The organism is Salmonella sp. SAL04162, assembly GCF_046551535.1.
GTDB classification, from domain to species: Bacteria; Pseudomonadota; Gammaproteobacteria; order Enterobacterales; family Enterobacteriaceae; genus Salmonella; species Salmonella enterica.
Map to the genome: position 1 here is coordinate 56,649 of NZ_JBGDVX010000015.1, position 50,925 is coordinate 107,573.

At 51.2% G+C, this 50,925-nt stretch carries 57 protein-coding genes, 2 pseudogenes and 1 other annotated feature (1 of these 60 cut by a window edge); of the genes and pseudogenes, 41 read left to right on the forward strand and 18 right to left on the reverse strand.

Annotation, left to right across the window (positions count from 1 at the left end; all coding sequences use genetic code 11):
• The 3 genes from bamE to nadK all read right to left on the reverse strand — a co-directional run.
• A protein-coding gene (bamE, locus tag ACLJRH_RS22770; RefSeq protein ID WP_001203445.1) for an outer membrane protein assembly factor BamE crosses the window boundary here: on the reverse strand, window positions 1-10 show its 5' end (the start). Its footprint begins 329 nt before the window's first position; 10 of the gene's 339 nt are visible here — the first part of the coding sequence; its start codon is at window positions 8-10; its stop codon lies beyond the left edge, outside the window.
• A 148-nt stretch (window positions 11-158) separates the two neighbouring features.
• A complete protein-coding gene (gene recN / locus ACLJRH_RS22775; RefSeq protein WP_000880965.1) occupies window positions 159-1,820 on the reverse strand; it encodes a DNA repair protein RecN in 1,662 nt (553 codons plus the stop codon).
• 85 nt (window positions 1,821-1,905) lie between these two features.
• Complete coding sequence (gene nadK / locus ACLJRH_RS22780) at window positions 1,906-2,784, reverse strand: NAD(+) kinase (RefSeq protein WP_001059155.1); 879 nt, start codon at window positions 2,782-2,784, stop codon at window positions 1,906-1,908.
• A 122-nt stretch (window positions 2,785-2,906) separates the two neighbouring features.
• Between nadK and grpE the strand changes: the two genes are divergently transcribed.
• Window positions 2,907-3,497, forward strand: a complete 591-nt coding sequence (grpE, locus tag ACLJRH_RS22785; RefSeq protein WP_001518875.1) for a nucleotide exchange factor GrpE — start codon at window positions 2,907-2,909, stop codon at window positions 3,495-3,497.
• Between the two features lie 34 nt (window positions 3,498-3,531).
• Here grpE and ACLJRH_RS22790 read toward each other — a convergent pair whose 3' ends face one another.
• The 3 genes from ACLJRH_RS22790 to ACLJRH_RS22800 all read right to left on the reverse strand — a co-directional run bounded on the left by ACLJRH_RS22790 (window position 3,532) and on the right by ACLJRH_RS22800 (window position 6,355).
• Window positions 3,532-4,137 carry a hypothetical protein gene (locus ACLJRH_RS22790; RefSeq protein ID WP_023136472.1) on the reverse strand — a complete coding sequence of 202 codons (606 nt, stop codon included), beginning with the start codon at window positions 4,135-4,137 and terminating at the stop codon, window positions 3,532-3,534.
• 120 nt (window positions 4,138-4,257) lie between these two features.
• Window positions 4,258-5,544, reverse strand: coding sequence for an HlyC/CorC family transporter (locus ACLJRH_RS22795; protein ID WP_127172650.1), 1,287 nt, complete (start codon window positions 5,542-5,544; stop codon window positions 4,258-4,260).
• A gap of 19 nt (window positions 5,545-5,563) precedes the next feature.
• Complete coding sequence (locus ACLJRH_RS22800; RefSeq protein WP_001537507.1) at window positions 5,564-6,355, reverse strand: inner membrane protein YpjD; 792 nt, start codon at window positions 6,353-6,355, stop codon at window positions 5,564-5,566.
• A 165-nt stretch (window positions 6,356-6,520) separates the two neighbouring features.
• Between ACLJRH_RS22800 and ffh the strand changes: the two genes are divergently transcribed.
• The 5 genes from ffh to rplS all read left to right on the forward strand — a co-directional run bounded on the left by ffh (window position 6,521) and on the right by rplS (window position 10,150).
• Window positions 6,521-7,882 (forward strand): signal recognition particle protein, encoded by a 1,362-nt coding sequence (gene ffh, locus ACLJRH_RS22805; RefSeq protein WP_000460052.1) that lies wholly within the window; start codon window positions 6,521-6,523, stop codon window positions 7,880-7,882.
• 252 nt (window positions 7,883-8,134) lie between these two features.
• Complete coding sequence (gene rpsP, locus ACLJRH_RS22810; RefSeq protein ID WP_000256453.1) at window positions 8,135-8,383, forward strand: 30S ribosomal protein S16; 249 nt, start codon at window positions 8,135-8,137, stop codon at window positions 8,381-8,383.
• A gap of 18 nt (window positions 8,384-8,401) precedes the next feature.
• Complete coding sequence (rimM, locus tag ACLJRH_RS22815; RefSeq protein ID WP_000043266.1) at window positions 8,402-8,950, forward strand: ribosome maturation factor RimM; 549 nt, start codon at window positions 8,402-8,404, stop codon at window positions 8,948-8,950.
• A 44-nt stretch (window positions 8,951-8,994) separates the two neighbouring features.
• Window positions 8,995-9,762: a tRNA (guanosine(37)-N1)-methyltransferase TrmD gene (trmD, locus tag ACLJRH_RS22820; protein WP_000469807.1), complete on the forward strand. Its 768-nt coding sequence runs from the start codon at window positions 8,995-8,997 to the stop codon at window positions 9,760-9,762.
• A gap of 40 nt (window positions 9,763-9,802) precedes the next feature.
• Window positions 9,803-10,150, forward strand: a complete 348-nt coding sequence (gene rplS / locus ACLJRH_RS22825; RefSeq protein WP_000065257.1) for a 50S ribosomal protein L19 — start codon at window positions 9,803-9,805, stop codon at window positions 10,148-10,150.
• Window positions 10,151-10,305: 155 nt separating this feature from the next.
• On the opposite strand, the gene dgcN is transcribed toward rplS, so the two are convergent.
• Both dgcN and ACLJRH_RS22835 read right to left on the reverse strand, forming a co-directional pair.
• Complete coding sequence (dgcN, locus tag ACLJRH_RS22830) at window positions 10,306-11,526, reverse strand: diguanylate cyclase DgcN (RefSeq protein WP_001030989.1); 1,221 nt, start codon at window positions 11,524-11,526, stop codon at window positions 10,306-10,308.
• Window positions 11,519-12,037 (reverse strand): YfiR family protein, encoded by a 519-nt coding sequence (locus tag ACLJRH_RS22835; protein WP_001212375.1) that lies wholly within the window; start codon window positions 12,035-12,037, stop codon window positions 11,519-11,521. Before ACLJRH_RS22835 ends, dgcN begins: the two co-directional genes overlap by 8 nt.
• A 439-nt stretch (window positions 12,038-12,476) precedes the next feature.
• On the opposite strand from ACLJRH_RS22835, the gene aroF reads away from it, so the two are divergent.
• The 3 genes from aroF to ACLJRH_RS22850 are packed head-to-tail and all read left to right on the forward strand — an operon-like array spanning window position 12,477 to window position 15,644.
• On the forward strand, window positions 12,477-13,547 hold the full coding sequence (gene aroF / locus ACLJRH_RS22840; RefSeq protein ID WP_001168062.1) for a 3-deoxy-7-phosphoheptulonate synthase AroF: 1,071 nt from the start codon (window positions 12,477-12,479) through the stop codon (window positions 13,545-13,547).
• A 9-nt stretch (window positions 13,548-13,556) separates the two neighbouring features.
• Window positions 13,557-14,678, forward strand: coding sequence for a bifunctional chorismate mutase/prephenate dehydrogenase (tyrA, locus tag ACLJRH_RS22845; RefSeq protein WP_023136471.1), 1,122 nt, complete (start codon window positions 13,557-13,559; stop codon window positions 14,676-14,678).
• Between the two features lie 57 nt (window positions 14,679-14,735).
• Window positions 14,736-15,644, forward strand: coding sequence for an SMP-30/gluconolactonase/LRE family protein (locus ACLJRH_RS22850; RefSeq protein ID WP_001607154.1), 909 nt, complete (start codon window positions 14,736-14,738; stop codon window positions 15,642-15,644).
• Here ACLJRH_RS22850 and pheA read toward each other — a convergent pair.
• The 4 genes from pheA to ACLJRH_RS22870 all read right to left on the reverse strand — a co-directional run bounded on the left by pheA (window position 15,605) and on the right by ACLJRH_RS22870 (window position 18,434).
• A complete protein-coding gene (pheA, locus tag ACLJRH_RS22855; protein ID WP_000200082.1) occupies window positions 15,605-16,765 on the reverse strand; it encodes a bifunctional chorismate mutase/prephenate dehydratase in 1,161 nt (386 codons plus the stop codon). The genes ACLJRH_RS22850 and pheA overlap by 40 nt on opposite strands.
• Window positions 16,766-16,787: 22 nt before the next feature.
• Window positions 16,788-16,913, reverse strand: a sequence feature (Phe leader region).
• Complete coding sequence (pheL, locus tag ACLJRH_RS22860; RefSeq protein WP_010989056.1) at window positions 16,865-16,912, reverse strand: pheA operon leader peptide PheL; 48 nt, start codon at window positions 16,910-16,912, stop codon at window positions 16,865-16,867. (Overlaps the previous feature by 48 nt.)
• Window positions 16,914-17,075: 162 nt before the next feature.
• Window positions 17,076-18,068, reverse strand: coding sequence for a tyrosine-type recombinase/integrase (locus tag ACLJRH_RS22865; RefSeq protein ID WP_054175282.1), 993 nt, complete (start codon window positions 18,066-18,068; stop codon window positions 17,076-17,078).
• 66 nt (window positions 18,069-18,134) lie between these two features.
• Window positions 18,135-18,434 carry a helix-turn-helix domain-containing protein gene (locus tag ACLJRH_RS22870; RefSeq protein ID WP_000085723.1) on the reverse strand — a complete coding sequence of 100 codons (300 nt, stop codon included), beginning with the start codon at window positions 18,432-18,434 and terminating at the stop codon, window positions 18,135-18,137.
• Between the two features lie 108 nt (window positions 18,435-18,542).
• Here ACLJRH_RS22870 and ACLJRH_RS22875 point away from each other — a divergent pair, with 108 nt between their 5' ends.
• Genes ACLJRH_RS22875 through ACLJRH_RS22895 form a run of 5 tightly spaced genes read left to right on the forward strand, consistent with a single transcriptional unit; the run spans window position 18,543 to window position 22,735 of the window.
• A complete protein-coding gene (locus ACLJRH_RS22875) occupies window positions 18,543-18,881 on the forward strand; it encodes a Cox family DNA-binding protein (protein ID WP_002954289.1) in 339 nt (112 codons plus the stop codon).
• 25 nt (window positions 18,882-18,906) lie between these two features.
• Entirely contained in the window at window positions 18,907-19,239 is a 333-nt protein-coding gene (locus ACLJRH_RS22880) for a hypothetical protein (protein WP_000645096.1), read from the forward strand.
• Window positions 19,240-19,248: 9 nt separating this feature from the next.
• Window positions 19,249-19,818: a 3'-5' exonuclease gene (locus ACLJRH_RS22885; protein WP_000681786.1), complete on the forward strand. Its 570-nt coding sequence runs from the start codon at window positions 19,249-19,251 to the stop codon at window positions 19,816-19,818.
• Between the two features lie 2 nt (window positions 19,819-19,820).
• Window positions 19,821-20,039: a hypothetical protein gene (locus ACLJRH_RS22890; protein ID WP_000922120.1), complete on the forward strand. Its 219-nt coding sequence runs from the start codon at window positions 19,821-19,823 to the stop codon at window positions 20,037-20,039.
• 38 nt (window positions 20,040-20,077) lie between these two features.
• Window positions 20,078-22,735 carry a toprim domain-containing protein gene (locus tag ACLJRH_RS22895; protein WP_054175272.1) on the forward strand — a complete coding sequence of 886 codons (2,658 nt, stop codon included), beginning with the start codon at window positions 20,078-20,080 and terminating at the stop codon, window positions 22,733-22,735.
• A 27-nt stretch (window positions 22,736-22,762) separates the two neighbouring features.
• Here the strand turns inward: ACLJRH_RS22895 and ACLJRH_RS22900 are convergent, their stop codons facing one another.
• Genes ACLJRH_RS22900 through ACLJRH_RS22910 form a run of 3 tightly spaced genes read right to left on the reverse strand, consistent with a single transcriptional unit; the run spans window position 22,763 to window position 25,886 of the window.
• Window positions 22,763-23,032 (reverse strand): ogr/Delta-like zinc finger family protein, encoded by a 270-nt coding sequence (locus ACLJRH_RS22900; RefSeq protein WP_001264830.1) that lies wholly within the window; start codon window positions 23,030-23,032, stop codon window positions 22,763-22,765.
• 53 nt (window positions 23,033-23,085) lie between these two features.
• A complete protein-coding gene (locus tag ACLJRH_RS22905; RefSeq protein ID WP_054175273.1) occupies window positions 23,086-24,105 on the reverse strand; it encodes a phage portal protein in 1,020 nt (339 codons plus the stop codon).
• Window positions 24,102-25,886, reverse strand: coding sequence for a terminase large subunit domain-containing protein (locus ACLJRH_RS22910; RefSeq protein ID WP_054175274.1), 1,785 nt, complete (start codon window positions 25,884-25,886; stop codon window positions 24,102-24,104). The genes ACLJRH_RS22905 and ACLJRH_RS22910 overlap by 4 nt, the downstream gene beginning before the upstream one ends.
• Window positions 25,887-26,096: 210 nt before the next feature.
• Here ACLJRH_RS22910 and ACLJRH_RS22915 point away from each other — a divergent pair, with 210 nt between their 5' ends.
• From ACLJRH_RS22915 to ACLJRH_RS23030, 24 genes and pseudogenes are all read left to right on the forward strand, one after another.
• Window positions 26,097-26,933, forward strand: coding sequence for a capsid scaffolding protein (locus tag ACLJRH_RS22915; protein WP_023375469.1), 837 nt, complete (start codon window positions 26,097-26,099; stop codon window positions 26,931-26,933).
• 34 nt (window positions 26,934-26,967) lie between these two features.
• Window positions 26,968-27,996, forward strand: a complete 1,029-nt coding sequence (locus tag ACLJRH_RS22920) for a phage major capsid protein, P2 family (RefSeq protein ID WP_001176503.1) — start codon at window positions 26,968-26,970, stop codon at window positions 27,994-27,996.
• A gap of 11 nt (window positions 27,997-28,007) precedes the next feature.
• Window positions 28,008-28,706 (forward strand): phage terminase small subunit, encoded by a 699-nt coding sequence (gene gpM, locus ACLJRH_RS22925; RefSeq protein ID WP_001177276.1) that lies wholly within the window; start codon window positions 28,008-28,010, stop codon window positions 28,704-28,706.
• Window positions 28,707-28,804: 98 nt separating this feature from the next.
• A complete protein-coding gene (locus tag ACLJRH_RS22930; RefSeq protein WP_000491223.1) occupies window positions 28,805-29,257 on the forward strand; it encodes a head completion/stabilization protein in 453 nt (150 codons plus the stop codon).
• Window positions 29,254-29,736, forward strand: coding sequence for a phage tail protein (locus ACLJRH_RS22935; RefSeq protein WP_000080871.1), 483 nt, complete (start codon window positions 29,254-29,256; stop codon window positions 29,734-29,736). The genes ACLJRH_RS22930 and ACLJRH_RS22935 overlap by 4 nt, the downstream gene beginning before the upstream one ends.
• Entirely contained in the window at window positions 29,733-30,437 is a 705-nt protein-coding gene (locus tag ACLJRH_RS22940; RefSeq protein ID WP_001534848.1) for a hypothetical protein, read from the forward strand. The genes ACLJRH_RS22935 and ACLJRH_RS22940 overlap by 4 nt, the downstream gene beginning before the upstream one ends.
• Window positions 30,434-31,561 (forward strand): DUF2586 domain-containing protein, encoded by a 1,128-nt coding sequence (locus ACLJRH_RS22945; protein WP_001748058.1) that lies wholly within the window; start codon window positions 30,434-30,436, stop codon window positions 31,559-31,561. The genes ACLJRH_RS22940 and ACLJRH_RS22945 overlap by 4 nt, the downstream gene beginning before the upstream one ends.
• Window positions 31,558-32,013 (forward strand): phage protein, encoded by a 456-nt coding sequence (locus ACLJRH_RS22950; protein ID WP_054175275.1) that lies wholly within the window; start codon window positions 31,558-31,560, stop codon window positions 32,011-32,013. The genes ACLJRH_RS22945 and ACLJRH_RS22950 overlap by 4 nt, the downstream gene beginning before the upstream one ends.
• Before the next feature lie 12 nt (window positions 32,014-32,025).
• Window positions 32,026-32,322: a phage holin family protein gene (locus ACLJRH_RS22955; protein ID WP_001154426.1), complete on the forward strand. Its 297-nt coding sequence runs from the start codon at window positions 32,026-32,028 to the stop codon at window positions 32,320-32,322.
• Complete coding sequence (locus ACLJRH_RS22960) at window positions 32,319-32,660, forward strand: M15 family metallopeptidase (RefSeq protein WP_054175276.1); 342 nt, start codon at window positions 32,319-32,321, stop codon at window positions 32,658-32,660. The genes ACLJRH_RS22955 and ACLJRH_RS22960 overlap by 4 nt, the downstream gene beginning before the upstream one ends.
• A complete protein-coding gene (locus ACLJRH_RS22965) occupies window positions 32,660-32,992 on the forward strand; it encodes a hypothetical protein (protein ID WP_054175277.1) in 333 nt (110 codons plus the stop codon). The genes ACLJRH_RS22960 and ACLJRH_RS22965 overlap by 1 nt, the downstream gene beginning before the upstream one ends.
• Window positions 32,919-33,152 (forward strand): hypothetical protein, encoded by a 234-nt coding sequence (locus tag ACLJRH_RS22970; RefSeq protein WP_001747519.1) that lies wholly within the window; start codon window positions 32,919-32,921, stop codon window positions 33,150-33,152. Before ACLJRH_RS22965 ends, ACLJRH_RS22970 begins: the two co-directional genes overlap by 74 nt.
• Complete coding sequence (locus ACLJRH_RS22975; protein WP_000411500.1) at window positions 33,139-33,396, forward strand: putative phage tail assembly chaperone; 258 nt, start codon at window positions 33,139-33,141, stop codon at window positions 33,394-33,396. The genes ACLJRH_RS22970 and ACLJRH_RS22975 overlap by 14 nt, the downstream gene beginning before the upstream one ends.
• A gap of 47 nt (window positions 33,397-33,443) precedes the next feature.
• Window positions 33,444-33,587 carry a DUF6890 family protein gene (locus ACLJRH_RS22980; protein WP_371061717.1) on the forward strand — a complete coding sequence of 48 codons (144 nt, stop codon included), beginning with the start codon at window positions 33,444-33,446 and terminating at the stop codon, window positions 33,585-33,587.
• Window positions 33,584-35,551, forward strand: coding sequence for a phage tail tape measure protein (locus ACLJRH_RS22985; protein ID WP_000811098.1), 1,968 nt, complete (start codon window positions 33,584-33,586; stop codon window positions 35,549-35,551). The genes ACLJRH_RS22980 and ACLJRH_RS22985 overlap by 4 nt, the downstream gene beginning before the upstream one ends.
• A complete protein-coding gene (locus ACLJRH_RS22990; RefSeq protein ID WP_001002797.1) occupies window positions 35,548-35,877 on the forward strand; it encodes a DUF2590 family protein in 330 nt (109 codons plus the stop codon). The genes ACLJRH_RS22985 and ACLJRH_RS22990 overlap by 4 nt, the downstream gene beginning before the upstream one ends.
• Window positions 35,874-37,058 carry a baseplate J/gp47 family protein gene (locus ACLJRH_RS22995; RefSeq protein WP_054175278.1) on the forward strand — a complete coding sequence of 395 codons (1,185 nt, stop codon included), beginning with the start codon at window positions 35,874-35,876 and terminating at the stop codon, window positions 37,056-37,058. Before ACLJRH_RS22990 ends, ACLJRH_RS22995 begins: the two co-directional genes overlap by 4 nt.
• A complete protein-coding gene (locus tag ACLJRH_RS23000; protein ID WP_079831264.1) occupies window positions 37,051-37,638 on the forward strand; it encodes a phage tail protein in 588 nt (195 codons plus the stop codon). Before ACLJRH_RS22995 ends, ACLJRH_RS23000 begins: the two co-directional genes overlap by 8 nt.
• Before the next feature lie 9 nt (window positions 37,639-37,647).
• Window positions 37,648-38,613: pseudogene (locus tag ACLJRH_RS23005) on the forward strand (phage tail protein); the annotation flags it as partial.
• A 45-nt stretch (window positions 38,614-38,658) separates the two neighbouring features.
• A pseudogene (locus ACLJRH_RS23010) lies at window positions 38,659-39,660 on the forward strand (phage tail protein); the annotation flags it as partial.
• A 2-nt stretch (window positions 39,661-39,662) separates the two neighbouring features.
• A complete protein-coding gene (locus tag ACLJRH_RS23015; RefSeq protein WP_051129144.1) occupies window positions 39,663-40,193 on the forward strand; it encodes a tail fiber assembly protein in 531 nt (176 codons plus the stop codon).
• Complete coding sequence (locus ACLJRH_RS23020) at window positions 40,183-40,908, forward strand: hypothetical protein (RefSeq protein ID WP_054175280.1); 726 nt, start codon at window positions 40,183-40,185, stop codon at window positions 40,906-40,908. Before ACLJRH_RS23015 ends, ACLJRH_RS23020 begins: the two co-directional genes overlap by 11 nt.
• Window positions 40,880-41,425: a hypothetical protein gene (locus ACLJRH_RS23025; RefSeq protein ID WP_000200789.1), complete on the forward strand. Its 546-nt coding sequence runs from the start codon at window positions 40,880-40,882 to the stop codon at window positions 41,423-41,425. Before ACLJRH_RS23020 ends, ACLJRH_RS23025 begins: the two co-directional genes overlap by 29 nt.
• Window positions 41,425-43,128: a hypothetical protein gene (locus ACLJRH_RS23030; protein ID WP_089541748.1), complete on the forward strand. Its 1,704-nt coding sequence runs from the start codon at window positions 41,425-41,427 to the stop codon at window positions 43,126-43,128. Before ACLJRH_RS23025 ends, ACLJRH_RS23030 begins: the two co-directional genes overlap by 1 nt.
• Window positions 43,129-44,161: 1,033 nt before the next feature.
• Here ACLJRH_RS23030 and ACLJRH_RS23035 read toward each other — a convergent pair.
• From ACLJRH_RS23035 to bamD, 3 genes are all read right to left on the reverse strand, one after another.
• Entirely contained in the window at window positions 44,162-44,548 is a 387-nt protein-coding gene (locus tag ACLJRH_RS23035; protein WP_001748131.1) for a hypothetical protein, read from the reverse strand.
• A gap of 157 nt (window positions 44,549-44,705) precedes the next feature.
• The gene (raiA, locus tag ACLJRH_RS23040) at window positions 44,706-45,044 is read right to left on the reverse strand and encodes a ribosome-associated translation inhibitor RaiA (RefSeq protein ID WP_000178449.1); all 339 of its coding nucleotides are present in this window, start codon (window positions 45,042-45,044) and stop codon (window positions 44,706-44,708) included.
• Window positions 45,045-45,315: 271 nt separating this feature from the next.
• Window positions 45,316-46,053: an outer membrane protein assembly factor BamD gene (gene bamD / locus ACLJRH_RS23045; RefSeq protein ID WP_000197660.1), complete on the reverse strand. Its 738-nt coding sequence runs from the start codon at window positions 46,051-46,053 to the stop codon at window positions 45,316-45,318.
• 131 nt (window positions 46,054-46,184) lie between these two features.
• Between bamD and rluD the strand changes: the two genes are divergently transcribed.
• The 3 genes from rluD (at window position 46,185) to clpB (ending at window position 50,596) form a co-directional block, all read left to right on the forward strand.
• Window positions 46,185-47,165 (forward strand): 23S rRNA pseudouridine(1911/1915/1917) synthase RluD, encoded by a 981-nt coding sequence (gene rluD, locus ACLJRH_RS23050; RefSeq protein WP_000079130.1) that lies wholly within the window; start codon window positions 46,185-46,187, stop codon window positions 47,163-47,165.
• Window positions 47,162-47,893 (forward strand): purine nucleoside phosphorylase YfiH, encoded by a 732-nt coding sequence (gene yfiH, locus ACLJRH_RS23055; RefSeq protein WP_000992639.1) that lies wholly within the window; start codon window positions 47,162-47,164, stop codon window positions 47,891-47,893. The genes rluD and yfiH overlap by 4 nt, the downstream gene beginning before the upstream one ends.
• A gap of 129 nt (window positions 47,894-48,022) precedes the next feature.
• The gene (gene clpB / locus ACLJRH_RS23060) at window positions 48,023-50,596 is read left to right on the forward strand and encodes an ATP-dependent chaperone ClpB (RefSeq protein ID WP_001235092.1); all 2,574 of its coding nucleotides are present in this window, start codon (window positions 48,023-48,025) and stop codon (window positions 50,594-50,596) included.
• Window positions 50,597-50,925: the final 329 nt, after the last annotated feature.

Consider the following 50,925-nt stretch of genomic DNA (forward strand, 5'->3'; position numbering starts at 1 on the left):
TACAGCGCATAGTGATTGGGTTCCTTTTCGGGCCTGAGCAGTACGTGGCTCATATTAATATGCCGATGATAATAGACCTTTCATCACTTTAAAACCTTTTGCTGTCGGGTCTTACGGCGTTTTTGTTGTGAACTCAGACCTTCGGGAGGTAAAAAAGTTTACGCCGCCAGCAGTTCTTTTGCGTTTGCCAGCGTATTACGCGTAACTTCACTTCCTCCCAACAGGCGGGCCAGTTCCTGTAAACGCGCACGTTTATCCAACGGTTGCATATGGGTTTCGGTCATTGCCCCGTCTGTTTCTTTACTGACAAAGAAGTGCTGGTGACCGCACCCGGCTACCTGTGGCAGGTGAGTGACGCACATCACCTGAGTGGATTCGCCAAGCTGACGCAGGAGTTTACCGACCACGGCGGCGGTTGGGCCGCTGATGCCAACATCGACCTCGTCAAAAATCAGTGCCGGCGTTTCCATTTTGCGCGCGGTAATCACCTGAATAGCCAACGCAATGCGCGACAGTTCACCGCCAGACGCGACTTTAGCGATAGGCTGCAGCGGCTGACCTGGGTTTGTCGTCACTTTAAACTCCACGCGATCGGCGCCGTCGTTGCTCAGATGATGCTCATCAAATTTCACGTCGATAGTAAACAGACCGTGCGGCATTGAAAGTAAATGCATACTTTCAGTGATCAACTGCCCCAGCTCCTGGGCGTAAAACTGACGCTGTTGATGCAGCGCTTGCGCCGTTTCCAGCGCTTGTTGGTGATGCTTATTAACCGCCAGCGTCAGCGTTTCCAGCGAATCGGCCTGATCGTCGAGCTGCTGCTGTTCTTCGAGCAGTGACTGATAAAGCTGCGGCAGCGCTTCCGGGCTGACGTGATGTTTTCGCGCCAGCGAAATTTGTTTAGCGATGCGCTGTTCAAGTTCAAACAGGCGATTGGGGTCTAAATCCAGACGCTCGCAATAGTGGCGTAATTCATCGCTGGCTTCGGTGAGTTGAATAGTGGCTTCTTCCAGCATATCCAGGATGCCGGAAAGCTTGCTGTCCATACCCACCAGCTCGCTAACCAGTTGTTTTGCGCTATATAACTGGCTTTGCAGGTTAACGTCTTCGCCGTCCGCGAGTAGCGCCAGAGCGTTCTGGCTGGTCGTAAGCAACTGTCCGCTGTTGGCCAGCCGTTTGTACTCTTCGTCAATTTGCTCGAATTCGCCGGCCTGCGGGTTAAAGTCGTTCAACTCTTTTAACTGATATTGCAGCAGTTCCGCGCGCGCGGCGCGTTCCTGGCTTTGTTGCTGGTGATGGGCGAGATCGCGGCAGCTTTGATGCCATAATTGGTAGCGGGCAGCCATCTGCTGCGCTAAAGCGGCTTCGTTGGCATAGCTATCCAGCAGCGATTTTTGCTGTTCGGGTTTGGTAAGCTGCTGGTGCGCATGTTGACCATGAATTTGAATCAGCAACTGACCTAGCTCGCGCAATTGAGACAGGGGCACAGCGGTGCCGTTAATAAAGCCCCGTGAGCGACCATCGCTGCTGATAACGCGGCGAAGTAAGCATTCGCGCCCTTCTTCAAGCTGGTTTTCTTCCAGCCAGCGCAATGCCGCAGGCGTGTCTTTCAGCGCAAAGCGGGCACACAAATCGGCGCGGGTTGCTCCGGTACGGACCATATCGGCCTCAGCGCGACCGCCCAGACACAGACCCAGGGCATCAATCGCAATAGATTTACCCGCGCCGGTTTCACCAGTAATGACGGTCATTCCGCTCTGAAAATCGATCTCAAGCTCACGAACGATAGCAAAATTGCTGATGGTCAGTTGCGCCAACATAGCTGTTTTCCTGTATGAAAAACCATGACTGTAATTAAATACAGTATAAACTGGTTTTTTATACAGTAAAGAGGCTAACGTAAAATTAGAATAATTTTTTTGACCAACCGAGTTTTGTGCTTAATGTATTGAAATAGCTATAGTCTTTGGGATGTATCAGGTTGAGGTGGTAGTCGCAGCGGCGAATCAGCACATCTTCTCCTTCCTGAATAGGCAGCGCTATCTGGCTGTCGCAGCTAATTTCCAGATCGCTACGGCGATGCGAAAAACGCAGACGAATCGTGCTACTGCTGTTAATGACTAACGGGCGCGCCGACAAGGTATGCGGGAACATCGGCACCAGGGTGATGGCATCCAGTGAAGGGGTCAGAATAGGGCCGCCTGCGGAGAGCGAATAGGCGGTGGAGCCGGTCGGCGTAGAAATGATCAGACCATCAGACCGCTGTGAAAAAGCGAAGGTTTCATCAATATAAACCTCGAATTCGATCATATGCGCCACTTTTCCCGGATGCAGCACCACTTCATTAATGGCTGTGCTGATACGCTTCTGGCGATCCTGTTGGCAGACCTGCGCTTCCAGCAGAAAACGTTTTTCGGAGATATAGCGCCCTTCCAGCACATCAGATAATTGTTGCAGGGCGTTGTCCGGATCGAGATCGGTCAGGAAGCCAAGATTACCGCGGTTAATGCCAATCACATTGATGTCATAACGCGCCAGCGTACGCGCTGCGCCAAGCATATTACCGTCGCCGCCCACGACTACCGCCAGATCCGCCTGTTGACCAATTTCCGCCAGCGTACCGGTTGGTACATTTTTTAGCTGTAATTCGTGGGCGATTTGTTGCTCCACAATGACCTCATAACCCTGATCGCATAGCCAACGGTAGAGCATTTCATGTGTCGTGAGTGCGGTGGGATGACGCGGATGCCCCACAATGCCGATACACTTGAAATGATTATTCATTTTTCTGAGGTCCTTGTAGCGAAGATTGATGACAATGTGAGTACTTCCCTTGAAACCCTGAATCTGATCCCCATAATAAGCGAAGTTAGCGAGATGAATGCGAAAAAAACGCGGAGAAATTCATGAGTAGTAAAGAACAGAAAACGCCTGAGGGGCAAGCCCCGGAAGAAATTATCATGGATCAGCACGAAGAGGTTGAGGCAGTTGAACCAAACGATTCTGCTGAGCAGGTGGATCCGCGCGATGAAAAAATTGCGAATCTGGAAGTTCAGCTTGCAGAAGCCCAGACTCGCGAACGCGACACCGTGTTGCGTATCAAAGCGGAAATGGAAAACCTGCGCCGTCGTACTGAACAGGATATCGAAAAAGCGCATAAATTCGCTCTCGAGAAGTTCGTCAACGAATTGCTGCCGGTAATCGATAGCCTGGATCGCGCGCTGGAAGTCGCAGACAAAGCCAATCCGGATATGGCGGCAATGGTCGAAGGGATTGAGCTGACGCTGAAGTCTATGCTGGATGTGGTGCGTAAGTTCGGCGTGGAAGTGATTGCTGAGACCAATGTGCCGCTGGACCCGAACGTGCATCAGGCGATTGCGATGGTGGAGTCGGAAGAGGTTCCGGCAGGCAATGTGCTGGGTATTATGCAGAAAGGCTATACGCTGAACGGTCGTACCATTCGCGCGGCGATGGTGACTGTAGCGAAGGCGAAGTAAAAGTCTGATGGCCGATGTAAAGTCGGCCATTTTTTTAGCTTAAAAAATCCTGTACTTCGAGCCACGGCGTGTTGAAATCCTCTATTTTTTTATATTCGCTCATTGGCAGAACGACCACATTATAGGTGTCAGCTCCTTCATTCAGATCAAAAATCTGGAAGCCCCTTTTATTGAGTTCGGTCTGAATGCGTTCAAAGATCTCGTCAAGGTAACGGTCTCCGGCTTCACAGACATCGGAGATTTCATCCTCTTGGGTTATTTCGACAAGAAGATTTCTTAATTCCTCAGAATCCGTCAGGTTTTTTGTGAGTTCATAAAAGCGATCTGCGGCAAAATTAGCCAGTTCGCCTTCTTCATCTTCACCTTTCCAGTCAACGAGGTGAATTAATCCTTCGCCGCGTAGAACTTGTAAAAATGCCTGTGCCAGATCGTTATTTCCGAGATCGCCACCGCTACAATCCAGAACGTCCTGCAACCCATATTCGTCTTCATCTTCGTCTTCAAAGATTTCAGGTTGCGTCGAAAGTTGAGAGAAAATAGTGGGCCATAAGGTTGGGTTGTGCGATAAAAAAACGCTGGCGACGACGTTGAGGTCGTCTGCAAAATTCTTATCCCATTCAATTACATAATCTTCTGACATAACATCAATATCCTTTCTGAATGCTTGAAAAGTCATTATTGCATTGTTAAGTAAATGGCAGGAATTGATGGAATCTTAAAAGACGGCGATAAAAAAGGCGAACCGGAGTTCGCCATTATGTTACTCCGCCACACTCTCGCGCAGCGGTTTCACCGGTACAACCTTTACCTGCTTAATCATATTTTCCTGTACATCGAGAATATCGATATCGTACTGCTCAATGCGCACGCGCGTGCCAGCAACCGGAATTTCCTCCAGCGCCTCCAGAATCACCCCGTTGACGGTGCGCGCGTCATCTTCCGGCAGGTGCCAGTTAAACGCTTTATTGATTTCCCGGACGTTGGCGGTACCGTCAATAATGACCGAACCGTCGTTTTGCGGCGTGACCTCTTCCGCCAGTGTCGGTGACATCGATGTGGTGAAGTCGCCAACGATCTCTTCGAGAATATCTTCCACGGTGACCAGCCCCTGGATATCGCCATATTCGTTGACGACCAGTCCGACTTTCTTTTTATTGCGCTGAAATTTAATCAGTTGCGTACTGAGCGGCGTACCTTCCGGGACGTAATAGATTTCATCGGCGGCGCGCAGCATCATCTCTTTGGTGAACTCTTTTTTCTCGGCCATTAACCGCCAGGCTTCGCGCACGCGCAGCATACTGATGGCGTCATCCAGCGAATCGCGATAGAGCACGATGCGTCCGTGCGGGGAGTGGGTGAGCTGCCGCTCGATAGACTTCCAGTCGTCATTGATATCGATCCCGATAATTTCATTACGCGGCACCATGATGTCATCCACGCTGACTTTTTCCAGGTCGAGAACCGACAGCAGCATATCCTGATTGCGGCGAGAGATTTGCGAACGGGATTCATGCACGATAGTGCGTAATTCCTCTTTGCTTAACGACCCGCTGACCACGATGTCCGTTTTAATCCCCATCAGACGCATCAGCAGGCGGGTGATGGTGTTAAGTAACCACACCAGCGGCATCATCAGTATCTGTAACGGCGCCAGCAGGAAGCTGCTGGGATAGGCCACTTTTTCCGGATAGAGCGCGGCGATAGTTTTGGGCAGGACTTCGGCAAAAACTAGCACGACAAACGTCAGTACCCCGGTGGCGATAGCCACGCCGGCGTCGCCGTAAAGCCGCATACCCACAATCGTGCCGAGCGCCGAGGCAAGAATGTTGACCAGGTTATTGCCGATCAGCACCAGGCTTATCAGTCGGTCGGGTTTACGCAATAATTTTTCTACCCGTTTTGCCGAGCGATTACCTTGCTTCGCCATATGGCGTAAACGGTAACGGTTTAGCGTCATCATTCCAGTTTCGGAACCGGAAAAATAGGCCGAGATGACCACCATGATGATTAATATGATAATCAGCGTGGTGGTGGAGATGTGTTCCAGGGGAAACTCCTTTAAAAGCTTAGCTTACAAATTGCTGTAATATGCGGCTACCAAAATAGGCCAGCGTCAGAATACCCGCGCCTGCGACGTTAAACCACACGACCCGCCGACCCCGCCAGCCTTCATGGTAATGCCCCCACAGCAGAACGATATAGACAAACCATGCCACGATAGAGAGCACGGCTTTATCAATATTTTCAGTACTGAACAGGTTATGCATGTAAAACAGGCCGGTACACAGAGTAAGGGTCAGCAGTACGACGCCAATCTGCGTGATATGAAACATTTTGCGCTCAATGCTCATCAATGGCGGCATTTCATTACTAAACGCCAGCTTTTTGTTCTTCAACTGATAGTCGATCCACGCCAGCTGTAGCGCATACAGCGCGGCGATTATCAGCGTCGCGTAAGAGAAAAGCGACAGACCGATGTGCACCATCATGCCTGGGGTCGCTTCCAGATGCGTAATATATTCATTAGGCATGAACGTGGCGAAGGCCAGGTTAATCAGCGCAAAAGCATAGACAATGGGCAGAAGTAGCCAGCCGCGATTACGCGACGCGACAATGGTCATTACCGTGCAGATCATCAGGCTGACCAGCGAACCGACATTCAGCAGGCTCAGGTTTTGTCCACTGTCGCCGCCGGGCAGAATACGCGATTCCAGCGCGACAGCATGGCACACCAGCGCGATGACCGCAGAAAGAATAGCCATACGCCGCCAGCCGCTGTTTTTTTGCAACAGTCCGGGAACGATCAGCGCGAGGCTGAAGGAGTAGGCGACAAGGGCAAGTAAAGCAAAAACGGGCATAGTTGTGTCGACAGTTGACCAGTGAGAAAGAGAAGCAGTATAGCGTTACGTGACCGCAGCTCCAACCGTTGCATAACAACAAAGACGGCTTCATGGTATACTGTGGCGAAATTCTGTAACTGTGTCGCTGCGGCGACCAACCGTTTCCACCCCAGGCGAGAGACAATGTTTGATAATTTAACCGATCGTTTGTCGCGCACGCTGCGCAATATCAGTGGCCGTGGGCGCCTTACTGAAGACAACGTTAAAGAGACGCTGCGCGAAGTGCGCATGGCGCTGCTGGAGGCTGACGTTGCGCTGCCGGTAGTGCGTGAGTTCATCAATCGCGTAAAAGAGAAAGCGGTTGGTCATGAAGTTAACAAGAGCCTGACCCCAGGGCAGGAGTTCGTCAAGATTGTCCGTAGCGAACTGGTTGCGGCGATGGGCGAAGAGAACCAGACGCTGAATTTAGCTGCGCAGCCGCCAGCCGTAGTATTGATGGCGGGTCTGCAGGGGGCGGGTAAAACCACCAGCGTCGGTAAGCTGGGTAAATTCTTGCGCGAGAAGCACAAGAAGAAAGTGCTGGTCGTCTCTGCCGACGTCTATCGCCCGGCGGCGATCAAACAGCTCGAAACGCTGGCTGAGCAGGTTGGCGTGGATTTCTTCCCGTCTGATGTCGGCCAGAAACCGGTTGATATCGTCAACGCCGCGCTGAAAGAAGCGAAGCTCAAATTCTACGACGTGCTGCTGGTGGATACCGCCGGTCGTCTGCACGTTGACGAAGCGATGATGGACGAAATCAAACAGGTCCACGCTTCTATCAAGCCAGTAGAAACGCTGTTTGTCGTCGATGCGATGACCGGTCAGGATGCTGCGAATACCGCAAAAGCCTTTAACGAAGCGCTGCCGTTAACCGGCGTGGTGCTGACCAAGGTCGATGGTGATGCGCGTGGCGGTGCGGCGCTCTCTATTCGTCATATCACCGGCAAGCCGATTAAATTCCTCGGTGTCGGCGAGAAAACCGACGCGCTGGAGCCGTTCCACCCGGATCGTATCGCCTCGCGTATTCTCGGCATGGGCGACGTACTGTCTCTTATCGAAGATATCGAAAGCAAAGTTGACCGCGCACAGGCTGAAAAGCTGGCGACTAAACTGAAGAAAGGCGACGGTTTCGACCTGAACGACTTCCTGGAACAGCTCAAACAGATGAAAAACATGGGCGGTATGGCCAGTCTGATGGGCAAATTACCGGGCATGGGGCAGATTCCGGACAACGTTAAATCGCAGATGGATGACAAGGTGCTGGTGCGTATGGAGGCGATCATCAATTCGATGACGCTGAAAGAGCGCGCGAAGCCGGAAATCATCAAAGGTTCCCGTAAACGCCGTATCGCACAAGGCTGTGGGATGCAGGTGCAGGACGTTAACCGCCTTCTGAAACAGTTCGACGACATGCAGCGCATGATGAAGAAGATGAAGAAGGGCGGGATGGCGAAGATGATGCGGAGTATGAAGGGGATGATGCCGCCAGGCTTCCCTGGCCGCTAATTTCCCGGCCTGGCTCACTTGCTATTTCGGCACCGGGGTGTGCTCGCCATCCTCACGTACTGCGTGTACGCTGCGGTGGCTGCGCGCACGCCGGCACCGAACTCGCTGCGCCGCCGACGGCCTTCTACAGCAGAGTTATTAACTGTTGATTGCAATTTTCCCAGAAATCAGTAAAATTTTCGGGCTTTTAATATGACGCCGGGCTCCGTTCCTCGATGGGGCCCGGTTGTTTTATTCACACAAGAGGATGTTATGGTAACTATTCGTTTAGCTCGTCACGGCGCTAAAAAGCGTCCGTTCTACCAGGTTGTTGTCACCGACAGCCGTAATGCACGCAACGGTCGCTTCATTGAGCGCGTTGGTTTCTTCAACCCAATCGCTAGCGAAAAAGAAGAAGGCACCCGCCTGGATCTGGATCGCATCGCTCACTGGGTTGGCCAGGGCGCAACCATTTCCGATCGCGTTGCGGCGCTGATCAAAGAAGTAAAAAAAGCAGCTTAATCTGTCACGGTGGTCATGATGAGCAAGCAACTCGCCGCACAAGTACCCGCTGAACCGGTTGTACTGGGGAAAATGGGTTCTTCATACGGTATCCGTGGTTGGCTCAGAGTGTTTTCCTCCACTGAAGACGCCGAAAGCATTTTTGACTATCAGCCCTGGTTTATCCAGAAGGCGGGTCAGTGGCAGCAGGTACAGCTGGAAAGCTGGAAGCACCACAATCAGGATCTGATCATCAAGCTGAAAGGCGTTGACGATCGAGATGCCGCGAATCTTCTGACCAATTGCGAAATTGTCGTGGATTCCTCGCAACTTCCTGCGCTTGAGGAGGGAGACTACTACTGGAAAGACCTGATGGGCTGCCAGGTAGTCACCGCTGAAGGCTACGATCTCGGTAAAGTTATCGACATGATGGAAACCGGGTCGAATGACGTTCTCGTCATTAAGGCGAACCTGAAAGATGCATTTGGTATCAAGGAACGACTAGTACCGTTCCTCGATGGGCAGGTTATCAAGAAAGTCGATCTCGCTACTCGTACTATCGAAGTAGACTGGGATCCTGGTTTTTAAACCACCGAATAAACGGTAATAAATGGCGTTATGGGGATTGGCTTGTGTTTATTGGCATAGTTAGCCTGTTTCCTGAAATGTTCCGCGCAATTACCGATTACGGGGTAACTGGCCGGGCAGTAAAAAAAGGCCTGCTGAACATCCAAAGCTGGAGTCCTCGCGACTTCACGCATGACCGGCACCGTACCGTGGACGACCGTCCTTACGGCGGCGGACCAGGGATGTTAATGATGGTGCAACCCTTGCGGGACGCCATTCACGCAGCAAAAGCCGCGGCAGGTGAAGGCGCTAAAGTGATTTATCTGTCGCCTCAGGGACGCAAGCTTGATCAAGCGGGCGTTAGCGAGCTGGCCACGAATCAGAAACTTATTCTGGTGTGTGGTCGCTACGAAGGCGTAGATGAGCGCGTAATTCAGACCGAAATTGACGAAGAATGGTCAATTGGCGATTACGTTCTCAGCGGTGGCGAACTACCGGCAATGACGCTGATTGACTCCGTCGCCCGGTTTATACCGGGAGTTCTGGGGCATGAAGCATCAGCAATCGAAGATTCGTTTGCTGATGGGTTGCTGGATTGTCCGCACTATACGCGCCCTGAAGTGTTAGAGGGGATGGAAGTACCGCCAGTATTGCTGTCGGGAAACCATGCCGAGATACGTCGCTGGCGCTTGAAACAGTCGCTGGGCCGAACCTGGCTTAGAAGACCTGAACTTCTGGAAAACCTGGCTCTGACTGAAGAGCAAGCAAGGTTGCTGGCGGAGTTCAAAACAGAACACGCACAACAGCAGCATAAACATGATGGGATGGCATAGGCCCCCGAATATCAGTTTACCCAGGATAAGAGATTAAATTATGAGCAACATTATTAAGCAACTTGAACAAGAGCAGATGAAGCAGAACGTACCTTCCTTCCGTCCGGGCGATACCGTGGAAGTGAAAGTATGGGTTGTTGAAGGTACCAAGAAACGTCTGCAGGCATTCGAGGGCGTGGTTATCGCTATTCGTAACCGCGGTCTGCACTCTGCATTCACTGTTCGTAAAATTTCCAACGGCGAAGGCGTTGAGCGTGTCTTCCAGACTCACTCTCCGGTAGTTGACAGCATTGCTGTTAAACGTCGTGGTGCTGTTCGTAAAGCTAAACTGTACTACCTGCGTGAGCGTACTGGTAAAGCGGCTCGTATCAAAGAGCGTCTTAACTAAGAACGCGCTTTCGCAACATCCGAAAGCTTGTAGAAAAGAAGGGGCTGGCATTACGCTGGCCCCTTTTTTATGGGTTGCTCCACGCCATAGACGGTTACATGATTAGGCCGGGTCAGTGGTATCAACGCTGAATCAGAAACGGCCAGGCCCGTTCCTTAGTTTAGCGAGCGTTCCGCACGCCGGTGTTTAGCCTGATACATATTTCGATCGGCCAGTTCTTGTAGTTTTTCGGCAGTGGCATGTTCCCATGTCAGCGCAAAGCCAATACTCATGGTCATCGTTATCCGCTGGCCGTTATGCAGTTCAAAAGGTCGATTAAACGCCTGGGATAGCGCTGCGCAAATACGTTGTACTTCATATTCCGAATGTACATCGTAAAGCACCATCGCAAATTCATCGCCGCCGAGTCGGTAAGTCTGATAACGGCTACCACCGAATTCCGCTAATCTTTTGGCAACCTCTATAAGTACCCGGTCGCCTGCCGCATGTCCCCAGGTATCATTAATATATTTAAAGTTATCGCCATCCAGAAATAACAATGCCGAACTGCTACGAGCGGAATTGTCCTTCATCAGCGCGTTAATACAGCTGCGAAATGCTGCGCGATTGGCAAGCCCCGTCAGCGGATCGTGCAGCGCGGTACGTAGTAACTGGGCATTTTTAGCCTGAAGCCGTAGCTGCCATTCTTCCATCTCATCCAGAAGGCTATTGAAATCCTGCGCAAACAGGTGAAATTCCGCAATACGCTCATCAGGTACCCGGCGTGAAAAATTTCGGTTAGTGCGAACGTCGTGTACAACTTCAGTAATATTTTGCAGCGCATCCACAACGCCATTGTGTAAATAACGCGTGAGCAGCAGGGCAATGCCGGATGCCAGCAGAATACATCCTGTCAGCACTGCCAGCGATAGCCAGATAAAATGACCAATAAGGCTGTCGCGGGCGACAAGCCGTACTTCGCCGATGGCCCTGCCGTTGTGCCAGACGGGTTGCGATACCGGCAATGGAAAAAGCCAGTGGCTAATTAAGCCAATGAGCTTATCGTCTGCGGCTCGCGCATCATAGCGCCATGAGGCGATAATACGGCCATTTTTATCGCGGACCTCCGCCGCTGAAAATTGTCCCTGGCGTCCCAGTGTGGCGAGCGTTTCCGCTGCGGCCGTGTTATCGGAAAATACCAGTGCCGCTTCAAGGCTATGGGCCATTGTGGCGGCGGTCAAATCGAGATTCTTTTGCGCATACTGTTTGAGCGTAAGGACAGACGCAACGCAAATTAATAGCCAGATCAATGTCATCGTAAGCAGCACGCTGATTATACTAATCCGCCGTAGTGTGCGTTTAAATGTTGGTCTGGACAGAGAAAATTCCTTATTCATGCTTTTGATTCCGTGCAAGCATTAATACTTCTGGATTCACTCTCACGCCGCTATGCGCGAGGGAGTCCAGGTTGACGGAAAATTTGACTTCATCATTGTTAATGATCAGACAAAATGCGCTGCCAATAATACATTCGGTATTTTGCTCGGCAATTAATAACAAGGCATTAACTGGATAATGACGCGTTAACTCCACCTGATAAGCTGGCGATTCATTGCCAAAGTAAAAACCATCACAGTGGGCGCTCAGGGCTTCTTGTGTGGTACGGATGACAAGCGGTTGATAAGGGAAAGCCCAGTCAGCCTCTTCGCTAAGTACCCTGACAAAACGCGCAGATGAAAATATGCATAGCCTTGGCGGCCCGGATAACGCCGGCCAGTGTGTATAACTGACGATACCGGAGACGATGGCGCGTACGGATTTCTCTTCTTCCGTGACGCGTTGAGCATACAGAGGCAAGCTGGCTAATAATAGCGATAACAGAAGGATAAATCGGTGAGAAAAACGCATTAACAAGTCCCCACCATCTTCAGTCGTAAAGCATTAAAATACATCCGTGATTGTTTGTAGCAAAATAACATTATTTTGCCATATCGTCATTATTTCTTATTGATAATATGAATAATTTAAATGGCATCCCTGATATTAAATTCTTGTGATAATGGTATTAATCACCCTATATCAGAAAGTAAAAATATGTGTGCGGAGAAAAAATAATCAAAAAATAGCGAGCATCGCTCATTTTACCGCTTTTCTGAGGCTGGGAATAAAATAATTCACTTGTTGTGTAAAGTTTTTGATACGAAATAAAGGGGTTTAATCGACGATTGCGCATAGTGTAAAGTTTATTTTACGTAATATGGATTGAAATCTTTACTTTTTGTGGTATGGTTTAAACATCCTCGTGGAGGATCAACTATCGCAAACAAGAAAAGACAGGATCGCCATCATGCAAAAAGACGCGCTGAATAACGTACGTATCACCGATGAACAGGTATTAATGACGCCGGAGCAGCTTAAAGCGGCCTTTCCGTTGAGTCTGGCGCAGGAAGCGCAGATAGCGCAGTCCCGGGGAATCATTTCTGACATTATTGCCGGGCGCGATCCGCGTCTGTTGGTGGTATGCGGTCCTTGTTCTATTCACGATCCTGAAACCGCTCTGGAATATGCCCGTCGATTTAAAGCCCTTGCCGCAGAGGTCAGCGATAGCCTCTATCTGGTAATGCGCGTCTATTTTGAAAAGCCGCGGACTACCGTCGGCTGGAAAGGGCTGATTAACGATCCTCACATGGATGGCTCATTTGATGTGGAAGCCGGGTTGAAAATAGCGCGTCAGCTACTGGTGGAACTGGTGAATATGGGGTTGCCATTGGCGACCGAAGCGTTGGATCCGAACAGCCCGCAATACCTGGGCGATCTGTTTAGCTGGTCGGCGATAGGCGCGCGCACAACCGAATCGCAAACCCACCGCGAAATGGCGTCTGGTCTTTCTATGCCGGTCGGCTTTAAAAACGGCACGGATGGCAGCCTGGCGACAGCGATTAACGCCATGCGCGCCGCTGCGCAACCTCATCGTTTTGTTGGCATTAACCAGGCCGGTCAGGTTGCGTTATTGCAAACCCAGGGAAATCCGCATGGCCATGTGATTCTGCGTGGCGGCAAAGCGCCAAACTATAGCCCGGCAGATGTCGCTCAGTGTGAAAAAGAGATGGAACAGGCGGGACTACGTCCTTCGCTGATGGTAGATTGCAGTCATGGTAACTCCAATAAAGATTATCGCCGCCAGCCAGCCGTTGCCGAATCTGTGGTTGCGCAGATTAAAGATGGCAATCGTTCAATCATTGGCTTAATGATTGAAAGTAATATTCATGAGGGTAATCAGTCTTCCGAACAGCCGCGCAGCGAAATGAAGTATGGCGTTTCCGTCACCGATGCTTGTATTAGCTGGGAGATGACCGATGCCCTGTTGCGTGAAATTCATAAAGATTTGAGCGGCCAGCTGGCGGTGCGCGTCGCATAAGAGGTTGTTATGGTTGCTGAATTGACCGCATTACGCGATCAAATAGATGATGTCGATAAAGCGTTGTTGAATTTACTGGCTAAGCGCCTGGAACTGGTTGCCAAAGTCGGCGAGGTGAAAAGCCGTTTTGGCCTGCCTATTTACGTGCCAGAGCGTGAGGCCTCTATGCTGGCTTCACGACGGGCGGAAGCAGAAGCGATCGGTGTCCCGCCCGATCTCATTGAAGATGTCCTGCGCCGGGTAATGCGTGAATCTTACTCCAGCGAAAATGATAAGGGGTTCAAAACGCTTTGTCCTTCTCTGCGTCCGGTCGTCATTGTGGGCGGCGGCGGACAGATGGGGCGTCTGTTTGAAAAAATGCTCACGCTGTCGGGCTATCAGGTCCGTATTCTGGAACAGCAGGACTGGTCGCGCGCCAGGGACATTGTCGCCGATGCCGGAATGGTGATCGTCAGCGTGCCGATTCATGTTACTGAACAGGTCATAGCGCAACTGCCGCCCCTGCCGTCCGACTGTATTCTGGTCGATCTGGCATCGGTGAAAAGCGGTCCGTTGCAGGCAATGTTGGCGGCCCATGATGGCCCCGTGTTGGGCTTGCATCCGATGTTTGGTCCGGACAGCGGGAGCCTGGCGAAGCAGGTGGTGGTCTGGTGTGATGGGCGTCAACCGGAAGCGTATCAGTGGTTCCTTGAGCAAATCCAGGTATGGGGCGCGCGGTTGCACCGAATTAGCGCTGTCGAGCACGATCAGAACATGGCTTTTATCCAGGCGCTGCGCCACTTTGCTACCTTCGCTTATGGGCTGCATCTGGCGGAAGAGAACGTCCAGCTTGAGCAGCTTCTGGCGCTATCATCGCCGATTTATCGACTGGAGCTGGCGATGGTCGGGCGTCTGTTCGCCCAGGACCCGCAGCTGTATGCGGACATTATTATGTCGTCGGAGCGCAATCTGGCGCTTATCAAGCGTTACTATAAACGTTTTGGCGATGCGATCGGGTTACTGGAACAGGGTGATAAGCAGGCTTTTATCGACAGTTTTCGCAAAGTTGAACACTGGTTTGGCGATTATGCCAGACGCTTCCAGAATGAAAGCCGTGTGTTATTGCGTCAGGCGAATGACAGCCGACCATAATGATGACATCTATACTAAAAGCCAGCTTTGCTGGCTTTTTTCGTTTAAGGAACCGTTATGACTACGCCGCACGTTTTATTTGATTATGTCGGACATCTACCAGAATGCCCCACATGGAGCGAGGATGAAAGCGCGCTGTATTGGACCGATATCCTGGAACAGGAGATCCATCGTTACCATCCGGCGAGCGGGATGCATAGCGTGCTGGCGTTTCCGGAAGAGGTGGGCTGTTTTGCCTTGCGTGAGCAGGGCGGATTTATTGTGGCCATGCGTCATGCTATCTGGCTGGCCGATAAAAATGGATTATTGCAGCGTAAGGTTTGCGACAATCCCTCTAATACGAAACTGGCGCGTTTCAACGATGGCGGCACTGATGGCGATGGACGTTTTTATGCCGGAACGTTCTGGGCGCCAGGTGACTATAATGGCGCGTTGCTGATGCGGATCAATCATGACCTGACGGCAAAAGTGATCCAGTGCGATATTCAGGGACACAACGGCCTGGCGTTCAGCCCGGATAACCAGTGGATGTATACCTCCGATACGCCAAATGGCGTGATATACCGCACGTTACTTGATAAGCATGGCGAACCGGGCAAGCGTGAACTTTTTCGCCATTTTGGCGAAGGAGAAGGACTTCCCGACGGCGCGGCGATGGATAGCGAAGGGTGCTACTGGAGCGCGATGTTTGACGGCTGGCGCGTGGCGCGTTTCTCACCGCAAGGAGAGCAGCTGGAAGAGTACCGGTTGCCGGTACGTTGTCCGACGATGGTTTGTTTTGGCGGCGCAGACATGAAAACGCTGTTTATTACAACTACCAGAGAAAATATGTCTGCTCAGGAAGTGGCGGATTATCCGCTCTCCGGCGCCATCTTCACCCTGCAGGTAGCCGTCGCAGGGATGAAGAAAAGCCGTTTTATTGAACGTCAGGCAGGTTCTACCGGCACGACGTTTTCGCTGGGATAGCAGCCAAGCACTTTCATTGAGCGCGTGATCTCGCCCAGCTCTTTTAGCGCGCTTTGCATTACCTGCGACTCCAGGTTCGCCTGAACATCGAGATAAAACATCTCTTCCCACGGATTGCCGTGAATGGGGCGCGACTCCAGTTTCGTCATGATGAGATTGTGGTTACGCAGCACCAGCAGCGCTTCGACCAGCGCGCCTGCCTGTTGCCCGGTGGCGATTAACAGAGTGGTTTTTGCCGGAACCTGATCGGAAACGTTGATGGCTTTGCGCGCCAGTACCAGAAAGCGGGTGATATTCTGCGTCTGGTTTGCGGCGATGCGTTCCAGCACCTGTAAACCGTGCAACATGCCGCCTGCCTCGCTGCCGAGTGCCGCGACGCGCGGAGAGTTCGCCTGCGCGACTTTTTCCATCGCTGCCGACGTACTCTCGGTATAGTCGATTTTCCAGTGCGGATAGCGGCTCAAAAACTTACTGCACTGCTGGAACGGCTGCGGATGGCTGTACACCGTTTCGATGGTATTCAGATCCGTAGCGCCGGAAACCAGCACGCAGTGATCGATAGTGACGGTCATCTCACCGACAATCGACAGACTGGTGTGTTGCAATAAGTCGTACACATCGTTGATAGCGCCGGAGCTGGTGTTCTCTATCGGAACCACGGCGTAATCGGCCTGGCCGGTTTCGACCTGATGAAAAATATCGGTGAATTTTGCGCAACCGCTCTCAATAAATTGCTCAAAATGGCGTGCGGCATACTGGCGCGCCGCGAGATGAGAATAGGAGCCTTTCGGCCCAAGAAACGCAATACGTGCCGAATGAGGGTGAGTATTATTCAGATGTTGTTGCAGCAGCGCCTGCTGAGTAAGCACGGAGTCTTCAATGATAAGCTGGAACAGACGGGTAATGTAGTGTGCGTCGAGATGGTGGGCTTTACCGAGATGGATGAGCCTGTCCAGCAGCGCGCGTTCACGATCGATATCCCGAACCGGACGATGCGACAGTAGTTTTGCTTGTCCCACTTCAATCGCCAGCGCGCGTCGTTTTGCCAGTAAGGCCAGTAACTCTTCGTCTAAGGCGCTGATTTTATCTCGCAGCGCCAGTAATGGGTTTTCCGATGTCATAGTGTTGCCTTTTTTGTTATCAATAAAAAAGGCCTCCCGGTGGGGGAGGCCTTCTTGTTCGTCTTCGCATTCTTTATCACATGACGAAACGCCTCCCGGTCAGGGGAAGATAAAAAAGAATGCGAAGAAAAACCGGGTTAGCTTCATAACTGTTTCCTTTGTGTACGTAAGTACAGTACTCGTACTGTTTTAATCCTGTCAACAAAAAACGCGCCCGAAGGTGCGATTGAAATGCTTGTTAAATAAGGCGCTCTTATTTAAATCAATCAGTTATGAGCGCCTTATCAGCCCTAATTACCCCTAAAGTGCCTTAGTTGGTGGACATTATCTGGACACTCCCGCGCATAGGGTTAAACCGTATAGCATCGGATAAATAGTCCGGGGCGAAGTGAGCATACGTCATTGTTTGCTCAATAGTTGTATGCCCCAGGATTCGCTGTAGCGTGATAATGTTTCCACCGTTAATCATGAAATGAGTAGCAAAAGTATGTCGTAACACATGAAGCGCTTGTCCTCTTGGCAGGTCGGGTTTTACCTTACGGAGTACATCGCGAACTCGTTCATAGTTAGTGTCAAACAACTTTCCTGATTTGCGCGTAAGGATGTAGTCAGCTATCTCTTGTGAAATTGGAACTGTTCGGGCGGGGCCAGTTTTAGTCTTGACGAAAGTTACACGATTACTGATAACGTGTTCTGCTTTCAGATTACTGGCTTCGCCCCATCGCGCCCCTGTATTTAGGCATAACACGACAACCCTACGATCATCACCAGTGAGTGCCATTAATAAGTCCCGGATCTCCTCTTCTGACAGGAAGGACATTTCTGTGTTTTCTAGGCGTAGTTTACGCACCTTGTGAAATGGGTTTTCATGATGAAACTCCTCCATATCAATTAGCAGCCTAAACATGCTGGACATAGTGCAAAAGTCCCTGTTTACCGTTCCGGCAGATACACCATCATGTAGCCTGTTTGCGCGATACTTCATTAAAAAATTACGGGTCAGTTCGTAAACTCTGGGTTCGCCCATTTCACGGTTAATCTTTTCTAGCCGTTTTTTGTATGAGTCACCGTAATTATGGTTTTTACCGTGGTAACTCCACCATAGCGCGATCAAATCAGACAAAAGTCTTCTGTCTGCTGGTTTATCCTGCCACTCTTTATCGTGGAAGTTTGTCAAAACATATTTTTCATATGCCTGAGCTTCTGACTTCCTGTTGAATTTTCGGCGAATCCTCTTTCCTGAAGTTCCGCGCGGTCTTACGTCCACTTCATAACGACCATCATCGAGCTTCTTAATCGACATAGCGAAGCCCTCCGACATTCGAATCATTATGTAAATTATGTGCTAATGCGTATAGAAAACAGACAATTAACCAGCCTTCTGGGCGGAGTGGGATGATTTTTTGTCGTCTTGCCCATCAGGGGAGAGAGACGGCGCGATCTGTCCCGCTGCCGGTGCTGTTTTGCCTGTCATCAGCCAAAGCGTATATTTTTCAAACCGCTGTACTCCAACAGCACGTTCAACAATTTCAGCTCTGGCCGATTGATGTCCAGATTCATATTTTTTTACTGTCCCGATAGCGACTCCGGTAAGTTCCGCAAAACTTTTCTGGGTTAAACCTTCGGCCTTACGTATCTGGCGGAGTTTCTCCGCATAATCTCTTGACATGGTTCTTAAATTGCAACTATCATCGGTTCTCGTATAAGAACCTTGTTTAACAAACCCTAGAACGCCCTAAGATGCTCTAGGAACCCAAACTGACGGAGGATAACACAGATGAAAGAGCTATCCGAAAACGAGATTTCATTACTGGTGACACCAGAACTTTTTGCTACCTACATAGGTAAAACACCGTCTGCGATCCGAAAAATGGCTTCTGCTAATAAGTTGCCAGTTGTACGCATGAAAGATCCTGATAACCCATCGAAAAAAGGGGGAGAAATTTATATTCATCGTGGCGAATGGGATGATTACGCAGCTTACCTTGCGCAGTCTGCACCGCCTGAGTGGCATAACTGGAAAAACCGCTTATTTACATCTGAACCAGGAATCTTTAAAGAGTGGGCTAAGCGAGTTTTTACGACGAGTAAAACAACAAGCCATAATAAAAAATAATTTTTTAATTTATTCGGGATTCACTATGAAAGCGAAATACGCCACGCTTATTCGTAGCCTGTTACGTACCTATCGCGAACAGGCAAGTGCTATTGAGAAGGAGTCATTCTCTGTTCATAGCGATGGTATCCAGTTAATGGAGCTAAATTTAAAACTGGCGAAGTGTCTCGAAGGTATGTCTTTAATGGCCAGGTTTAATAATGAATTTGAGGATTATTGTGAACTTCACGAAATTACTATGATGGCTTTTAATGGGAGTATTCCGGTTGATGATAATATTCCAGGCCTCATTTCACTCGCTTCATGCACTGTAAAAAATAATAAATCTGCTGTACAACTTACCGCCGTTCAACGTTAAGGAAATACCATGAAACATTTAATGATTGACCTTGAGACAATGGATAATAAACCAACCGCTGCAATTACTGCTATCGGTGCTGTTCTGTTTAATCCGGAAACGGGTGAAATGGGGGAAACATTCTATCGTCGTATCAGTCTTACAAGTAGCGTTGATTACGACTGCACGATGGGCGCAGATACAGTGTTGTGGTGGCTGCGTCAGTCCATCGAAGCAAAGAGCGAGATTATTAATGATGCGAATTGTCCGCTGGATACCGCCATATCTGACCTTTTCCATTTTATCTGTGAACTCACTGATGCACATCATTTACAGGTCTGGGGTAATGGAGCGTCATTCGACAACGTTATTCTTCGTCATGCTGCAAATAAGGTCGGCTTGTTAAGCCCAATGTGGAATTACTGGAATGATCGTGATGTAAGAACAGTAAGTGCACTGGCTAAAGCTCTGGGACTGAACATTAATAATATTATTAAGTTTGAAGGCGTCAAACATCACGCTTTATATGATGCTATCCATCAGGCAAAAATTGTTTCTTATGTCTGGACGTACCTCATGAAAATAGCCAGTGTGAAATAACTATGCTGAAAGTGACCTCTCATGCAAGTGAAAGTGTCATAAACAAGGCATTTTCAGCGCTGACAGAATATTACAACGGCAAAAAGGTTTATCAGGTTATTAAGCCGAATCATTATTTTTCTGTTCATGTCTCCTATCGCTGGCGTCTGCTTAGTAAGAATAAGGGCAGGGACTGGGAATTAATGACGCACGAGCGATATAACAAACAGTATAAAATATAATTTTTGCCTTTCTTCCACTATTCATATCTGGATTATATATGAACGCTACGATACAACGGGACGTTGTGCGCCGCCTTGTCCGTGACTTTGAATTTAAAGAAAAAGATAAATATTTGCAGCAGGGCATATGCCCTTCCTGTCATAAACGTGAGTTATTTACCAGTATTGAGAAACCCTGGATTCTGAAATGTGGCCGCGAAAATAACTGCGGTCATCAGGTCGTTGTTAAAGAGCTGTATTCGGATATTTTTGAAGACTGGTCTAAGCGTTATCAGGACACGCCCGAAACCCCACATGCGGCGGCAGAAGCCTATCTGCGTGAGGCCAGAGGGCTGAATACGGAACCACTGAAAGGCAGTTTTACCCAGGGCGCATTTGTGAAGGATGGTATGGGATCTGCCACTGTCCGGTTTAAGTTGTCATGTGGTGCCATGTGGGAGCGTATCATTGACCAGCCGCAGCGCTTCGGAAAACAAAAAGCGAATATCAAAGGAAGCTATGTTGGTCACTGGTGGGTACCGCCTTTTATTAACCTGCTGGAAGTGAACGAAATCTGGATCACCGAGGGCATTTTCAATGCACTGAGTCTTTGTCAGGCTGGCTTACCTGCGGTGGCAACACTGAGCAGCAATAATTATCCGCTGGCCGCGCTGGATACACTGGCCAAAGAATTGGGTGAAAAACCACGCCCGCGCCTTGTATGGGCGTTTGATGGTGATAAGGCCGGTACAAAACACACACTGGCTTTTGCTGCGCGCAGTGATGCCGCCGGCTGGAAAACGCGCGCCGCGCAGCCGGTGAAATCATCGTCTTGCCTGGACTGGAATGATTTGCTGCTACGTGACCGTTTCAGTAAATCAGACATAAAAAATTACCGCTATTATGGCGATCTCCTGCTGGCGAAAAGCCCGACTGAAAAAGCCCTTCTTATGCATCAACATAATGAATGGCATTCGTTTTATTTTGAGTATGGCTCACGTATGTACTGGTTTGAGCTGGATCTTGACCGGTACACACGCGCACTGGATCGTATTACCAATACCGGAACCGAAGTCATACAGGAATGGGAGGCCAGAGAAAAAGCTGTTAAAGAGTCCGGATGTGTCACGGAAATTGCCAACTGCTGGCTGACTCCCCTGTATTTCCAGCGTTCTGAACCCACGGACGAGTCCTGGTATTATGTGAAGGTGAATATGCCAAACAGACCGGCTGTGAAAGACACCTTCACAGCAAATCAGCTTACCAGCTCCGCCGAGTTTAAAAAGCGGTTGTTGCATATTGCCAAAGGGGCTGTGTATACCGGGAGTACCAAACAGCTGGATAAGTTTATTCAGATGCGTCTTCCCGAAATCAAAGAGGTTAAAACGCAGAATTTTATTGGTTACAACAAGGATTATTCAGCGTGGTTGTTTAATCGTGTGGCCGTTTGCGATGGCCGGCTGTATGAAATGAATGACGAGGATTATTTCGAAATTAACCATGCAAGCGTAAAAAGCCTGAGTCTTACGCCTGTACTGGATCTGAATCCAAAGCTGAATGAATTTACCACAGGCTGGATTGACGATATCTGGACGGCGTTCGGTGAAAAAGGATATGTGGCGCTGGCGTTCTGGCTGGGGTCACTCTTTGCTGAACAAATCCGCGAACGTGACAAGTCATTTCCGTTTCTGGAGATTGTCGGCGAACCCGGAACGGGTAAATCAACGCTTATTGAGTTCCTTTGGAAACTCGCTGGCCGTGAAGAATATGAAGGTTTTGATCCATCTAAATCGACGGCCGCAGCGCGCGGGCGTAACTTTGCTCAGGTAAGTAACCTGCCGGTGGTGCTAATTGAAGGTGATCGCACTACGGACAACGCGAAACAGCGTGCTTTTGACTGGGATGAACTGAAATCACTGTATAATGGTCGGGCATCCCGCGCAGTAGGCATCAAATCCAACAATAACGAGACATATGAACCGCCATTCAGGGGAAGTATTGTTATCGCACAGAACGCAGATACAGACGGCAGTAAGGCGTTTCTGGAGCGTATTATCCATATCTACACTGACAAACGTGGCCAGTCCATTCAGACGCGACATGCCGCAGAGCGGCTTGAACAAATCCCTGTCAGTCGGGTGTCCGGATTCACGTTACTGGCGGCCATGCGTGAAAAAGAAATTATGGATACGTTCAGCAGGAGTTACGAACGCGCCCGTAATGAACTGGAGTCAGATGCGGATATTCGCCATATTCGTATTGCAAAAAATCACGCGCAGCTGGCTGGTCTGCTGGATGCGCTCGCGATTGTTGTACCGTTGCCGGTTGAGCGCATAGAAAAAACCCGTGCGGCTATCACTGCACTGGCCGTGGAACGCTGCCAGGCACTTAAAAAGGATCATCCTATGGTTCAGGAGTTCTGGGAGTTGTTTGATTACCTGGATGAACTGGCACCTTATGGCATCAATCATTCGTCTGATGAGAATGAAATAGCGGTTAATTTTAACCACATGGAGGAAGTCGCCGCTGCACACCGGCAGCGCATACCTTTTACCTTAACGGAAATCAAAAAGCTGCTTAAAAACGGTAATGAACGCCGTTTCATCAGGCAGGGAACCACACGCAGCGCAGTAAGTGAGCGTCATAATCGCGGTAAAGGGGATATGTCCAGAATGCCTGAGACCTTCCGGTGCTGGATATTTGGTCGAGAGAAATAAAAAAGGCACCGTGTGCGGTGCCATGTGTTATGCGGCCAGACTGGCTTTTAATAAATCCAGCGTCATTTGCTTCTGTTCTGGTGAGAATGAATTAATGATGGTCTGTAACATCATATCGCCTGTCTTCGCACTGGGGCTGAGTGTGTGGGAGAATGTCAGATTCAGTACAAATGTATGTCCGCACTCCACATCCGTACAGGCGCAATAAATATCTGAAATATGGGGGTGTTTGGGATTGGTTTTTCTGATAACCGCTTTTGCCCCGCACTCCGGACATTTTACTTTCAGTACCCGCATATCCCTCGCTCCGTTAATCTGAAAACGCTGATATTTTAGCCTTTTTCTGGACATTAATCACCTTCCAGCTCACTGTCTTTCAGGAAATTAAGGTACAGGTGGGGCGGTACATCACTTTCCTGCGCCACTGAGGCGCTGAACATACGCTGAATGGGTAAAATCTCCGCTTTACGGTATGTTTTAGCCGCTTTCTCAATATCACCCATTATAGCTCCGTTGGTGGGGATAATCCCTGCCAGACCAGCCGGAAAACGATGCGCGGTCAGCACGTCCTGGGCGCTGATGCTTTTGATGTTCTGAAACTCATCTTTGGCGCTGATATCGCCAATCGGGATAAATTTGATGCCATCCGGATCGCCTTTGGGGATGTTCACAAACATGGTGCTGAAGTTCCCGATCCCCTTCGACTGCTCCAGCTTCTGAATGATTTCTTCTTCCACTTCGTCGGTCATATTCGGGTCGTTGCAATAAATCATGCCGCCCGTGTGACCACCGTTGTGGTAGTAACGCCGGCGAAAAATCGTGGCTTCACCGTTGAGCATGGCGGAGTGGATGCCGCTGATGTAATCCGGAAGACCATAAATGGCCTGTTGCGGGTCGTACTGCCTGAGAAAAATAATATCTTCAGGCGGATAAATTACCGGTTCACCCTGCTGTAGTACAACAAATTCCCCGGTCTTACGCTGGCGGGTATAGAGTGCCGGCAGCGGGTAAAGTGCGATTACATCCCCCCAGCCGTTACGTACCTTGAGAATGGCCACATCACCGAACGTCAGCCAGTCAAACACGGCCGCGCCCAGTTGCTCATGCGTCAGGCCACCGCCATCATAATTTGCTGTCACCATATTGCGGCGGGCATACAGCACGCCACCGTGCTGCGCGTTCAGGTTTACCAGTTGCGCCAGCGCCAGCCGGTCAATCGGGAGCGTCCAGTGTTCCGCCTCATTGTCATACCAGACGTCTGTATAGTTCGTGCCGGTTGTCAGAATGGGTTCTGGCTTACCCAGCGTGATAAGGCTCATATGGCGCTGTCTGGTAACGGTGCGGCGTTCCCTGTATTTCCGTTTTTTCATGCTGCTTTCCCTAAGTTGCCCCAGCGTGATTTTCGCTGGTTTTCAAAGTTTAATGGTTCGTTGTCAATGGCATGGGCGATAGCCCAGAAGCTGTCAGCGTGGCCGGTTTCAGCTGTACGGTCGGCAACAAACGTCATGGCGTTACCGCTGGCCGTGGATGTTCTGCGGATGGTCATAAAGCTGGCGGCGATTTCCGTCTTCTCCTTATCCCATTCCACGCGGTTGTCTTCGATAACGTCAATCATCTTCATCACCAGGCGGTTTTTCGTTTCCACGCCGTAGCGGATAGCCACCGCCTGACGCATGGCAAAATGCTGCACATCCTCAAAGACACCACTCCCCAGACCGGTAATATCAATGCCGATGTAGGTCATGTTGTACTGACCAAACAGCTTCTTAATTTGTGCCGCCTGCCATTTCCAGTTCATTCCCTGCCAGTGGAATACGCGCAGCACGCGAAATTTTTCGCCAGCCACGATCGGCGGCGCGATAATCACGAAGGTGGATGTGTCCCCGCTGCGTGCAGGGTCATAGCCTGCCCACACTTCACGATTGCCGAATGGTCGTGGCAGGTTTTCGTCATGATCCTCCCAGATATCCGGATCAACACAGCAACGTTCGACGTGGGAGAACGAAAATACGCTGTCCTTGCTGTCCACGAACACGCACATGTACAGCATGTTGAAGGTGTCGCGGTTGTAGCGGTTGCGCAGCTTATCGATGCTGGCCAGGTTAAACCCGCCTGCGATCGCGTCTTCCAGCGTGATGATGTAGCGCCACTGGCCATCAGGACATAACCGTCCGCCGTCACGCAGCTCCTTCTCTGTTGGGAACGCCACGCGTGCGCGTTTTTTGTCGCCGCGCTTCCACTCTTCGCCTGTCCAGAACGGGTACGCCTGGTGTGTTTTGCTGCTGGGTGTGGAAAAGTAAGTGGTGCGCCATTTGTCGTGTGTGGCCATTGCGCTGGCCACTTCGTTTAATTTTGCAAAGTTGGGTACCCAGAAATATTCATCACAGTACAGATGGCCACTGTATGACTGGGCGGTGTTCTTGTTGGTTGACAGGAAGCGCAGCTCCGCGCCGTTGGACAAACGGATGGTATTGCCGGTCAGCTCCACGCCGAAATACTGCTCCGCAATGTTGACGATATAGCTGCGGAATACTTCAGCCTGGGCTTTTGAGGCGGACAGGAAGATTTGTGGATCACCTGTCATAACCGCATTCTCAAACGCTTCTATTGAGAAATACCAGGTTGCGCCAATCTGGCGGCTTTTCAGGATGTTCCTGATTTGCTGATGAAGATTGTCGCGAAGGTGTTTCTGGTAGCCGAAAAGGTGCTCCAGCGCGAAACGGTCAAAATCCTCCTGGGTTAAATGGCTGATATCGTTCTTTTTGTATTTGCCGCGTTTCCGGGGCTTTTCGTCGCCACAGGACTGGCGGGACGCCGGCGCATCACTTTCACTGTGTTTAATTTCTGCCAGCTTTTCCTGATGCTTATTATGCTGTGCACGGAGTTTCACCAGGTGAGACACGAGGCTGTCCAGCTCCCGCAGCTCCAGTTCCGATTTCCCTTCACGTAATGTCAGTGACTGAATACGGCGGTTTAATGCGTCTTCTGTTGATTCATGACTGAGTAATTCCGCCCAGCAATATTTCTCCGCCCAGTAATAGACGATACGTCTGTTAGGCAGATTAAGTTCATCGGCAATTTCCTGCGGAGTATATCGTTTTAAATAGAGTGCCCGTGCAACGCCTTTTAATTCTTCACTGTATTTCGCCATTGGCTTCCTTGCCTTTATGTCAGTACTGTCTTTTCGGTTAAATCCGGAAACAGTGGTATGTATGAATTATTCAGCAATTTGGTTTTCTTTTTTGAAAATAATTTCGTGGATATACGGATAAGCGACATAACCGAATTATTCCGGAATGAAGTGAATGCGGAGGCTAATTTTATTGGCGATACTGAAAACCGCAGCAGGAAGGGAGGCAATATGTCAGCTTCACAACTGGCAACAAACTGGATTTGTATCGCTACTGCGGGTGAAACGGTGGATAAGCGGGCTATTGAAGAGCAATGGCTACTGGATGCCGCTGAATTATACGACCCCTCTTTGTATACGGCGCTGTTATGGCCGGAGCATTCCCGTAATTTCGGGAATATGGGGGAGGTGCTGGAATTAAAAGCTGAACGTGATGATGAAGGTATTTTGCGTTTATATGCTCGTTTATGTCCTGGTATTTCGTTACTTCAGGCGAACGCCAACGGGCAACTTTTATTTTTGTCGCCGGAATTCACACCGGACGGTAATTTCCGGAACACCGGTAAAACCTATCTGGAAGGGCTGGCAGTCACTGACAGCCCGGCAGGAGTGAGCACCACACGGCTACGTTTCAGCCGCACCAAAGGAAAACGCATCGGCCCGTATAAGCCGCTGGCGTTTGATGAAGTCAGGGAATTTAAAAAGGAAAAGGGAATGTCTAAAGCGAAAAAAGGCTGGCGCCATTTTTTCAGTATTGAAGAACCAGAAGCGACCGCGGAGCAGGAAACATCACAGCCTGATGCTTTACAGGCGCTCGCTGAAGCGCTGGATGCGATTGATAAGCGTGTATCTGCCATTGAAACCCGTTTGGGTGAGGCGGAAGAAGCGGTATCTGATGTCCAGGAAGATGTGGACACCGTTAAGGAAGTGGTGGATACCGAAGATTTTGCGCGCCTGGTAGGGAATCTGCCAGAACTGGTGAAAAACTTCAGCAAGCTGAACAGCAAAGTTACCCAGTTGCCGGATAAAAAATTCAGCAAGGGCAAAAAAGGCTTCAATTTCCTGTAAGGGATAACACAACTTTTCTTTAAGGAAAAAGAATATGCAATTAAATGCGAAAGCCCGTGAGTTTCTGCGCCAGTATCACAATGGTCTGCGTGAATCCTACGGTGCGACCGATGACGACCGCTGGTTTGCGCTGTCAGATCCGAAAGAAACCCAGATGCGTAATGCGCTACTGGAGGAGTCATCTTTCCTGAATCTGTTGACGGTTGCTGATGTGGATCAGTTACAGGGGCAGGTGGTTCCGGTTGGCAGTTCTGGCCTGTATACCGGGCGTGTGCTGGATGGCCGTTTCCGTAAAAAAGTGGGCGTCAGCGGCAATGATTACAGGCTGGTCGAAACAGATTCGTGTGCCGCACTGACCTGGCAGTTGCTTTCTGTCTGGGCGAATGCCGGCGATGAAAACGAGTTTTTCCAGCGTGTCCAGGAGTTCACCAATCAGGCGTTTGCGCTGGATATGCTGCGTATCGGGTTTAATGGTACCAAAGTGGCAGAAACCACAAATGCGGAAACCAACCCGAACGGCGAGGATGTGAACAAGGGCTGGCATCAAATCGTTAAAGAGTGGAAGGATGGCCAGCAGATCATCACTGATAAGGTTGTGCTGGACGGTGACGGTAAAGGTGATTACGTGTCGCTGGATGCGATGGCATCCGATCTTATCAATGCCAAAATTCCGGCACAGTACCGTAATGATCCGCGTCTGGTGGTTCTGGTAGGTGCTGACCTGGTGGCGGCGGAGTCGTTCCGTCTGTATCAGAAAGCTGATAAACCCACTGAAAAGATTGCGGCACAGCTGCTGTCTGACAGTATCGCCGGCCGTACGGCTTATGTTCCTCCGTTTATGCCAGGCAAGCGCATGATTGTTACCACACTGCCTAACCTGCATATCTACACCCAGCGCGGTACGCGTCAGCGTAAAGCGGAGTTTGTGGAAGATCGCAAGCAGTATGAAAACAAATACCTGCGTAATGAAGGCTATGCCGTGGAATATCCGGAACTGTATGCCGCATTTGACGAAAGCGCGGTAACGATTGGGGCAACGGCTGCACCGTCAGCAGGCGCATAACGGGGGAAATAATGCAGTTGTCACCGGCACAGCGACACAGCGCGCGTATTGCAGCAGAACGGCTGCTGCGTCAGCAACAATCTCTCGACAGTGAAACCAGTCTGCACGTCCAGATTGCGGCACTGGAAAAGGATGTGGCAGCGGCCGCAGCGATTAGCAACCGTGCGGAGCGCATGGAGTTCAAGCGTGATGTGCTGTTGCCCCGCTGGATGCCGACCGCACAAACCTGGCTGGAAAGTGACAGCATGCATCAGAATCCCGTTTTTGCCTGGTGTGTCATCTGGCTGTTTGATACCGGCCAGTTCGATCAGGCGCTGGACTGGGCGGATGTGGCCATCGAACGGGGGCAGGAAACCCCGGCCGCGTTCGGCAGTGCGTTCCCGGTGTTTGTGGCCGATACGGTACTGGCCTGGGCGGAGACGGAAGCCGCACAGGGGCAGGATGTGGAGCCGTATTTCAGCCGCACGCTGGGAAACGTTATGCAGCACTGGAATGTGTATGAGGTCATCAAGGCCAAATATGTGAAATTTGCCGGTCTGCACCTGCTACGCGATGAGAACGGAGAGCCACGCGCAGCGGCAACGGAAGACAGGGATGTATTGCTCCGGGCGAAGGATTTGCTGGAGCAGGCGAAGGGATTCGACCCTAAATGTGGTGTCGGCACGATGTTGCAGCGCATTGCTGCACGTCTGCGGGCGCTGGATAAGTAATCACAGGCTACCGACCCGAAAGCGGGCGCGGTGGAGGGGAGCGCATCAGCGTATCGCCCGTGGAAACCGGCCAGCCCGCTTTTTTCCGGAGGAACAGGATGTTCAGCGGAACTGCAATTGATTTTGATGATGCCATTCTGACTAATGATGGCTTCTGGCCAGACCTGAGCGTGAAGGATTTTCAGTCCCAGCGTGCTATTCCTGCCGATATCGACGCAGCCACCATCCGTCAGGCGCTGCTGACCGCAGCCGGTGAAATCAATGATGATCTGGTCAGGGTAGTGGCGGATTGTCGCCTCAGTGGCCATGCAAGCGCGGCGGACGTTCCGGGCGTTGAGATTGACGGTGAAAATCTGTTGTGCGCCCGTTACCGCAAGGCTGTTTTTGCCCGCGCCAAAGCTGACCTGATGGGCGAATTTGCGTCTGTTGGGCGCCGTGAAAGCCATCCTGGGCAGGAAAGCGATGAAACCCGCTCCAGTCTGATAGCGGAATCCACGCTGGCGGTACGGCGTATCAAAGGGCTGAAACGCATCACGGTGGCCATGATATGAGCCAGCTTACCGAATTAACGGATTTTCTCATTGCGAACATGCCCAGACGGGCAATGCAGGGATTTGACAGCCAGATGGATGAAATCGCATTCATCCCGGCACAGCGTGACACCGGGCTGGGGCAGTATCGCATTGCCATCATTCGTTATAACGCCGTGCTGACGTGGGAGCGTTATCCCTACCGTGAGTACGATCCCAAAATTCTGATGGCGTTATTTATGTCGTGGCTTTGTCAGGATGAGCGGGCGCTCTTTGAGGAAACCGGCATTGATGCCGAATTACCTGAATTTGATATCGAAACCATCGACCAGGAAACCGCCATTATGGTGGTGACGCTGCCAATGGTGGAGGAACTGAATCTGATCCCCGATCCCAAAGGTCAGATCCCGTTTGATGGCCAGCGCTGGAAGCTGGCAAACCCCGAAGTCTGGACGGCGGATGAGGTGACGGTGATCCCCGTCAATGAGGGGGATGGATGATAAATGGCGAACTGAACCAGGAACAGTTCCGCCAGCTACAGGAGGCGCTGAAAAAGCTGGATTTGCCTCCTGCCAGACGTCGCCGGCTGTTGTGGCGCATGGCGAAATACGGCGTGGAAGCCGCAGCAAAGCGCAATGTGCGCAACCAGCAGTCACCGGAGGGGGATAAGTGGCAGGGGAGACAGACCCGGCGTAAAGGCAAGATGTTGCGCAATATGCCGAAACTTATCCGCATCCGTGAAATGCCGGAAACGGATTCCGTCAGGTTGTATCTGGCTGGTGGCCATTACCGGAATGCGAAGGGAAATCTGCCTGCCGGCGTGGTGGGTTATGTCCAGCAGAATGGCATGAGCGTAACCGTCAACCGCAGGCAGGTGGAAGGCCGTGAGCAGGGGGATAAACCTGCATCACTGCGACAGGCGAAACGTCTGCGTAAGGCCGGGTATAAAGTCAGGCGCGGCAAGCGCTGGCGTAAGCCCGGTTATAAGGAAATACAGGAAAAAATGACCGCCAGACAGGCAGGTTTGCTTATCCGGATACTGGAGGACAAACCGGTCAAAACATCCTGGCAGATTGATTTACCTGCCAGGGCGTTTCTGGGGATAGGTCAGGATGATTTTAACAGAGCGCTGGCACGACAGCTTCAGGCTATCGGGTTCGGCTGGGATGTTAACGCGCAGGATATCAGGGGGAGAGCATGACCTGGCCAATCGTAACCGTTAACCAGGTAAACCAGTTACTGGGTGAAACCAAAGAGGTGGAACGCACGTTGCTGTTTATCGGTACGGGTACCAAAAATGTGGGAAAAACTCTGGCTGTTAATGCACAGAGTGACTTTAACGCGCTACTGGGTGAGGGAAACAGTCCGTTAAAAAGTGATGTACTGGCTGCACTGGCGAACGCCGGCCAGAACTGGTGGGGATTTGTTCATGTACTGGCCGCAGACAGTGAGCCGGGCGCGTGGGTGGATGCCGTCAAAGCTGCACAGGTTTCCTGCTCGGTGGAAGGCGTGGTGCTGTCGGATGATGTGGCGGCAAAAGAACAGATTAACCAGGCGGCAACGCTGCGATCTGAACTGATTGCGCAATACGGGCGCTGGGTGTGGTTCATCCTGGCGGTTCAGGGAATGCAGGAGGATGAAGCCCAGGCGGATTATCTGAAACGTCTGTCCACCCTTCAGCAGGGTATTGCAGAGAAAGCGGTTCAGCTGGTTCCGCGTCTGTGGGGGAATGAACCGGGCGTGCTGGCCGGTCGCCTGTGTAACCGGGCGGTGACGGTGGCTGACAGCCCGGCGAGGGTGAAAACCGGGCCGTTACTGAATCTGGGCAGCGATGAACTACCGGAAGATGGCACCGGGAAAACACTGGAGCTGGCCACCCTTAAAGCGCTGGAAGCGCAGCGCTACAGCGTGCCGATGTGGTATCCGGATTATGACGGTTTTTACTGGGCTGACGGACGTACGCTGGATGTGGAAGGGGGGGATTATCAGTCCATTGAGACGCTACGTATTGTGGACAAGGCCGCCCGTCGTGTCCGTCTGCTGGCTATCGGTAAGATTGCCGATCGCTCCCTGAACAGTACACCGGGAAGCATTGCCGCACACCAGACGCTGTTTGCCCGTCCGCTGCGTGAAATGTCCACGGCGGCCAGCATTAACGGTGTGTCATTTCCGGGCGAAGTGAAGCCACCGCAGGACGGTGACGTGACCATTGTCTGGAAGAACAAAAAGGCGGTGGATATCTACATTGTGGTGCGTACGTATGAAGTACCACTGCAAATCACCATCAGTCTGTTACTGGATGCGAGTCTGGAGGCCAGCGCATGACCAAACGTATTTCAGGGATGTCCTTTGACGTCTACGTGGATGGCGACCTGATCCATATTGAAAAGATTTCGCTGGATATCACCGACAACAGCGCCGCAGCTCAGACACGCGGTGTACCTGACGGCTATGTCGACGGCGATGTGGCCGCAGAGGGTGAAATTGAAGTCAGTTCAAAAGTGCTTCAGGTACTGACGGCCAAAGCCCGTTCAGCCGGTTCATGGCGGGGCATTCCCCCTGTGGACTTCCTTTTTTACGCCAAAGCCGGCAGCGAAGAAATGAAGGTGGAAACCTTCGGTAATAAGCTCCAGCTCAATAGTGTACTGGATGTTGATCCGAAGGGCAGCAGCGTGTCCACGCATAAAATTAAATACTTCGTGACCAGTCCGAAGTTCGTCAACATCAACGGCGTTCCGTATCTGGAAGCGGAGGCCACGGAAAACCTGGTTGGATAAGGGGCAGCAGGGATGCAGGACTATGAAAAGGGATTTATTGCCCTTGTGGTTATGGGGGGGCTGATTGCACTGGGGAAACTACTTAACAGTGACGAGCCGATTACCCTTCGTCTGGTGGCCGGCCGTGTCATTGTCGGGGCCGGGTTATCTGTTATTGCCGGCGTTGCTCTTTACTTTGTACCAAATATTCATCCGCTGGCATTGCTGGGATTTGGTTCTGGTCTGGGGATTCTGGGACAAAACGTGGTGGAAGCATGGTTACGTAAACGTGGATTTGCCGGAATTTTGGGCAAGGGGGTGACAAAGTGACACTGAGTGAAAAACAGCAGTTGTTTACCATTATGGTGGCAAATCTGATCCACTGGGCAGAAGAACACGGCTACCGGCTGACGTTCGGGGAGGCTTACCGCACGCCGGAACAGGCGGCGCTGAACGCTAAAAAGGGTAGCGGTATTAGCAACAGTCTGCATACCCGGCGTCTGGCGGTGGATTTTAACCTGTTTATTAACGGCCAGTACCAGACCCGCACAGAGGATTACCTGCCGCTGGGCGAATACTGGGAGTCACTGGGCGGCAGCTGGGGCGGGCGCTTCAAATCCAGGCCGGACGGCAATCATTTCAGTCTGGAACATGACGGGGTTCGCTGATGGAGCGTGTGGTGGCGGGCTGGCTTGTGACGGTTGTTCTGGCCTTCTGGGCAGGCTGGAAGGCGGCTAACTGGCAGCGTGACAGTATCGATCTGGCCATCAGCCGGTCAGCCAGCGCTACCGGGGAAACGCTGGCGAGCGTGGCCGGTGAATCCGGGCGAAAACTGGAAGAACAACTGGAGGCTTTGAAAAATGCGCCGCCGCGTGAAATTCGTACGGAGGTGGTTAAACCGGTGTTTACTAACGTGTGCCTGTCTGATGACTTTGTCCGCATGTACAACGACGCCGTCACCAGTACCGAACGTACGTTATCAGGAAAACCTGAAAACTAAATGTGCCACGCAGCTGCCGCGCCTGAATGGCACGCAGGGAAAAGATGCGGCGGAATTACTGACACTTTATCTGGAGTTATACGGGCAGTGTGCTGCACGTCATAACACGCTGGTTGATGAAATTAATTTAAGAGAGAATATTATTTATGGAAAAAATTAATCTGGTTGTATGTAAGAAAGAAATTACGTTTGAACCAAATCAGACGGCTTATAATAAATTCATCAATGAAATGGCGATGGATAATAAAGTGGCTCCAGCCCATAGTTATCTTATGCGTATTGTTGTACCAGAGTGTAAAGAAGCGCTGGAAGATATTCTGAAGCGTCCGGGGGCAGCGCTTCAACTTGCAGGGAAAATCAATGAGCTTTATGCGCCAGAACTGGAAATTGAAGTAAAAAACTGACAAAGCGAGTCCGGTCAATTGAACAGAACGGACTCGAACAATATCTGATTTTACGGCGTCATTATTTACCGCACGGTCAGGATTCCGTGGATGATATTTCCGCCGCTATCTGGCTGGATAATCGCCACTGGGAAAATACGCGCATAGCGGTTGCTAACGGAATAAGCACCGCATTTAAAGGTTCAGGATGAAACAGTTAGATTTTACATTAAGCCTGATTGATAAACTGACGCGCCCGTTAAAGCAGGTGCAGAGCAGTGTCACAGGCTTTGCGGAAAAATCGAAAGCGGCCTTTACGCAGATTGGGGGCGGTGCGCTGGCTTTAGCCGGCACAGGGATGGCCATCAAAGGGGCGTTATCGCCGGCTATTGAGATGTATGACGCACTGAATGACGCTGCGGCAAAAGGGATTGATGATCAGGCTTTAAAGGCTGTCCAGCGTGATGCGCTGCGGTTCAGTATGACCTACGGTGCCAGCGCGGTGGAGTTTGTTAAGTCCACAGAAAATATTAATGCCTCCATTGCCGGCCTCGCCGGTAATGAGCTGCCGAAAGTGACAAAAGTTGCTAATACCCTGGCATTTGCCCTGAGATCCACATCTGCCGAAACGGCGGAATTTATGGGGCAGATGTTCGGTAACTTTTCCGCTGATGCGGAGCGTCTGGGCAAGGTTCAGTTCGCTGAGCAGCTGGCCGGAAAAATGGTGTATATGCGCAAGGTCTTCGGTACTGAAATGGGCACTATCAAAGACCTGATGGAAGGGGCGCGGGGCGTTGGTACCAACTACGGCGTCGGACTGGATGAACAGCTGGCCGTACTGGGGCAGCTTAACCGCACGCTGGGAACGGAAGCCAGCAGCGCTTACGAAGGCTTCATGACCGGAGCCATTGAGGGCGGTAAAAAGCTGGGGCTGTCCTTTACGGATGCCACCGGCAAAATGCTGTCCATGCCTGAAATGCTGATCAAGTTACAGGGCAAGTATGGCAAAAGTCTGGAAGGGAACCTGAAAGCACAGGCGGAGCTGGATGCGGCATTTGGTGACAGTTCGGCGGTGGTGAAACACCTGTACGGCAATGTGGCCTTACTGCAACGTAACATCACCGAGCTGGGCGGATCTGACGGGCTGAAGCGTACACAGGAGATGGCCGGCAAACTGGTGAAACCGTGGGATCGCTTTGTACAGATCCTTAAGTCTGTTCAGACCGTCATTGGACTGACGTTGATCCCCGTCCTGTATCCGGTGCTGAACCGCCTGGCTGATATGGGACAGACCTTTGCCCGCTGGATGCAGTTGTTTCCCAACATTGCGCGTGTTATCGGTTATGCGGCTATGGCGTTGTTGGGGTTTGCTGCTGCCGGCGCAATAGCTAACATCGTTCTGGGCGTCTCAAAACTTATTAAGCTGGGCGCGATTGCTCTCTGGAAGACACTGACTTCAGTCACGAAGATATACACCGCCACCGTCTGGATTGCCTCAAAAGCTGTAGCGGCATGGAATCTGACGCTTAAATTTCTGCGTGGTACGCTTCTTGCGGTTCGTATGGCGGCAATTATGGCCGGAATTGGCATAAATCTGATGAGCTGGCCGGTTCTGCTGGTTATTGGTGCGATTGGCCTGCTGGCAGCAGGGTGTTATCTGCTGATTAAACACTGGGACGATGTACAGGCGGCGGTGATGAATACGGCAGCGTTTACCGCTGTGGCTGGCGTTGTCGAATGGCTTGCCGGTGTGTTCTCGACGGCATGGCAATGGATTAAGGACGGCTGGAACGGCTTTATTAATCTGCTGACGGGATTTTCACCTTCACAGGCATTAAGCGGGATGGCCGGTGGTATTGTATCCATGTTTGATAATATCTGGCAGTCCGTTAAAGGTAGCTTCCTGAAATCATGGAACTGGATTGTAGAAAAGCTGAATAAAATACCCGGTGTCAATATTTCGCTGGCTAACGAGTCACCTCCGGCACTGACAACAAATACGCTTTCTACTGGTGGAGAATTAAAAGGTATTGATAAAGGTGGTATTAATAAATCTATAAGTAATAACTCAAGGGCTGTGACGGATAACAGCCGGAAAATTAATACTGTCAATATCTATCCAAAAGAAATGATAACGCCGGGGCAGTTAATGGAGTTTCAGGAGCTGGGCGTATGAATGAAATCCTGTATGTTGATTTATTAATTCAGGGAAATGACTTTGTCCTGAATACCGGTAATGAACCTGAATTATGTAATAACCGTAAAAGTATCGGGCAGGACATTATTCATTCCATTATTGAAAGCGGTCTGGCGACGGAATTAATTGCCGAGAGAAGCCCGACCATGCGGGCAGATATTTTTACCCGTATGGAATTACTGATTGAGGATGATGAACGTATCGTTCCGGGAACAGTGGAAATCGGTGAAGAAAGCCGGACACGGTTGTGGATCACGGCCAGCACTTATGACTTCGGCGGAATATCGGTACAGGTGGATTTATGACGGAAAAGCCACAGGTTGACTTTGAAGAGGTGGTGAAAGCCAGCGGTATGCCGGTGACGGAAGAAGAGATTCGCGATCGCTTTAATACCATTGCGACGGAGGAGGGAATTATCACGAATACCTCCCGTATGTCTCCGTTCTGGCGACTGGTCACGGCCATTGTAACCGCGCCGGTGATGTGGCTGAAGGAGGTTCTGATCTCCACCGTACTGGCAAATATGTTTGTGGCCACGGCCAGTGGAAGCATGTTACGGCTGCTGGCATGGGCGGTGAATATCACGCCGAAGCCCGCCAGCGCTGCACAGGGCGTTATCCGTTTTTACAAGGAAGACGCCAGCGCCGTGGTGACGGTGAAGGCCGGAACGGTGATACAGACAGAACGTATTAACGGCAGGGTGTATGAACTGGCCATCACGGAAGATGTGGTGATTGCCTCCGGTACCGCCAGCGCACTGCTGCCGGTAAAGGCAACGGGAACGGGCGGCGCATATAACCTTGCGCCGGGATATTACCGCATTCTGCCGGTGGCCGTGGACGGCATCAGCCATGTGGCCAGTGAAGAAAACTGGCTGACCGTACCGGGCGCGGATGAGGAAAGCGATGATGAACTGCGTGAGCGTTGCCGTAACCAGTTTAACCTGGTGGGCAACTACCACACGGACGCGGTGTACCGGTCGATGATTGCCGGTGTTGCCGGACTGAGCATTGACCGGATTTTCTTTGAGCACGAAGCACCGAGGGGGCCGGGGACGGCCAACGCCTATTTATTGCTGGACAGCGGCGTGGCTTCTGCGCCGTTTGTGGATGCCGTGAATGACTATATCAACACGCAGGGGCATCACGGCCACGGGGACGATATGCAGTGTTATGCCATGCCGGAAACCCTGCACGATCTGGCGGTCACTGTCTGGGTCAGGAACCTGAACAATATCAGTGATGATGAACAGAAGCGCCTGAAGGACGGTATTGAAAACCTGATCCGGTGCGCCTTCCGGGAAAATACGGATTATGACGTCAGAAGGACGTGGCCGTATTCACGGTTCTCCTTCTCGCAGCTGGGGCGCGAAATCCATAAAAATTTTCCGGTAACGGAATCGCTGAATTTTTCGCTGGATGACATTGCCAGTGAGCTGAATGTGCCGCGCCTGAAATCGCTTGTGGTGAGTATTGAGAATGAATGAGTTCATGAAAAAACTGGCCGGAATGGTACTTCCCTCCTGGATGGACAGGGGCGAGCCGCGAAAACTGCTGCAAACGGCGCGTCGGTTCTGGGCGGAAGTGTACGGCTGGGTGACGTGGCCACTGAACCAGTTTGATCCGCTGACCTGTACACCGGCGTTACTTAACCTGCTGGCGTATGACCGGGACATTTCCCGCTTTGACGGGGAGCCGCTGGAACTGTTCCGCAGGCGTGTGGCGTATGCCTTCGTGAATGCGCGTGACGCCGGTTCTGTTGAGGGATTTATCAGTATCTTTGAGCGGCTGGGGATCGGGTACGTTGAACTGATGGAGCGCCAGCCGGGAATTGACTGGGATGTGATTCAGGTTCGCGTCACGGACAGCCAGATTGCAACTAACACGCAGCTGATGATCCAGATTATCCGGCAGTACGGGCGGACATGCCGCCGTTACCAGTTTGAAGTGATCACGTCCGAACGGCTGACTATCCGGGCGGGATGGGATCAGGGGGAATATGTGGTTTATCCGGCAGCACTGAGCGGTACGGAAACCAACAACGCGACATACAGCGCAGGGTTATAAGGGGATTATATGTCACAGACAGCAATTACACTGGCATTTGAACAGTGGAAAGCGCAGCAGGGCACCACGGGGGAGCCTGTTCTGCTGGATGAATTTGTGTTCGCTAATGTGCCGGCACTTGACCCGGATCAGCCGGTTGACCGCAATGAAACCCTGCCACCGGCTGAACAGATTGTTCACCGGCAGGCCGTCAGCCGTAAGGGCGTGGTGAATGACAACGCTGTGGTGCATTCCGTCGTACTGGGGGCTGATGTGGGGGATTTTTCCTTTAACTGGATTGGTCTGATTAATAAGGCCAGCGGTACGCTGGCAATGATTGTTCATGCGCCATTACAGCAAAAACTTAAAACAGCTGAAGGGCAACAGGGGAACGTGCTTACACGCTCGTTTCTGATGGAATATAACGGCGCACAGGCTGAAACCGGAATTAATACGCCTGCTGAGACCTGGCAGATTGACTTTACCGCGCGTATGGCCGGAATGGACGAGCGCCAGCGCCTGGAAAATATCGACATCTTCGGGGCGGCGGCGTTTTTTGGGGACGGCTATCTGGTCGGGAAAAGCGGGAATCAGTTTTATGTGACCAAAGGTACCGGCTATGTGGCAGGTCTGCGCACAACGCTTGCAGAAAACCTGAATATTACCGTGACAACCAGGCCAGTCAAAGTCTGGCTGGATGTATGCTGGACAGGAACGCTTACCAGCGTGTGGGGTGTGCAGTCCCGTATTACGGTTGCTGACAACCTGGCGGATTATGTGCAAAACGGCGTACAGCATTATGTGTTTGCGGTGGCGGGTATTGATGAAAACGGCAATATTACGGATTTACGCCCGAAAGGGACACTGAATGAGCAGCAGGCCAGCGATGCGCTGAGAAAACATGAGCAATCCCGTAATCATCCGGACGCCACTACCAGCGCGAAGGGGTTCACTCAGTTAAGCAGCGCGACAGACAGCACCAGTGAAGAACAGGCCGCTACGCCGAAAGCAGTCAAGATTGCTATGGATAATGCCGCAGCACGACTAGCGAAAGACAGGAACGGATCGGATATTCCTGATAAACCTCTGTTTGTTCAAAATATTGGACTGGGAAATGTGCTTTTCAAAGGTGATGGCAGGTTCCTCGCGGGAACATTTGTCAGTGACGCAATTGACCGAACATCAATTGGTGCCAGGGCGGCTACAGGCTGTCAGTTTATGCGCGCACATCAGGCACCTGATGCGCCAGACCAGGTAAGTTTCTGGCAAATTATTACCCTTAGCGAGGTGGTAAGTCCGACCACTGTTGTGGATGTTCTTGCAGTCAGTGGCAATAACGTATTGTTTGGTCACGGTACAGGAGCAGGTATTACCTCATGGCGTCATGTGGCGATGCTGGAGGGGGGCGCCTTTACGGGGGGGATTTCTGCTCCAAATATGCGTGGCGATACCCTGGTTACGGTTGGGGATGGCACTGGTGGGATGGCTAAAGGTGACGTTGATGGTGCAGGTTTTAATGGTAACAATCTGAACATTAAGTCATGGAATGGTATCGGATTTCAGAACTCAGAAGACCTGGCTATCCGGGCATATATCAGCACCCGACTCGGTGTTATCGCAGCTGCTGAAAATTTGCAGGCCGGAAATGCGATATTCAACAAAAACGGCGATGTTTACGGCGATATATGGGGCACAGGCAGCGGGCCTGGCTGGTTGAGTGCGTATATTGCAGGCAGACCGTTACGACAATACATCACCATGGTCGGTGTGTACCAGAACGACAAAACAAAGCCATTTATGCTTCATGATGATGGTTCTGGTGTATTCCTTGCTACAACTGACATGCTAAGTGGGTATGTTCAGTCAATTCGATTCGGTGCCGTTGAGCATGGAAACTTATATCGTTCGCCCGGATTTGCAGACCAGTTAGGTTACGTCATTACAGGTGTTGAGAATGGAGACTGGAACGATACACCAGACAGGGTCCAACGACGCCTGTTACAGCTTAAAGTGAATGGCCAGTGGTATACGGTGGGAGCATAAAAATGAGGCATTTTAAAAATTTCACTAAAACAACGGAATTAACCCCTGTTCAGCAGGAGTTATCAGAGAACTGCAGCGTTCAGTTTATCCACGATGAATCAGGTGTTGACTGGTATGTGCTACAGAAATTATTTCAGCCAGACACACTGAAAATACAGTATGACAAAACAGGTCTGATTATTGCTGCGGATAAAGATGCAACAAAGTTATTTCCGCTGAATTGCTCTGTTGTGGAACTCGCTGATACTGATATTCCTGATGGTTTCCAGGCTGGTAATTTTACCTATAGCAACGGCGTTATCGCACCTGTTCAGGTTGATTATGTTGCTTTAGCGACAGCAGAACGCGACCGGCGCATGGCGTCGGTCACGTCAAAAATCAATCAGCTTATGGAAGCGCAGGATGATAGTGATATTACTGATGCCGAGCTGGTCGAACTTTCCGATTTACGTGAAGTGCGTACAAAATTGCGCCGTCTGGATCTGACTGGTGCGCCAGATATTGACTGGCCGGAGGTACCGGATGTGGCGTGAAGCGCGTCTGGCTTTTACGGATTCTCTGGCTGCGCTGGATTGTTCTGTCGTTCCGGCGCATCCGTGGATTCACGGTCTGGGGCAGCAGACAGATAACGGGGCATACCTGAGTCCGGTCAATGCAATCCATTATCTGGCGGAAAGGCTGGCCGGAACGGGAGGCAATACCGATGTGGTGATCATGATGGTAACGGGACAGACCCATGAAAACTTCATGAAGGGGCTTAACAGCCTGGTGGATGTTTTCCCCGCGCCCGCATTCACCCAGGTTAGACGTCTGGCTGAGTCTGCGGCGACACTGGCTACTGAGAAAATGCAGATCCCCGCGAAAGCCGGGGCAGGACTGCCGGTTGCCATTCCGCTGTCCGTTCCGACCAGCAGGGCAGCGTTATCCGCTGCCGCTATCAGTGAGGCGCAGAAAGCGGCTGGCGCCGGATTCAGCCTGGACGGGCTGAAACAACAGCTGGAGGAATTTACGCAACTGCGTGACAGCCTGATTAACGATGTGGCCAGCGGCCTTGCTGATTTGCAGGGGAAAAGCGCCAGGGCATGGGTATTTACGGCCAGTGGCGACACCGCCGCCACCCTTCTGGCGCTGGTAAAGGACATTCCGCAGCCTTCAGCTGTTTATACTGCGGCAATCATGCTGGCCGGAAAAAATCTTGATGGAATAAGGGGCATGATTCATGACGTCGATCCCGACACTGGCGCTTAATGGTGAGGCCATACTGCTGAAAAACATGCGCGTGACCGTTTCCCAGCAGTTTCAGGATAAAGACCAGTCCGGTCAGACCAGCGCGACCACCAAATCAGAGCAGGGGGCAAAGGGCAAAGAGCTGCGTATCAGCGGCGAAATACCCTTTAAAAACCCGGAGATCCTGAAGCGTATTTTTGAACTGGCCAGCGCCACCGATGCAGACGGGAAACGCATGAAATACCGCGTTGCGCATGAGGTGGCCAGAGCGGTGAATTTTCGTGAGGCCACCTTCAGCGGAATGCTGGATGCACCGCCGCAGGACGGGAAAATGGCCTGGCTGGTCACGTTCACCCTGGCGGAACATGTCAGCGTACAGGAGAAGCGGGAAGCCAGGGCAACCGGTAAAACAACGGCAAAAAAACAGACGGCCAGCAGTACGGGACAATCCGGTGGCCAGAGTGCCGGAGAGGATGAAGAAAAACTGACGTGGTTTGAACGCAGGGTGCTGAAGCCCGTCAATGATGCTTTAGGTTAATGATGAAACCAGTAAAACGCCTTTACCTTTCAACGGATGAAATACACCTGGCTGACGCCAGTCTGGTGCTGGAGCTGAACAGCTGCGGACGTGGCTTTATTACGGCACAGACGACCACAGACTACACCGGCAAACTGGTACGGCTGGATGTGGGGTATTCCGGTTTACTTCTGCGCTGGTTTACCGGCTATGTGGAGCGCTCACAGCCTGCCGAAAACGGTTATCAGCGTCTGTTTGTCCGCGAGCTGGCTGGCGTGTTTGAGCGGATGTGGCCATGCTCATTTCAGCATCCCACACTGCGCGATGTGGCCGGATGGCTGGAGGAAAACAGCGGGATCAGCATTGCGGTACCGGATGTGCCGTACAGTGATAAACCGATCCCCCATTTCACCCATAACGGGACGGGATACCAGCTGCTGAATAACCTGGGCAGGGCATTCAGTATCACGGATTACATCTGGTATCCATTGCCGGATGGTTCGCTGTATGTCGGCGGCGCAGAAAAGGCGCTGTTTGCCGGACGCCCGGTAGAAATCCCGGCAGAGTTCAGCCAGGGAACGGCGGGCGGTAATTCCATGACATTGCCGGTGATCCAGAGTCTTCGTCCGGGCGTGGACGTGAACGGGGAACGCGTGACCAAAGTTCATCTGACGAATGACACAATGACCATCACCTGGACACCACGGAACCGCGCCACAGGTCAGCCATTGCAGAAAACACCGGCGCAGCGCCAGATAGAAAGCCATTACCCGGAACTGGCTTCAGGTCTTCACCTGCCCAAACTGGCCAGGGTGGTGGCGCCCAGCGAGGCCGTAAAAAGCGGTAATTTTGCCGACCCGTTCCGGCCACGGTACGCTGTTGACGTGCAGCTGCTTGACGCGGACGGCAACCCGGACAACCAGACGCCGGTATATTCCGCCGTACCGCTGCCGGTGCCAATGGCCGGTAACGATTCGGGAATGTTCCAGTTTCCACCGGAAGGAACGCTGGTAGAAGTGGCGTTTACGGGCGGCAGACCGGACAAGCCCTTTATCAGGCAGACGCTGCCGGATGGCACCAGTCTGCCGGACATTAAGCCCGGCGAACAGCTGCAACAGCAGCGAGCGGAAGTCTCGCAACGCGTGACACAGGCAGGAGACTGGGTACGCCAGACGGATCAGACCATCAGTGAAACATCGATGGCGCGGACGGTGAAAGCCGACACGGAACGACGAGAACTGGTCAGCCGTGAAACCACGGTGAAAGCCACGGATAAAATCACAGTACTGGGTACCGCCACGCTGATGGCCGGAGCCATACAGCAGGTCAGTGCTGGCGACTTCAGCCAGGCGGTAAAAGGAAACCGGCTGGCCAGTATTACAGGAAATGAAGAAACCGAAATCGCCGGGCAGCTGTCCACGAAAGTGGCCGGCGCCATGAATGTTGATGTGGGGGGAACCCTGACAGAAAAGATTGCCGCATTACGTAAATCCGTGGCAGCGGGCGGTCAGCAGATTATGGGGCCAACCGTGCATATCGGTAGCGAGGGCGTAAATACGCTAACCATGATGCTGGACACCATTGATTTACTGGCAGAGCTGGCGCAGCAATGTGCGAGCCATTCACACCCCAGTGTTGGTACGCCGACGAACGCGGGCGCATTTAATCAGACAGCAGCGAAGGCCGGGCAGACCCGGAGCAAGTACCAGAACATCATCGCCTGATTCTCTCTTTTCAGCCCGCATAATGCTGGCTTTTTTATCCCCACTTTCAGACCGTATCAGACGCATTTTTAGCGTCGTTAATATCTGCCCCCGTTCATCCATTACCACATTTGTTTCAGTGGCACAGCAAGCCGCTGCGGCTGTCTGTTGGCGACGAAATAACGGAGGAAGAGACGAAAACGGCGCTACACCGCACCCGCCTGCGGTTTTCGTGTTGAGAATGATTTCAGTTTTTCCGGTCGTACAAAACACATCGCCAGACCGCGCCAGCGCTGGGGCTTTGGCAGTGGTTCGCCAACTGAAATGTGTGAAACAGATTTCAAGGATTTCAGTTTTTGTGCGATTGCCGGCTATGGGGGAGAAATATCGGAGCCTGATTACATGCGGGATTAACAGCGATTACGTGACTTTTTACGTAACGACCGCAGCGGGATCACGTAAGAGCGTGTAAGTGTCCAGGCCTTAACTGGCGTACTCTGGCGCGGAATGGCAGTGGAATGCGGAACTGAAATACTTTGCACAGCCTGAACCATTGCCATACCTGCACTAACGTAGACGCTCCAGTGCTCAAGTCACTAACAGTTAGATATACAAAACTACCAACAAATCAGGGTGATTTCTGACCAATTCTGATTTTTTCAAAAATTGAGGGGGACCATCGGAAAACCGTCACAAACGTCACAAGATTTAAAAATAGTATCTATCTATATGATATTAAATAATAAATAGGCATTACTAAAACCATCACAAAAACATCACAACAGCATCACAGTGTGACGGTCTTAGATCATCACAAATCTGTTTTATAACTCACTGAATTTATTGGGTGTGACGGTTTGCGTTACGTTTTGTGATGGTTTTACCGTCACAACATTTATTTATAATAATCATATGGTTAATGTGTAATTTCAGGATGCGTGATGGTTGTGACGGTTTTCCGATGGCCGTCTTAAATATGAGAGGTGGGGGAGCGCAAATTCATTAACATTTTACAGATACAAAAAAGCCCCAGAGAATGGGGCTATTGCTGCGTTTACTGGTCGTCTTGTTTGGGCTTCACAACCACTGATGCCAGCTTGTCGATCAGACGTTCGCAAGCCTCAACATCTTTCAGGCTACGCAATTTTACCTTTGCTGTTTTCGGCTCATCACCGCGAGTGCAAAGATTCAACTCGATTTCAACATCGTTCCTGTTCAGTAATCCCATAATAACCCCTGCTAACTTCCTTGCCTGAGTAGCCACTTCAAAGATGAGATTAAGTCTATCTGGTGCATTGTTGGAAAAGCAAACAGTGTTACTAACGTCAAACCCGTTACTTTTGAAGTAATCTTTTATTGAAGCTGAAAGTTCAGGAGGACAAGCAAGCCTGACGCCGGCCAGTTTTGATTGATGTAGTGGTGCTCCTTCTAACTCTTGCATTTAAGGCTCCATATGAAAAAACCCCAGATTCGGGGTTTTTTGTTGTCGATGTGGTCGATATGTGGACGCTGGTTGAAATAAATCCTTTTATTTCAGTGTGCTACAGTGAAATAAAACGCGCCCGAAGGCGCGTTGGCGATACACTCAATGTAAGGGACTACTCTTCTTCTGCTTCGACGAAGCTGGCATCTTTCACCGATGCGGTGGCACGACGGGCTTCGCCTTTGTGCTGCACTTTATTGAGCTGCCGTTCCAGCTTGTTGATCAATTCATTAATAGCGGTATACATATCTTCGTGTTTTGCGCTGGCGACCAGATGTCCGTTCGGTGTATTAATGGTGGCGTCAGCAATAAAGCCCTGTGGCTCTTTAGACAGAATGATATGAGGATTAATCAGGTGAGTTTGCCATTTTTCCAGTTTGGCGAGACGGTCTGCGACATGTTGGCGGATTGCCGGAGTAATTTCCATTTGTTTACTGGTAATGTTCATTGTCATAAATTTTACCTCTTGTCTTTCCCGTCTTGGTGATTCCAGCATACCGTTCTTAATGTCAAAATGTGTGATGTAAATCACATTATTTTGTCACTTTTTGTCAAGGCGAACTTTTTGTGAGGCATCGCAGGAAGAAGCGATCTTTTACTTGAGGAATGGCTGAAAGCAGGCCATATTTGACTGGATGCGTTGCAGTGAAATCATTTCTGTTGCATCAGATACCGAATAAAAAAACGGCAGCCGGAAGGCTGCCGTTTTGCTTGTTGGTATTGCTTCAGGTGTTTTTGCTGTTAGCGGCAATAATTTTCGCGACTTTGTCAGCCTGCGCATTCAGCTGCATCTGACGATAGGCGTTTTCCATCAGCGGCAACGCATCGCGCGTGGCCTGCGTATCAGGATAATTGCGTAGCATACCTTCTACCCGGTTTACGACCGCAACCCATGCGCCGCGCGCGGTATAGTACTCTGCGACGGAATATTCATATTTCGCCAGACGGTCTTTCAGGAATACCAGACGCTTAGTGGCATCGGTGGTGTACTGGCTATTAGGATAGCTGCGTACCAGTTTCGAAAAGTCATTGAACGCCGCCCGAGCATGTTGCGGATCGCGATCGCTGCGATCGACGCCAAAGAAACCTTGCAGCGCGCTATCATCCAGCGCCATGTTCGTCAGGCCGCGCATGTACATGACATAGTCAATATTAGGGTGCGTTGGATTAAGACGCATAAAACGATCGATGGCGGCCTGCGCTAGCGGCAAATCGGCGTTTTTGTAATAGGCGTAGATAAGATCCAACTGCACCTGCTGAGAATACGGTCCGAATGGATAACGATTATCTAACGCTTCCAATTGCGTTATTGCCTGTTTCCAGTTACCGTCCTGCAGCTTTTGCTGAGCAGTCGCGTAGATTTCATTCGGCGGATTATCGGGCACCTCTTCCTTTGAACCCGAGCAACCCGCCAGAAACAGGCTCAACGTGGCTGCTGCCACCAGATATTTCATGCGCGTCATGACGTTTTGACTTTCCTCAAAATGTTTTACGGGAGATTCTCTGTTCCTGCTCCCGGTTAAGACCAGCTACAATAGCACACTATATTAAACGGCAAAGCCGTAAAACCCAACGTTAAACGAAGAAGCTGTATATGGCACAACGAGTACAACTCACCGCAACGGTCTCCGAAAACCAACTCGGTCAACGCTTAGATCAGGCTTTGGCCGAAATGTTCCCGGATTATTCACGTTCGCGTATAAAAGAATGGATTTTGAATCAGCGCGTGTTGGTCAATGGTCAACTTTGCGATAAGCCAAAAGAAAAAGTGTTAGGCGGCGAGCGGGTGGCTATTGATGCGGAGATCGACGAAGAGATTCGTTTTGAAGCGCAGGATATCCCGTTAGATATTGTTTATGAAGATGACGATATTCTGGTTATCAACAAACCACGCGATCTGGTGGTACATCCTGGCGCGGGTAACCCGGACGGTACGGTACTGAACGCGTTGCTACATTATTATCCGCCGATTGCGGATGTTCCGCGCGCGGGCATTGTGCATCGTCTGGATAAGGACACGACGGGGCTGATGGTGGTGGCCAAAACCGTTCCGGCGCAAACGCGCCTGGTGGAGTCTTTGCAGCTGCGCGAGATCACCCGCGAATATGAAGCGGTCGCGATCGGACATATGACGGCGGGAGGAACGGTGAATGAACCCATCAGTCGTCACCCGACCAAACGTACCCATATGTCGGTGCATCCTATGGGCAAACCGGCGGTGACCCACTACCGCATTATGGAACATTTCCGTGTGCACACGCGTCTTAGGTTGCGTCTGGAGACCGGGCGTACGCACCAGATCCGCGTGCATATGGCGCATATTACGCATCCGTTAGTGGGCGATCAGGTCTACGGTGGTCGTCCACGTCCACCGAAAGGCGCATCGGAAGAGTTTATTTCCACGCTGCGTAAGTTTGACCGCCAGGCGCTTCATGCAACGATGCTGCGTCTCTACCATCCTGTATCGGGTATCGAAATGGAGTGGCACGCGCCGATTCCACAAGATATGGTGGACCTTATCGATGCGATGCGCGCCGATTTCGAAGATCATAAAGATGATGTGGACTGGTTATGAATGCACTGATTGTCCCGCAGTGGCCGCTGCCGAAAGGCGTCGCAGCCTGTAGTTCTACCCGTATTGGCGGGGTGAGTTTACCGCCTTACGACTCGCTGAATCTGGGCGCGCATTGCGGCGATAACCCGGAGCATGTTGAAGAGAACCGCAAGCGTCTGTTTGCGGCGGGCAATCTGCCTTCGAAACCTGTCTGGCTTGAACAGGTTCACGGTAAAAATGTGTTGAGGCTTACCGGGGAACCTTATGCCTCCAAACGTGCGGATGCGTCTTACAGCAATACGCCAGGAACCGTCTGCGCGGTAATGACGGCAGACTGCCTGCCTGTGCTATTCTGTAACCGTGAGGGAACAGAAGTGGCGGCGGCTCATGCGGGCTGGCGCGGATTATGTGAAGGCGTACTGGAGGAAACTGTCACCTGCTTTGCTGACAAACCAGAAAATATCATCGCCTGGTTAGGTCCGGCGATCGGCCCGACCGCGTTTGAAGTGGGGCCGGAAGTGCGTGACGCATTTTTAGCAAAAGATGCGCAAGCCGATAGCGCATTTTTGCCGCACGGGGAAAAATTTCTGGCGGATATTTATCAGCTTGCACGCCAACGTCTGGCGAATACCGGCGTTGAACATGTCTATGGCGGGGATCGCTGCACCTTTAGCGAAAGTGAGACTTTCTTCTCTTATCGTCGCGACAAGACGACAGGTCGTATGGCAAGTTTTATTTGGCTGATATAACCTAAAGAATCAAGACGATCCGGTACGGGTAACTTTCTTTTCACATAATTCAGGTCATTCACCTTGAATAATTGAGGGATGACCTCATTTAATCTCCAGTAGCAATTTTGACCTGTTATGGGAGGAGTTATGCGTCTGGATCGTCTTACTAACAAATTCCAGCTTGCTCTTGCCGATGCCCAGTCGCTTGCGCTGGGGCACGACAACCAATTCATCGAACCTCTTCATTTAATGAGCGCCTTGCTGAACCAGGAAGGGGGATCGATACGTCCTTTATTAACCTCCGCCGGCATTAATGCTGGCCAGTTGCGCACCGCTATCGATCAGGCGCTGAGCCGTTTACCGCAGGTGGAAGGCACCGGCGGCGACGTACAGCCTTCTTCGGAACTGGTACGCGTACTGAACCTTTGCGACAAGCTGGCGCAAAAACGGGGGGACAATTTTATTTCGTCAGAGCTGTTTGTTCTGGCGGCGCTTGAGTCTCGCGGCACGTTAACCGATCTGCTGAAATCAGCCGGTGCGACCACGGCCAATATCACTCAGGCAATTGAACAGATGCGCGGAGGTGAAAGCGTGAACGATCAAGGGGCTGAAGACCAACGTCAGGCCTTGAAAAAATATACCGTCGATCTGACCGAGCGCGCCGAACAGGGCAAGCTCGATCCGGTTATCGGTCGTGATGAAGAAATTCGCCGCACCATTCAGGTGCTGCAACGTCGTACTAAAAACAACCCAGTGTTAATCGGTGAGCCAGGGGTCGGTAAAACGGCAATTGTTGAAGGGCTGGCGCAGCGCATTATTAATGGTGAAGTCCCTGAAGGCTTAAAAGGTCGCCGCGTACTGGCGCTGGATATGGGCGCACTGGTGGCCGGAGCGAAATATCGCGGCGAATTTGAAGAGCGTCTGAAAGGCGTGCTGAACGATCTGGCGAAACAGGAAGGCAACGTCATTCTGTTTATTGACGAGCTGCACACCATGGTTGGCGCAGGTAAGGCCGATGGCGCAATGGACGCCGGGAATATGCTGAAACCGGCGCTGGCGCGTGGTGAACTGCACTGTGTGGGCGCCACCACGCTGGATGAATACCGTCAGTACATTGAAAAAGACGCGGCGCTGGAACGTCGTTTTCAAAAAGTGTTTGTCGCAGAACCTTCAGTGGAAGACACCATTGCTATTCTGCGTGGCCTGAAAGAACGTTACGAGCTGCACCACCATGTGCAGATCACTGACCCGGCGATTGTGGCGGCGGCAACATTGTCTCACCGCTATATCGCCGACCGTCAGTTGCCGGATAAAGCTATCGACCTCATCGATGAAGCGGCATCCAGCATTCGTATGCAGATTGACTCTAAGCCGGAGGAGCTGGACAGGCTCGACCGCCGCATTATTCAGCTCAAACTGGAACAGCAGGCGTTGATGAAAGAGTCTGACGAGGCGAGTAAAAAACGTCTCGATATGCTGAATGAAGAACTGGACGATAAAGAGCGCCAGTACTCTGAGTTAGAAGAAGAGTGGAAAGCGGAAAAAGCGTCGCTCTCTGGTACGCAAACTATTAAAGCGGAGCTGGAGCAGGCGAAGATCGCCATTGAGCAGGCGCGTCGTGTGGGCGATCTGGCGCGAATGTCTGAACTGCAGTACGGCAAAATTCCGGAGCTGGAAAAACAGTTGGAAGCCGCGACCCAGTCGGAAGGTAAAACCATGCGTCTGTTACGTAACAAAGTAACGGATGCGGAAATTGCCGAAGTGCTGGCGCGCTGGACCGGTATTCCGGTCGCCAGAATGCTGGAAGGCGAACGTGAAAAACTGTTGCGTATGGAACAAGAGTTACACAGCCGTGTGATCGGGCAGAATGAAGCCGTTGAAGCAGTATCGAACGCCATACGTCGTAGCCGCGCGGGGCTGTCCGATCCGAATCGTCCGATTGGTTCCTTCTTGTTCCTTGGGCCGACGGGGGTCGGTAAAACCGAACTGTGTAAAGCGCTGGCTAACTTTATGTTTGACAGCGACGACGCGATGGTGCGTATCGACATGTCTGAGTTTATGGAGAAACACTCCGTGTCTCGTTTGGTCGGGGCGCCTCCGGGATATGTCGGCTATGAAGAAGGCGGTTATTTGACGGAAGCGGTGCGCCGTCGCCCTTATTCCGTCATCTTGTTGGATGAAGTGGAAAAAGCGCATCCGGATGTATTCAACATTCTGTTGCAGGTGCTGGACGACGGTCGACTGACTGACGGGCAGGGGAGAACGGTCGACTTCCGTAATACGGTGGTCATTATGACTTCTAACCTCGGTTCCGATCTCATTCAGGAGCGCTTTGGCGAACTGGATTACGGTCGAATGAAAGAGATGGTGCTGGGTGTGGTTAGCCAAAACTTCCGTCCGGAATTTATCAACCGTATTGATGAAGTTGTGGTATTCCATCCGTTAGGTGAACAACACATCGCTTCTATTGCTCAGATCCAGCTGCAGCGTCTGTACAAACGTCTGGAAGAACGTGGTTATGAAATCCATATCTCCGACGAGGCGCTGAAACTGTTGAGCGCCAACGGTTACGATCCGGTCTACGGGGCGCGTCCGTTAAAACGTGCTATTCAACAGCAGATCGAAAACCCACTGGCGCAGCAAATCCTGTCTGGTGAACTGGTTCCTGGCAAAGTGATTCGCCTTGAAGCCAATGATGATCGTATTGTGGCAGTGCAGTAAGTCACAAATTTGAATAAAACGGGCCCTGACGGGCTCGTTTTTGTTTAAAAACCAGGCGAAAATAGGCTTTTGGTTCAAATGTTGTTTGAAAAGTGAACGGTTGAGCTTTTTTTTGCATTTAGGTCTTGTCAGGCTCTAATAACTCCCTATAATGCGCCACCACTGACACGGAACAACGGCATACAGGCCGCCTGGTCAGAAAGGCTTCGTTAAGAAGTCTGTGAGGAAAGCGAAAATAAAGGCTTGACTCAAAAAGAGGAAAGCGTAATATACGCCACCTCGCGACGGTGAGCTGAAAGCCGCGTCGCACCTGCTCTTTAACAATTTAT

What these genes read in the sequence shown, in the direction of transcription:
- recN (WP_000880965.1), bottom strand. Translation starts at nt 1,820, where the DNA reads ATGTTGGCGCAACTGACCATCAGCAATTTTGCTATCGTTCGTGAGCTT.
- nadK (WP_001059155.1), bottom strand. Translation starts at nt 2,784, where the DNA reads ATGAATAATCATTTCAAGTGTATCGGCATTGTGGGGCATCCGCGTCAT.
- grpE (WP_001518875.1), top strand. Translation starts at nt 2,907, where the DNA reads ATGAGTAGTAAAGAACAGAAAACGCCTGAGGGGCAAGCCCCGGAAGAA.
- ACLJRH_RS22790 (WP_023136472.1), bottom strand. Translation starts at nt 4,137, where the DNA reads ATGTCAGAAGATTATGTAATTGAATGGGATAAGAATTTTGCAGACGAC.
- ACLJRH_RS22800 (WP_001537507.1), bottom strand. Translation starts at nt 6,355, where the DNA reads ATGCCCGTTTTTGCTTTACTTGCCCTTGTCGCCTACTCCTTCAGCCTC.
- ffh (WP_000460052.1), top strand. Translation starts at nt 6,521, where the DNA reads ATGTTTGATAATTTAACCGATCGTTTGTCGCGCACGCTGCGCAATATC.
- rpsP (WP_000256453.1), top strand. Translation starts at nt 8,135, where the DNA reads ATGGTAACTATTCGTTTAGCTCGTCACGGCGCTAAAAAGCGTCCGTTC.
- rimM (WP_000043266.1), top strand. Translation starts at nt 8,402, where the DNA reads ATGAGCAAGCAACTCGCCGCACAAGTACCCGCTGAACCGGTTGTACTG.
- rplS (WP_000065257.1), top strand. Translation starts at nt 9,803, where the DNA reads ATGAGCAACATTATTAAGCAACTTGAACAAGAGCAGATGAAGCAGAAC.
- dgcN (WP_001030989.1), bottom strand. Translation starts at nt 11,526, where the DNA reads ATGAATAAGGAATTTTCTCTGTCCAGACCAACATTTAAACGCACACTA.
- ACLJRH_RS22835 (WP_001212375.1), bottom strand. Translation starts at nt 12,037, where the DNA reads ATGCGTTTTTCTCACCGATTTATCCTTCTGTTATCGCTATTATTAGCC.
- aroF (WP_001168062.1), top strand. Translation starts at nt 12,477, where the DNA reads ATGCAAAAAGACGCGCTGAATAACGTACGTATCACCGATGAACAGGTA.
- tyrA (WP_023136471.1), top strand. Translation starts at nt 13,557, where the DNA reads ATGGTTGCTGAATTGACCGCATTACGCGATCAAATAGATGATGTCGAT.
- ACLJRH_RS22850 (WP_001607154.1), top strand. Translation starts at nt 14,736, where the DNA reads ATGACTACGCCGCACGTTTTATTTGATTATGTCGGACATCTACCAGAA.
- pheA (WP_000200082.1), bottom strand. Translation starts at nt 16,765, where the DNA reads ATGACATCGGAAAACCCATTACTGGCGCTGCGAGATAAAATCAGCGCC.
- ACLJRH_RS22865 (WP_054175282.1), bottom strand. Translation starts at nt 18,068, where the DNA reads ATGTCGATTAAGAAGCTCGATGATGGTCGTTATGAAGTGGACGTAAGA.
- ACLJRH_RS22870 (WP_000085723.1), bottom strand. Translation starts at nt 18,434, where the DNA reads ATGTCAAGAGATTATGCGGAGAAACTCCGCCAGATACGTAAGGCCGAA.
- ACLJRH_RS22875 (WP_002954289.1), top strand. Translation starts at nt 18,543, where the DNA reads ATGAAAGAGCTATCCGAAAACGAGATTTCATTACTGGTGACACCAGAA.
- ACLJRH_RS22880 (WP_000645096.1), top strand. Translation starts at nt 18,907, where the DNA reads ATGAAAGCGAAATACGCCACGCTTATTCGTAGCCTGTTACGTACCTAT.
- ACLJRH_RS22885 (WP_000681786.1), top strand. Translation starts at nt 19,249, where the DNA reads ATGAAACATTTAATGATTGACCTTGAGACAATGGATAATAAACCAACC.
- ACLJRH_RS22890 (WP_000922120.1), top strand. Translation starts at nt 19,821, where the DNA reads ATGCTGAAAGTGACCTCTCATGCAAGTGAAAGTGTCATAAACAAGGCA.
- ACLJRH_RS22895 (WP_054175272.1), top strand. Translation starts at nt 20,078, where the DNA reads ATGAACGCTACGATACAACGGGACGTTGTGCGCCGCCTTGTCCGTGAC.
- ACLJRH_RS22900 (WP_001264830.1), bottom strand. Translation starts at nt 23,032, where the DNA reads ATGCGGGTACTGAAAGTAAAATGTCCGGAGTGCGGGGCAAAAGCGGTT.
- ACLJRH_RS22905 (WP_054175273.1), bottom strand. Translation starts at nt 24,105, where the DNA reads ATGAAAAAACGGAAATACAGGGAACGCCGCACCGTTACCAGACAGCGC.
- ACLJRH_RS22910 (WP_054175274.1), bottom strand. Translation starts at nt 25,886, where the DNA reads ATGGCGAAATACAGTGAAGAATTAAAAGGCGTTGCACGGGCACTCTAT.
- ACLJRH_RS22915 (WP_023375469.1), top strand. Translation starts at nt 26,097, where the DNA reads ATGTCAGCTTCACAACTGGCAACAAACTGGATTTGTATCGCTACTGCG.
- ACLJRH_RS22920 (WP_001176503.1), top strand. Translation starts at nt 26,968, where the DNA reads ATGCAATTAAATGCGAAAGCCCGTGAGTTTCTGCGCCAGTATCACAAT.
- gpM (WP_001177276.1), top strand. Translation starts at nt 28,008, where the DNA reads ATGCAGTTGTCACCGGCACAGCGACACAGCGCGCGTATTGCAGCAGAA.
- ACLJRH_RS22930 (WP_000491223.1), top strand. Translation starts at nt 28,805, where the DNA reads ATGTTCAGCGGAACTGCAATTGATTTTGATGATGCCATTCTGACTAAT.
- ACLJRH_RS22935 (WP_000080871.1), top strand. Translation starts at nt 29,254, where the DNA reads ATGAGCCAGCTTACCGAATTAACGGATTTTCTCATTGCGAACATGCCC.
- ACLJRH_RS22940 (WP_001534848.1), top strand. Translation starts at nt 29,733, where the DNA reads ATGATAAATGGCGAACTGAACCAGGAACAGTTCCGCCAGCTACAGGAG.
- ACLJRH_RS22945 (WP_001748058.1), top strand. Translation starts at nt 30,434, where the DNA reads ATGACCTGGCCAATCGTAACCGTTAACCAGGTAAACCAGTTACTGGGT.
- ACLJRH_RS22950 (WP_054175275.1), top strand. Translation starts at nt 31,558, where the DNA reads ATGACCAAACGTATTTCAGGGATGTCCTTTGACGTCTACGTGGATGGC.
- ACLJRH_RS22955 (WP_001154426.1), top strand. Translation starts at nt 32,026, where the DNA reads ATGCAGGACTATGAAAAGGGATTTATTGCCCTTGTGGTTATGGGGGGG.
- ACLJRH_RS22965 (WP_054175277.1), top strand. Translation starts at nt 32,660, where the DNA reads ATGGAGCGTGTGGTGGCGGGCTGGCTTGTGACGGTTGTTCTGGCCTTC.
- ACLJRH_RS22970 (WP_001747519.1), top strand. Translation starts at nt 32,919, where the DNA reads ATGACTTTGTCCGCATGTACAACGACGCCGTCACCAGTACCGAACGTA.
- ACLJRH_RS22975 (WP_000411500.1), top strand. Translation starts at nt 33,139, where the DNA reads ATGGAAAAAATTAATCTGGTTGTATGTAAGAAAGAAATTACGTTTGAA.
- ACLJRH_RS22985 (WP_000811098.1), top strand. Translation starts at nt 33,584, where the DNA reads ATGAAACAGTTAGATTTTACATTAAGCCTGATTGATAAACTGACGCGC.
- ACLJRH_RS22990 (WP_001002797.1), top strand. Translation starts at nt 35,548, where the DNA reads ATGAATGAAATCCTGTATGTTGATTTATTAATTCAGGGAAATGACTTT.
- ACLJRH_RS22995 (WP_054175278.1), top strand. Translation starts at nt 35,874, where the DNA reads ATGACGGAAAAGCCACAGGTTGACTTTGAAGAGGTGGTGAAAGCCAGC.
- ACLJRH_RS23000 (WP_079831264.1), top strand. Translation starts at nt 37,051, where the DNA reads ATGAATGAGTTCATGAAAAAACTGGCCGGAATGGTACTTCCCTCCTGG.
- ACLJRH_RS23015 (WP_051129144.1), top strand. Translation starts at nt 39,663, where the DNA reads ATGAGGCATTTTAAAAATTTCACTAAAACAACGGAATTAACCCCTGTT.
- ACLJRH_RS23020 (WP_054175280.1), top strand. Translation starts at nt 40,183, where the DNA reads ATGTGGCGTGAAGCGCGTCTGGCTTTTACGGATTCTCTGGCTGCGCTG.
- ACLJRH_RS23025 (WP_000200789.1), top strand. Translation starts at nt 40,880, where the DNA reads ATGACGTCGATCCCGACACTGGCGCTTAATGGTGAGGCCATACTGCTG.
- ACLJRH_RS23030 (WP_089541748.1), top strand. Translation starts at nt 41,425, where the DNA reads ATGATGAAACCAGTAAAACGCCTTTACCTTTCAACGGATGAAATACAC.
- ACLJRH_RS23035 (WP_001748131.1), bottom strand. Translation starts at nt 44,548, where the DNA reads ATGCAAGAGTTAGAAGGAGCACCACTACATCAATCAAAACTGGCCGGC.
- raiA (WP_000178449.1), bottom strand. Translation starts at nt 45,044, where the DNA reads ATGACAATGAACATTACCAGTAAACAAATGGAAATTACTCCGGCAATC.
- bamD (WP_000197660.1), bottom strand. Translation starts at nt 46,053, where the DNA reads ATGACGCGCATGAAATATCTGGTGGCAGCAGCCACGTTGAGCCTGTTT.
- rluD (WP_000079130.1), top strand. Translation starts at nt 46,185, where the DNA reads ATGGCACAACGAGTACAACTCACCGCAACGGTCTCCGAAAACCAACTC.
- yfiH (WP_000992639.1), top strand. Translation starts at nt 47,162, where the DNA reads ATGAATGCACTGATTGTCCCGCAGTGGCCGCTGCCGAAAGGCGTCGCA.
- clpB (WP_001235092.1), top strand. Translation starts at nt 48,023, where the DNA reads ATGCGTCTGGATCGTCTTACTAACAAATTCCAGCTTGCTCTTGCCGAT.